The 57,671-nt window shown below is 55.2% G+C and carries 45 protein-coding genes and 3 pseudogenes (1 of these 48 only partly in view); 17 read left to right on the forward strand and 31 right to left on the reverse strand.

Translation table 11 applies throughout. From position 1 onward, the window contains the following. Positions 1-179 precede the first annotated feature (179 nt). Complete coding sequence (locus FRY97_RS04160) at positions 180-3,368, forward strand: PKD domain-containing protein (protein WP_147166175.1); 3,189 nt, start codon at positions 180-182, stop codon at positions 3,366-3,368. A 399-nt stretch (positions 3,369-3,767) separates the two neighbouring features. Here FRY97_RS04160 and FRY97_RS23445 read toward each other — a convergent pair whose 3' ends face one another. From FRY97_RS23445 to recQ, 13 genes and pseudogenes are all read right to left on the reverse strand, one after another. Next, positions 3,768-4,154, reverse strand: a complete 387-nt coding sequence (locus FRY97_RS23445; RefSeq protein ID WP_449430064.1) for an OmpA family protein — start codon at positions 4,152-4,154, stop codon at positions 3,768-3,770. A 204-nt stretch (positions 4,155-4,358) separates the two neighbouring features. After that, positions 4,359-5,372, reverse strand: a pseudogene (locus tag FRY97_RS23450) (DUF6089 family protein); the annotation flags it as partial. Between the two features lie 132 nt (positions 5,373-5,504). Next, positions 5,505-6,248, reverse strand: a pseudogene (locus FRY97_RS23455) (DUF6089 family protein); the annotation flags it as partial. A gap of 51 nt (positions 6,249-6,299) precedes the next feature. Next, positions 6,300-6,626, reverse strand: a pseudogene (locus FRY97_RS23460) (zinc ribbon domain-containing protein); the annotation flags it as partial. A gap of 447 nt (positions 6,627-7,073) precedes the next feature. After that, positions 7,074-7,694 (reverse strand): response regulator transcription factor, encoded by a 621-nt coding sequence (locus FRY97_RS04175; RefSeq protein ID WP_147166177.1) that lies wholly within the window; start codon positions 7,692-7,694, stop codon positions 7,074-7,076. Continuing rightward, the gene (locus tag FRY97_RS04180; RefSeq protein ID WP_147166178.1) at positions 7,682-9,631 is read right to left on the reverse strand and encodes a histidine kinase dimerization/phosphoacceptor domain -containing protein; all 1,950 of its coding nucleotides are present in this window, start codon (positions 9,629-9,631) and stop codon (positions 7,682-7,684) included. The genes FRY97_RS04175 and FRY97_RS04180 overlap by 13 nt, the downstream gene beginning before the upstream one ends. 613 nt (positions 9,632-10,244) lie before the next feature. Then, complete coding sequence (locus FRY97_RS04185) at positions 10,245-10,718, reverse strand: hypothetical protein (protein ID WP_147166179.1); 474 nt, start codon at positions 10,716-10,718, stop codon at positions 10,245-10,247. A 41-nt stretch (positions 10,719-10,759) separates the two neighbouring features. Continuing rightward, positions 10,760-11,656, reverse strand: coding sequence for a hypothetical protein (locus FRY97_RS04190; protein WP_147166180.1), 897 nt, complete (start codon positions 11,654-11,656; stop codon positions 10,760-10,762). 182 nt (positions 11,657-11,838) lie between these two features. Continuing rightward, on the reverse strand, positions 11,839-13,269 hold the full coding sequence (locus tag FRY97_RS04195) for a tetratricopeptide repeat protein (RefSeq protein WP_147166181.1): 1,431 nt from the start codon (positions 13,267-13,269) through the stop codon (positions 11,839-11,841). Positions 13,270-13,474: 205 nt separating this feature from the next. Next, on the reverse strand, positions 13,475-14,716 hold the full coding sequence (locus tag FRY97_RS04200; protein WP_147166182.1) for a LamG-like jellyroll fold domain-containing protein: 1,242 nt from the start codon (positions 14,714-14,716) through the stop codon (positions 13,475-13,477). A gap of 104 nt (positions 14,717-14,820) precedes the next feature. Beyond that, complete coding sequence (locus FRY97_RS04205) at positions 14,821-15,138, reverse strand: YbaB/EbfC family nucleoid-associated protein (protein WP_246141547.1); 318 nt, start codon at positions 15,136-15,138, stop codon at positions 14,821-14,823. Positions 15,139-15,424: 286 nt separating this feature from the next. Then, positions 15,425-15,853, reverse strand: coding sequence for a type II 3-dehydroquinate dehydratase (aroQ, locus tag FRY97_RS04210; RefSeq protein WP_147166183.1), 429 nt, complete (start codon positions 15,851-15,853; stop codon positions 15,425-15,427). A 12-nt stretch (positions 15,854-15,865) separates the two neighbouring features. Next, complete coding sequence (gene recQ, locus FRY97_RS04215) at positions 15,866-18,067, reverse strand: DNA helicase RecQ (protein ID WP_147166184.1); 2,202 nt, start codon at positions 18,065-18,067, stop codon at positions 15,866-15,868. 327 nt (positions 18,068-18,394) lie between these two features. Between recQ and FRY97_RS04220 the strand changes: the two genes are divergently transcribed. From FRY97_RS04220 to FRY97_RS04250, 7 genes are all read left to right on the forward strand, one after another. Continuing rightward, positions 18,395-19,372 carry a KpsF/GutQ family sugar-phosphate isomerase gene (locus tag FRY97_RS04220; protein WP_147166185.1) on the forward strand — a complete coding sequence of 326 codons (978 nt, stop codon included), beginning with the start codon at positions 18,395-18,397 and terminating at the stop codon, positions 19,370-19,372. Next, the gene (locus tag FRY97_RS04225) at positions 19,369-20,418 is read left to right on the forward strand and encodes a hypothetical protein (protein ID WP_147166186.1); all 1,050 of its coding nucleotides are present in this window, start codon (positions 19,369-19,371) and stop codon (positions 20,416-20,418) included. The genes FRY97_RS04220 and FRY97_RS04225 overlap by 4 nt, the downstream gene beginning before the upstream one ends. Positions 20,419-20,688: 270 nt before the next feature. Then, on the forward strand, positions 20,689-21,984 hold the full coding sequence (locus FRY97_RS04230; protein ID WP_147166187.1) for an acetyl-CoA hydrolase/transferase family protein: 1,296 nt from the start codon (positions 20,689-20,691) through the stop codon (positions 21,982-21,984). A 358-nt stretch (positions 21,985-22,342) separates the two neighbouring features. Next, the gene (locus FRY97_RS04235) at positions 22,343-22,879 is read left to right on the forward strand and encodes an RNA polymerase sigma factor (protein WP_147166188.1); all 537 of its coding nucleotides are present in this window, start codon (positions 22,343-22,345) and stop codon (positions 22,877-22,879) included. After that, positions 22,876-24,240, forward strand: coding sequence for a porin family protein (locus tag FRY97_RS04240; RefSeq protein ID WP_147166189.1), 1,365 nt, complete (start codon positions 22,876-22,878; stop codon positions 24,238-24,240). Before FRY97_RS04235 ends, FRY97_RS04240 begins: the two co-directional genes overlap by 4 nt. A 149-nt stretch (positions 24,241-24,389) precedes the next feature. Beyond that, a complete protein-coding gene (locus FRY97_RS04245; protein ID WP_147166190.1) occupies positions 24,390-25,430 on the forward strand; it encodes an NADP(H)-dependent aldo-keto reductase in 1,041 nt (346 codons plus the stop codon). A gap of 448 nt (positions 25,431-25,878) precedes the next feature. Then, positions 25,879-26,610 (forward strand): esterase family protein, encoded by a 732-nt coding sequence (locus FRY97_RS04250; protein ID WP_147166191.1) that lies wholly within the window; start codon positions 25,879-25,881, stop codon positions 26,608-26,610. Positions 26,611-26,626: 16 nt separating this feature from the next. On the opposite strand, the gene FRY97_RS04255 is transcribed toward FRY97_RS04250, so the two are convergent. After that, a complete protein-coding gene (locus FRY97_RS04255; RefSeq protein ID WP_147166192.1) occupies positions 26,627-27,130 on the reverse strand; it encodes an NUDIX hydrolase in 504 nt (167 codons plus the stop codon). A 137-nt stretch (positions 27,131-27,267) separates the two neighbouring features. Between FRY97_RS04255 and FRY97_RS04260 the strand changes: the two genes are divergently transcribed. From FRY97_RS04260 to FRY97_RS04270, 3 genes are all read left to right on the forward strand, one after another. Next, positions 27,268-27,543, forward strand: a complete 276-nt coding sequence (locus FRY97_RS04260) for a type B 50S ribosomal protein L31 (protein WP_147166193.1) — start codon at positions 27,268-27,270, stop codon at positions 27,541-27,543. 207 nt (positions 27,544-27,750) lie between these two features. Beyond that, on the forward strand, positions 27,751-28,962 hold the full coding sequence (locus FRY97_RS04265; RefSeq protein ID WP_147166194.1) for a GlmU family protein: 1,212 nt from the start codon (positions 27,751-27,753) through the stop codon (positions 28,960-28,962). A gap of 3 nt (positions 28,963-28,965) precedes the next feature. After that, the gene (locus FRY97_RS04270) at positions 28,966-29,652 is read left to right on the forward strand and encodes a spermidine synthase (protein WP_147166195.1); all 687 of its coding nucleotides are present in this window, start codon (positions 28,966-28,968) and stop codon (positions 29,650-29,652) included. Between the two features lie 27 nt (positions 29,653-29,679). Here the strand turns inward: FRY97_RS04270 and FRY97_RS04275 are convergent, their stop codons facing one another. The 11 genes from FRY97_RS04275 to galE form a co-directional block, all read right to left on the reverse strand. Next, positions 29,680-30,804 carry a transglutaminase domain-containing protein gene (locus FRY97_RS04275; protein WP_170254492.1) on the reverse strand — a complete coding sequence of 375 codons (1,125 nt, stop codon included), beginning with the start codon at positions 30,802-30,804 and terminating at the stop codon, positions 29,680-29,682. Between the two features lie 13 nt (positions 30,805-30,817). Further along, positions 30,818-31,177, reverse strand: coding sequence for a hypothetical protein (locus FRY97_RS04280; protein WP_147166197.1), 360 nt, complete (start codon positions 31,175-31,177; stop codon positions 30,818-30,820). Then, positions 31,174-31,758, reverse strand: a complete 585-nt coding sequence (locus tag FRY97_RS04285; RefSeq protein WP_147166198.1) for a hypothetical protein — start codon at positions 31,756-31,758, stop codon at positions 31,174-31,176. Before FRY97_RS04285 ends, FRY97_RS04280 begins: the two co-directional genes overlap by 4 nt. Positions 31,759-32,137: 379 nt before the next feature. Continuing rightward, the gene (locus tag FRY97_RS04290) at positions 32,138-32,752 is read right to left on the reverse strand and encodes a hypothetical protein (RefSeq protein ID WP_147166199.1); all 615 of its coding nucleotides are present in this window, start codon (positions 32,750-32,752) and stop codon (positions 32,138-32,140) included. 113 nt (positions 32,753-32,865) lie between these two features. Continuing rightward, on the reverse strand, positions 32,866-33,342 hold the full coding sequence (locus FRY97_RS04295) for an RrF2 family transcriptional regulator (RefSeq protein ID WP_246141549.1): 477 nt from the start codon (positions 33,340-33,342) through the stop codon (positions 32,866-32,868). A gap of 176 nt (positions 33,343-33,518) precedes the next feature. Next, complete coding sequence (locus FRY97_RS04300; RefSeq protein ID WP_147166200.1) at positions 33,519-34,559, reverse strand: fatty acid desaturase family protein; 1,041 nt, start codon at positions 34,557-34,559, stop codon at positions 33,519-33,521. 692 nt (positions 34,560-35,251) lie between these two features. After that, positions 35,252-36,727: a glutamate synthase subunit beta gene (locus tag FRY97_RS04305; protein ID WP_147166201.1), complete on the reverse strand. Its 1,476-nt coding sequence runs from the start codon at positions 36,725-36,727 to the stop codon at positions 35,252-35,254. 32 nt (positions 36,728-36,759) lie between these two features. Continuing rightward, entirely contained in the window at positions 36,760-41,304 is a 4,545-nt protein-coding gene (gene gltB, locus FRY97_RS04310; protein ID WP_147166202.1) for a glutamate synthase large subunit, read from the reverse strand. A gap of 768 nt (positions 41,305-42,072) precedes the next feature. Then, on the reverse strand, positions 42,073-43,059 hold the full coding sequence (locus FRY97_RS04315; protein WP_147166203.1) for a Gfo/Idh/MocA family protein: 987 nt from the start codon (positions 43,057-43,059) through the stop codon (positions 42,073-42,075). A 19-nt stretch (positions 43,060-43,078) separates the two neighbouring features. Beyond that, positions 43,079-43,993, reverse strand: a complete 915-nt coding sequence (locus FRY97_RS04320; RefSeq protein WP_147166204.1) for a glutaminase — start codon at positions 43,991-43,993, stop codon at positions 43,079-43,081. A 59-nt stretch (positions 43,994-44,052) separates the two neighbouring features. After that, positions 44,053-45,081 carry a UDP-glucose 4-epimerase GalE gene (galE, locus tag FRY97_RS04325; protein ID WP_147166205.1) on the reverse strand — a complete coding sequence of 343 codons (1,029 nt, stop codon included), beginning with the start codon at positions 45,079-45,081 and terminating at the stop codon, positions 44,053-44,055. 257 nt (positions 45,082-45,338) lie between these two features. On the opposite strand from galE, the gene cysQ reads away from it, so the two are divergent. From cysQ to mce, 3 genes are all read left to right on the forward strand, one after another. Beyond that, positions 45,339-46,121 carry a 3'(2'),5'-bisphosphate nucleotidase CysQ gene (cysQ, locus tag FRY97_RS04330; protein ID WP_147166206.1) on the forward strand — a complete coding sequence of 261 codons (783 nt, stop codon included), beginning with the start codon at positions 45,339-45,341 and terminating at the stop codon, positions 46,119-46,121. A gap of 119 nt (positions 46,122-46,240) precedes the next feature. Continuing rightward, entirely contained in the window at positions 46,241-47,497 is a 1,257-nt protein-coding gene (locus tag FRY97_RS04335) for an O-antigen ligase family protein (RefSeq protein ID WP_147166207.1), read from the forward strand. A 146-nt stretch (positions 47,498-47,643) separates the two neighbouring features. Then, positions 47,644-48,057: a methylmalonyl-CoA epimerase gene (mce, locus tag FRY97_RS04340; RefSeq protein ID WP_246141551.1), complete on the forward strand. Its 414-nt coding sequence runs from the start codon at positions 47,644-47,646 to the stop codon at positions 48,055-48,057. A 9-nt stretch (positions 48,058-48,066) separates the two neighbouring features. Here mce and glpX read toward each other — a convergent pair whose 3' ends face one another. Together glpX and FRY97_RS04350 are read right to left on the reverse strand one after the other, a co-directional pair. After that, positions 48,067-49,113, reverse strand: coding sequence for a class II fructose-bisphosphatase (glpX, locus tag FRY97_RS04345; RefSeq protein WP_147166208.1), 1,047 nt, complete (start codon positions 49,111-49,113; stop codon positions 48,067-48,069). A gap of 85 nt (positions 49,114-49,198) precedes the next feature. Then, positions 49,199-49,849 carry an HAD family hydrolase gene (locus FRY97_RS04350; RefSeq protein ID WP_147166209.1) on the reverse strand — a complete coding sequence of 217 codons (651 nt, stop codon included), beginning with the start codon at positions 49,847-49,849 and terminating at the stop codon, positions 49,199-49,201. Positions 49,850-49,987: 138 nt separating this feature from the next. On the opposite strand from FRY97_RS04350, the gene dinB reads away from it, so the two are divergent. After that, entirely contained in the window at positions 49,988-51,124 is a 1,137-nt protein-coding gene (gene dinB, locus FRY97_RS04355) for a DNA polymerase IV (protein ID WP_147166210.1), read from the forward strand. Between the two features lie 244 nt (positions 51,125-51,368). Here the strand turns inward: dinB and FRY97_RS04360 are convergent, their stop codons facing one another. Next, the gene (locus FRY97_RS04360) at positions 51,369-52,661 is read right to left on the reverse strand and encodes an MFS transporter (RefSeq protein WP_211356806.1); all 1,293 of its coding nucleotides are present in this window, start codon (positions 52,659-52,661) and stop codon (positions 51,369-51,371) included. 294 nt (positions 52,662-52,955) lie between these two features. On the opposite strand from FRY97_RS04360, the gene FRY97_RS04365 reads away from it, so the two are divergent. Further along, complete coding sequence (locus tag FRY97_RS04365; RefSeq protein ID WP_147166211.1) at positions 52,956-53,840, forward strand: RimK family alpha-L-glutamate ligase; 885 nt, start codon at positions 52,956-52,958, stop codon at positions 53,838-53,840. After that, entirely contained in the window at positions 53,841-54,827 is a 987-nt protein-coding gene (locus tag FRY97_RS04370; protein ID WP_147166212.1) for a succinylglutamate desuccinylase/aspartoacylase family protein, read from the forward strand. It abuts the gene before it with no gap. Between the two features lie 10 nt (positions 54,828-54,837). On the opposite strand, the gene FRY97_RS04375 is transcribed toward FRY97_RS04370, so the two are convergent. The 3 genes from FRY97_RS04375 to alr all read right to left on the reverse strand — a co-directional run. Next, on the reverse strand, positions 54,838-55,635 hold the full coding sequence (locus FRY97_RS04375; RefSeq protein ID WP_211356807.1) for a 3-keto-disaccharide hydrolase: 798 nt from the start codon (positions 55,633-55,635) through the stop codon (positions 54,838-54,840). Between the two features lie 338 nt (positions 55,636-55,973). After that, positions 55,974-57,047: an alanine racemase gene (locus FRY97_RS04380; RefSeq protein ID WP_147166213.1), complete on the reverse strand. Its 1,074-nt coding sequence runs from the start codon at positions 57,045-57,047 to the stop codon at positions 55,974-55,976. 329 nt (positions 57,048-57,376) lie between these two features. Further along, a protein-coding gene (gene alr / locus FRY97_RS04385) for an alanine racemase (RefSeq protein ID WP_147166214.1) crosses the window boundary here: on the reverse strand, positions 57,377-57,671 show its end. Its footprint extends 860 nt past the window's final position; 295 of the gene's 1,155 nt are visible here — the last part of the coding sequence; its start codon lies beyond the right edge, outside the window — the gene reads right to left on this strand; its stop codon occupies positions 57,377-57,379.

Below are 57,671 nucleotides of genomic sequence, written 5' to 3' on the forward strand. Positions count from 1 at the left end.
CTTAAGTATCAGAGATTTATGGCTTAAGGCACTAGCCTACTGTACCGGCATGCCCGGGAGGATCCTGGCGGAGCCGCTAAATTTGAGCTTAGCGGAGATGCCAGGGTTGTAAATCGTTGATTTGCAATAGGATCGAGCTCCAAATATGCTCTTGGCCTCAAAGATTAAAAAACGCCTTTATGCCCAAGTTACTGTACTACCTCCTCTTGGTTCTATCCCTTGTCTTAGCACGCGCTCACAATAGCACAGCCCAATGTACTTGGCTGGCTGCCGACGCCTTTGATTATCCGGCAGGCGAGCCCCTGCACGGGCAGGCCGGAGGTGCGGGCTGGGCAGGCCCCTGGCAGGTGCAAAATGAAGATGTATTGCTGCCGGGGTATCAGGTAGAGGCCGGCAACCCATTAATCTATAATGGTTTGCTGAGCTCTACAGCCTACGTCAGCGGTGGCAGGGCTTACCTGACTTCGGGGCGGCGGCTCAATACCTCCGAAGGGGGGGCATTCGCCGATTTTGTTTCTGGCGAGCTGCCATATATAGGCGGGGCTCCACAGGGCGATACCCTTTGGATGAGCGCGGTGTTGCGGCACGATGCTGGCAATGGTGCGCCGGCTTATCTCGATCTGACCAATTCAGATCTGCCAGCGTGCAACAGCTATGAGTTTTGCAGCGATCAGCGCATAGGCATTGGGTATTTTGGGCAGGCATCTGATGTGAACGGCGAGCCGCGTTGGTCGCTCAGGCTAGGGGAGGAAGTCTTGCCCTCTGCAGCAGCTGTTGCTCCGGGGGCATCGGCCCTTTTGGTACTGAGGCTGGCCTTCCACACCGGGGCCACCCACGCAGCTTTATTTGTCAGCCCGGAAGAACTGGGCGGGCAGCCCCCCTCCGCCCCTGATGTAGCAGCTGCAGCCCCGGAAGCTTACCTGCTCCGGAGCCTGGCCTATTTTGGGGGCAGCCAGCCCGGCTTCAGCTCCTTGGACGAGGTGCGCTTTGCCAGGTCTTTTGCCTGTGCTGCTCCTGATGAAGATACTGTTGTCGATGAACCACCGGTGGCAAATATCATGGTTTCTCCTGAGTCTACAGGCATAGCTCCATTGCCCCTGATGTTCGATGGGAGCTCATCCATAGACCCTGAAGGCGGGGAGCTGTCTTACCTTTGGGACTTTGGCGATGGCAGCCCCACTGTAGCCGGCCCTACTGCTGCCCATACCTACACCGATGGCGGAGGGCAGGTGACGGCCTCCCTGACGGTCACAGATGAGGCTGGGCAGCAAAGTACAGCATTTGCTGCCATTACCCTGCTCGGCCCGGATGGCACTTTCCCTTGTTTGTCTACCGTTACGGCTTTGGCCATGGCCGATTGCTCTGGAAACGGTGCACAGTTGCGCATTAATACACCTAATGAGAGCGTTTCTTATACCCTTGCCCACGATGGGATAAACCTGCCACCGGGCACGGATGGGCTGCATACAGGGTTGAGCGCAGGCCTGTACGAGCTGGCCGTCATGGGCGAAAATGGCTGTTCGGAGAGCCGGGTGCTTGAGGTACAAGTGGACAGCTCAGCTTGCGAAGGTTGGAGCCCGGGCAACAAAGCGATGCTGATCGGGACCAACATCAATGGGCAGGCAGATTGGATGCCGCACCGGCCGTTCCGCAATTTTCTCAAAAATACCCGGGGCGCCCCAATCCCTTATACCACGGACTGCAGTTGCTGGTCGTTGGACGACCCGGAGGCGGTGCTCTCGCAAATGGCTTTCGATGAAAATGGTTATCCCGTCGGGCTCCCTCAGGCAACAACCGAAGGGGACGTCCGGCTACGCTTTTTCGTGTCGGCGGAAGGGCAGAATATGCGCCCCGGCGAAACTTACGTACTGCTTTACGAGGGTGTGGGCGAAGTGAGCGTGCACGGTACGCTTGGGGCAGTGAGCGCAGCGCCCGGCCGGGTTCAATTTGAGCTGGAAACGGATGGTACTTTCTGGTTTCATCTTGAGGCCTCCCAAGCAGATGACCCTGTACGGGATATCCGTGTGGTTAGGCTAGCAGACGAAGGGGCCGACCTGCAGGCTGCGCCCTTCTATGACAAATTCTTAGAGCGCCTTGAGCCTTTTCAATCCCTGCGTTTCATGGATATGATGCATACCAACAACAACCCTCTGACAGATTGGGGGAGCCGGCCATTGCCAGCAGATTATACCTACGGCACAGCAGCAGGAGCCCCTTACGAAGTATTGATACAGCTTGCCAATACCCTGCAGAAAGATATTTGGGTGTGTGTGCCCCATCAGGCAGACGAAGCGTATGTCCGGCAGATGGCCGAGCTCTTCCATGATGAGCTCGACCCCGGGCTGATGGTATTCTTGGAGTACAGCAATGAAGTTTGGAACTGGATTTTTGACCAGGCCCACTACAACGTGGAGCACAACCCTCTGGGCTTGATGTATGGCCGGGCTATGGCGGTAAAGGCACAACGGGTATTCCGGATTTGGCATGAAGTATTTGGTGATGAGCGGTGCAGGGTCAAACGGGTCTTGGGGCTGCAAGGGGGATTCAACTACCTCAATGAGCACATCTTGGCACATCTACCGCAGGAGGAGTGGGACTTTGGCTCGCCTACACATTATTTTGGCCTCGACCATGGGGAGACTGGCTCACCGAGGCTGGACCTGCTAGGCAGTTCAGCTACGGTTGCAGATGTAATGGCGAACGCCCGGCACAGCTTCAGCAGCTTCAGTCAGGCGGTTCGTCAGGATTACCGCAACGTGCAGGTCTATGGCAAGGAGGTCATTACTTATGAAGGAGGGCAGCACTTCGTCGGCAACGTTTTTGGCATTCCTTACCCTTATCAGCAGGCGATGTGGGATGCGCAGCACACAGAAAGCATGTACGAATTGTACGAAGATGTGCTAGACTCCCTGCGGGCTTGGGGCTGCCGTATGGCAACAAATTTCAGCCTGGCTGGCCAGCAGGAGAGCATATATGGCTCTTGGGGTGTGCTTGATGATATAGATCAGGAAGGGCCATTTGCGGCAACTGCTCCAAAGTACCAGGTACACTTGGACAATATGCCGGCTATTGAGGCTGTGGCTGCTCAGCGCATGGCCTGGTTAGACTGTGCGCCGGTCGTAGGCAGTAGTAGGGAAGCGGGTACCGCTGTTGCGGGAAAAGAGGTTTTGATCTACCCGAACCCGGGGCAGGACTGGCTTTTCTTAGAATACGATGGGCCTGCTGAGGAGACTTGGCTAATGGACTGGGCAGGCAGGGCTCTTGCCAGGGGCGCCCAAAAAGAGTTTTATGTGCCGCACTGCCCGCCCGGGCTATACCTCGTGCGTGTAGGCGACACCCTGCTCAAATGGGTTAAGGCTGGCAACTGATCTATGGGGTGCGGTGCTTTTTTGATCGCTGTGTTTAAAGGGTGGGGATCCTATCCATCAGCTTCCGGATAGGGAAGCGGTTTTCGGGCAGTTCGAATCCATGGCTTCTAAAATTAGGGGGGGGAGCAGATTGAGCTGCTGAACCATAGGCTGGATAGTGCCTTCCGCTTGAATGCTGAAGGATTTGGCCTCAGCCGGTACTTCAATGATCAATCTGCTGGCATCCGTATCCCGTAAATTGTTGGGCAGGAGCACTGCACATGGACATGCCAGTTATGACGTCACTTTGTGATTTTATCCGTTGGGTATGCTGCGGTTACTGGGAAGAGGCACAAGCAAGGGCTGCCAACTCTGAAGTAGCGGCAGGCCCTGCTTGTCGGACCCTCTCAGCTGTGCCCGTCAGTTCCGTTCTTGGGCTTTGCGCCTTTCCAAACTGCCGGGGACCAAGTCAAACTCCACCCGGCGGTTGCGGTTGCGGCCAGAAATGGTATCGTTGGTCGCTCTGGGGTTGGTTTCTCCAAAGCCACGATATGACATGCGCTCTTTGGGTATGCCCTGTTCGTTGTGCAAGTAATCGAAGCAAGCTTTTGCCCTGAACTCAGAAAGCTGTTGATTGGCAAAGTCGTTGCCTTGGTTGTCGGTATACCCGGCAATTTCCAGGTTGTAGGTGGGGTATTTCCGCATCAGGTCAGCTATCTGGCCGAGCACAGGGTAGGAAGTGCGGAGCAGGGCGTAGCTCGAAGAGGTAAACTTGATCTCATCGATGGCTGTCTCCAAGATGACCAAGTCGGCCTCATTGAGGACCGGGCAGCCATAGTTTTCCTTAGGCCCGGCGAGGTCGGGGCATTCGTCCTGATCATCGGGCAGCCCGTCGTTGTCGGTATCTGGGCAGCCGTTGAAAGTGCCTGGCGTATCCGGGCAGCGGTCTACTTCGTTGAGAAAGCCGTCATTGTCGCGGTCAGGTATTGGGCAACCGTAAAATTCAGCTACCCCTGGGATATATGGGCATTGGTCTTGTGGGTCCGCTATCCCATCCTTATCGGTATCCCGGCAGCCTTTCATTTCCACCAGGCCAGCAATATCTGGGCATTCGTCTTCCGCATCTGTAACGCCATCGAAATCTCGGTCTGGGCAGCCATTGGTTGCGGCACGGCCGGCTTCATCGGGGCATTCATCAAATGGGTCGCCTATGCCATCGCCATCCGCATCGGGGCAGCCTTGTGCTTCGGCCAGGCCAGCTAAGTCCGGGCATTTATCCTCCCGGTTGGGCACGCCGTCGTCGTCGGTATCTGGGCAGCCATTAAACTGTGCAAGGCCCCTCTGGCCAGGGCACTCGTCTTTTCTGTCGGCTATGCCGTCCAGGTCACTGTCTTTGGCCCCAAAGCGGTAAGCGGCTTGCAAGGTTGCAGTGCTGTACCAGTCGTTGGCGTTTGGCCCGCCGCCAAGGCTCAGCCCATCGAGGTAGTCGTTGAGTACTGGGCGCAGCCCAAACTCCAGCCCCAGGGTGAGCTGTTGGCCAAGGTCAGCCCGCAGGCCTGCCCCAAAAGGCAACACCACGTGCTGCTCGCGCTGATTGCGGAGGTCTTCCAGTACAGGGGGCTTGATCTGCCCTTCCTCCCCCGCAAAATCAGTGGCCAGATCCGTAAAAGCAGCTCCGACCCCTGCAAATACATAAGGCGAAACGATGGGGATATATCGGCCGCCTTTCCCATGCCTTTTGCTGCCGCGCAGGTCCCATTCCCCCAAGAGGGCTACTTCCGTAAAACCCGCTTCAAAGCTGTAGCCCCGGGCAGATAGCTTTTCGTTTTCCGCATCTGCACTGCTCAGGCTGCCCGCCAATACCTGCCCCCTGATGCTGATCGATGGAGCGGCTTGGTAGCGCAAGAAGGCACCATAGGCGAGGTCGGGCGTAGATAAGGCTTCTGCCCGGCTGCCCGCCATATCGCCATAGTCGCTTGCGGCTCCTGCCTGTAGCCCAAACTGAAAACGGGTATGCCCAGCCATAGCCGGGGCAAGGTCTTTTTCAGGCCGGCTGCCTTCGTCGGGGCAGCCATCAAATGCAGCAAGCCCCCAGTCTCGTGGGCACTGATCTTTAGCATCGGTGATGCCGTCGAGGTCGCTGTCTTTAGGCCCAAAGCGGTAAGTCAGCTGCACGGCGCCGGTGCTGTACCAATCGTCGGCGTTTGGCCCGCCGCCAAGGCTTAGCCCATCAAGGTAGTCGTTGAACACCGGGCGCAGCCCAAATTCAATGGCTAAACCGAAGGATGGGCCTAGATCGGCCTGAACGCCAGCCCCTACAGGGATGGTGATATGGTTGGTGCGCTGATTGAGCAGGTCCTGTTGTACGCCCTCGGTCAGGGTCCCCTCTTCCTGCTGAAACCTAGTGGCCAGGCTAGTGACAGTGGCGCCGGCCCCCGCGAAAATATAGGGCGAAATGCCCGGCTTGAACTTGCCATTCCTTAAGAAGCGCCTATGGCCCAGGAAATTCCATTCGCCCATCAGTGCCAGTTCTGTATAGTCGGCTTCAAAGCTGTAGCCCCGGCTGGCGAGCGCCTCATTGTCTGCATCTGTGCTGCTGAGCTGCCCGCGCCAAATGCTCCCGCGTATGCTCAGGTTGGGGCTGATTTGGTACCGGGCCAGTGCGCCGAAAGCAAGGCCAGGCGAAAGGAGGGCGTCAACCCGGGTGCCGGATAGGTCCCCGTGATCGCTTGACGCGCCTACCTGCAAGCCTATTTGAAGCCGTTGGTGGGCACGGATTGCCTTCATAGAGGTGCTGTCCCCTTCGGCAGCTTGCGCAAAAATTGAAGGGGCCGGCCATAATAGAGTGAAAAAGGCAATAAAAGAAATGATCAGCCGCGTCGGGCATGGTGTGGTTGTCATAGTCGGTTTGGGATTAACGATTCACAAGCAACGGCACGTGCCGTTATGAAATTACTGGGTTTTTAGGAGAAAGAAGCGTTCTATAGGGTATAGTAGGAAGTATTGCAGACCACCATTTGAATTAGGCGGTGTTGGAATTTTACCCTTTGGGCTGAATGGGCCCAATTTTATTCTGCAATTCGTTGCGTTCTTGCCTGCAGGTAGGCAAGTGTGAACTACCCATTTGCTAAAGACAAATGGGCTTCGGGTTTCACAGGTCTGTGCTGCTCGAAAGAAGCCTTGGTTTATACATCCACATACGTTACAAGTCTTTGAGCTTGGGTAAAACCGATTGATTTTAACGACTTGCTTATCGTTCCAATCCGCTTTGTATTCCAAAAAACCTTACAAAGGTACTGATCACGTTTGGCACTCTACACATCGTTCGGCCCTATTTAAGGGCCTTTGGCGTGAGCGTACCTTTTGGCCAGACGGTTATTTATTTGCGCTATCGGTGAGGCATCAGCAGCGGCTATCCGTCAGTACATCCTCACACAGGGTTAGCCGCTTAAATCGGCCAAAGGAGTTTACGCTCCATGGTATAAAACTTGATTATATCCGTTTTCGGCGCAGATACCCACCAATAAGCTCTGAAACCGGAGGAGGTAGCCAGCTCGTTGATCAAGGCATGCTCACCTCTGCCGAAGTGGTTTACACAAAACTAAAACTTTTGTTGATGCCTCGAGGGCAGGAGTGCCCAAAAAATGAGCCAAAGCAGAGAGAATGTCCCAAAATGAACGAGCGCTGTGCCAGCGCTGCAGAGCAGTCTATGGCATAGGGCTCAGCCTACTGTGGCTGGCACCACTGCCTGATTTTGGCGACAGCCTCCGTGCGTGAGCCCACTTGCAGTTTCGCAAAGATCTGTTTCAGGTGCGTCTTTACGGTATTGATGCTGATTTGATGCTCCTCAGCAATAGCTTTGTTGGCATGGCCTTGGTATACAGAAAGCAGTACGCTGAGCTCTTTGGGCGTCATTGGGGAATCTAAGAATTCGTTGGCCCTGATCAGGCTTTGAAAAGAATCGGGCGGTATGCGCGAAAAATTGTACAAACCGATTTCGATGGCCGCGAAAAGCTCCTTTTCCTGGAAGGGCTTAAGGATGAAGCCTACCGGCTGCAGCCTCTTCGCTTGTTCAATGATGTGTCCGTGCGCATAAGAGGTTAAAAAAAGGAAAGGCACCCCGTAATGGCTTCTAAGGGCCCTTGCGAGCTCCAACCCTTCGAGCCCACCAGACAAATTGATGTCCAAAAGCGCAATTGTGGGCTTCGCTTGCCTGAGCAAGGCTTGTGCCTGTGCTAAGCTATAGGCCACTCCTGCAATTTCGAAGTGGTAAGCCAAAAGGGACTCTTGGATGTCCTGAGCAGTGACAGGATCGTCTTCTACGATGAGGACTTTTACGCGGGGCATAAGCGGTAAGGGGTATTTGGGAAAAAAATAGTGATCTCGGCACCAGGGCTGTTCGAGATGCGCAGCTCGGCGCCCAGCTTATGGGCAAAGGTCCTAACCAGCTTGAAGCCGAGGGTCGGTTGCTCCCAAGGTGTGAAATCAGGCGGGAACCCCGGCCCATTATCTGCTACCTTCAGGGTTACTGCATTGCCTGTGCCTACGGTTATAGCTATGGTTATAAGAAGAGGCTCCCGCTCTCGGCTACCGTATTTGAGCGCATTGCTGATGAGCTCATTCAGGATGAGCCCAAAGGGTATGACGGTATCAATATGAAGTTGGATGGGCGCGATATCGAGTTGGCTGTGAATGAGGTGGCGCTCTTGCAGCGCATAATTGTCAATCAGGTTTTGCACAAGCTTGTGTACATAAACCTTAAGGTCGACATTAGATAATGCCGTGTCCCGGTAGAGGTTTTTGTGAATGAGGGCCATAGCGTCTACCCGGCTACGGCTTTCCCTTATGGCCCGCAGAGCGGTAGGGTCTTGTATTTGCCGTGCTTGGATGCTCAGCAGGGAGGCAATAGTTTGCAGATTGTTTTTGACCCGGTGATGGATTTCCTGTAAGAGCGTTTGTTTTTCCAGCAGGGCTGTAGTGACGGCTTCATGCTTGGCTTTGAGTGTCTGATTGACCTTGTGGCGCTGCCAGAGTACAGCCCCTATCGCCAAGGATAAAACCCCGAGCCCGAAGAGGCCCCACTGCATATTTTGTTGCTGTTGCTGATTGGCTTTGAGCTCGAGTTTCTGGATTTGGATAAGGTTTTCTTTCTCTTGGGTCAGGTAGCGGGCTTCCATTGTTTTTTCCAGCTGCAGCCGCTCTTTAGAAGTGAGGGTGTCCACCAGTTCAGTGTACTGATTCATAGCGAGCCAGGCCTGTTGATATTCGCCTTGTTGTGCGTACAGCTTGGCAGAGAGCTGGAAGAATACGCGCTTTAGCTCCAGGAATGTGGTAGGCCTAAGCAAGCTATCGGCTGTGCGCAGGTACTTCTCTGCTTTAATGTACTGCTCCTGACCCATTTCGGCAGCTGCAAGCCGCAGCCTGAGCGCAATGCGGTCGTGCGTATTGAGCTCATGGGCTTCTGTTTTCAGCAAAGGCTGCAATGCTTGGATGGCGCGCTGTAGTTCGCCCAGCTCGTACAGCACGTTGCCTACCGAGAGCTGCACACTGCTGGCCTCAGCTGCATTGCCCAAGCGTTCATACAGCTCTTTGGCTTGCTGCAAATGCTGTAGTGCTGCTTCCCGTTCTTTGAGGTATCCGTGGACCAGGCCGAGGTTGACCAGTGTGCGGGCCATGCCGAGGGAGTCGCGCAGCTCATTCTTGATGCTGAGGGAGGTCTGGTAAATCCGCCGGGCGTCTTCGTAGCGTTGAAGGCTCCGGTATACAATAGCAAGATTGTTGAGCAGCCGGGCGTATTCTACGGTTGGGGGGGCAGCCTGATAGATGGGCGCTGCTTGCAGATAGCAGGCCAAGGCTTGGCCCCAATCGCCATATTGATAGTAAGCCAGGCCCTTGTTGAGCAGGAATCCTGCTTTTAGGACGTCCCATTGAGGGGCATCCCCAATAAGAGACAGGCCTTCGTCAAAATGGGCAATAGCTTGTGCGAGCGCTCCACCGGAAAACGCGACCACTCCAACAATGCGAAGCGCTTCTAATTCTGCCCTACGGTAACCGATTTGCCGAGCCGCGCTAAGCGCCTTCATTGCTTCTGCTCTGGAAAGCTCCTTGTCTGTACTGAACAGCTGCCGAGCCTGTTGGATATGGGCATCCACCTCAGCTTTGTCGGGTGCAGCAGCCCCCGCTTGTGCCGAAGCCCAAAACAGGGCGGCTGCCAGGAGTAAAATCCGCGGACATGCTCGGGGGCAAGCCCACAGGTTTTTTTTAGGATATTGGTACGTTGGCATTATCGGCAGGTCTTATTGCAACTAGCGGCTCGCTTCTGCTTTGATCAGCGTAAGAGCCCAAAGAAGCCAAGCAGCCTGAGCTGGATATGCACAGTGTTTTTTGGGCTTATCCTAGCTGCATCAGCGCCAGGTTTTGCATAGGCTTCTCAACGTACAAGATAGCAAGAGTTTGTTGAGGTTTAGCGTATTGGGCAGCTCCTGCCCAATTTTATGCTCCCCCTGTTGCCTGCTGTGCGCCAAGGCTTGGCGGCCGGGCCTGAACCCCAAAGTAGCAGGCGGTTATGCTATAGCCTGGCATTGGCCTAGCGCTGCGGAGGGGTGGCAAGCCCGGTAGGGCCGAGCGGACAGCGAGCCCCGTAGCATAGCGGCACCTGCCCGCTGGCAGGGGCAGGCCCCGTCCCCGTCCCGTTGGCAGGGCAAAAAACGGCAATTGGGTTGGGCGCCCTTGCTGCCTGTAAGCCAGGTGTCAACAAAGGTCGTGATGCCTCTGCTTGCTTACGGGGTGCCCAAGACGAAACTGATATGCGTGCCCACAGAGGGCAACCCCAAGCAACCTCTCCAAAGCATTGCGCAGGGCTGCCCTTGTCCATAGGCTTTTGGCTTGGCCGCTGAATCAGTTCAGGGTAGGGTGCCATTCCCCTGTGTTGGACTGGAACTCCGAGGCCTCCTCAACAGGGTAGGAAACTTCGGTATTGCACCCGCAATTGTTGTATACACAAATGGCAGACCCTTTGCCTACACTTGGGTGGCAGTAGCCTCCGTCTTTGCATGCCGTTGCGGTACAATTGATTGTGGCATTGGTGCCTGGGATGTCCGAAGAGCCGTCGAAGGTGCTTGATCCAAGGTCTTGCTCGGTAGTGAAAATGAACGCTTTGCGCTTGGCATCAAAAAGGATCCGGAAGCCCTCCCGTGGGCGCAGTATATGGCCATCTTCTATGCGCAGCGCATCAAATTTGTACCTGCTAAGCGCCTGTGCGCTGGCTTTTGAGATTTTGAGCGCCCGTACTTCTTTGGGGATATTTGATGCTTTGGGGGTGGCGAATGGCAAGCTCATGGCTATCGCCAAAAGGAGGGCTAGGTACTTCATGTTGTACGTATTTAAGGGTTAAAAAAGATGTTTGGTTGAAATCAGCGCGGGGAGCAGGAAACTTCTAGGGTATATCCTCCTTGCTGCAGGCCGGCAGCCCCTGCTACTGCGATAACGGCCTGGTAGGGGCGCGCAATCGCCAACAGTTCGTTGAGCTCGCGGATGTGGGCAGGGCGGCTCCGCCCTGCTACCGGGCGGCCTCGCGCGTAGTCGGCTTCGCAACGGATGCACTGTTTGAGCATTGGAGGCAGCTCGATAGTACCTTGCCCCTTGAGGTAGCCATATAGGCTCATCTCCGATTTCGGGTCATCGGGTATAAGGCGGACGGTGAGGATAGACTGAGGTGGGATAGTCCCGGTATAAAACACCTGCGCACCGTCAAATTTTGCTTTTGCAGTGCCTGGGAAGCAGGCGACTTGGCTCGACCAGGCCCAGCTGATATCAGGCAGCAGCTCGCCTTCTTCCAGGTTCCCTTTTAGGGAGAGCGTCTGGCCTTGGACAATATCTATAGTGCGGGGCGTGTTGGCGCTCGGGCTCCGCAGGGCTTCCTGTAAACAGGCCTCGAGCTCTGCTCTGCCAGGGCTAGCACGGAGGTAGGCCGTCTGGCTAGTAGGCTCCCCTTTTCGGAGCATTAAGATGGCGGTGCCCATTTCACGCCGTTCCTGCCTGGCTTCAGGCTGTGTGGCCAATGCCTCGGCCATCGCATAGATTTTCAGTTGCCAAGCTTTGCTGATAGCCGCTGCCTGGTTTTCCCCTCCGCTATAAATGCCAGAAGAGCTGCGCCTAGGTGTTTGTGCTTTATAAGAGAGCAGCCCGTTTTGCAGCAGGTACTCATTGTTGTTGGCATCCACATAGTGCAGAGGGGCGTTCTGTGCATCGCTCTGTGGTAGGTTGGGCAAACCAGCCATAAGCATTAAAGTGAAAAAGTGCCTGATCATGGGGCGCTGTCTTTAGGTTATGGCTTCAAAATTAGGGGGGATAGCTCAAGGGGGCATCACCCAAATGGGTGGCCATGGCTTGGTGAGGGCCGCTTTGTGCTTCTCCTGCAGCATCAGGCACAATAAAAAAAGGGGGAGCCACAGCGTGCCCCCCCCTTTTTTTTCTGCCGAGAGGTGTTTGCCTAATCTGCCGTCCGGATGACGGTAGAGCGCTGTATCCAACAGCCAACGTAGAAGCTCTGCCCGGCTTTCAGGTTGCGTATGAAGACATCCTCCCGGTTGGGCATGTACTGCCGGTAACGGGCGATGAGTTTATCGGCTTCCGCCCGCACCTCGGGGTCTATGCTCCGCGCTTTCTGCCACGCATCAATAGCGGGCCAGGTCACAATCTGGCTGTCCCAGCCTCTGCCAGGCCCACAAAGCGGGCCGCTAGAAGCGTACAGCCGCCCGATGAGGATGTAGGGCTCGCCCCAGTCAGGCCGGATGCCTGCTGCCTGTTCTGCCCAAGCCCGTGCCCGTGAAAAGTTCCGGAGGTGGACTTCGTAGATCTTAGCATTATTAAGCGCGTACTTCGCCTTCTTCTCGGCATCTTCCTCCGCAGCGATGGCCTTTTCAAATGCAGCAATGGCCTTGGCATACTCTGCCTCCCGCAGGTAAATGTAGGCGGAATCAGCCGGGCCGGCTTCAGGCCGGCAGTTCTCGTTGCCGATCCGGATCAGGCGGGCCATGCGCTCATCTTCCTGTGGGCAGCCTGCAAACTTCAACCGGCTGTACACCGTGCGCACCACATCGCAGTCTTCGGGGCTGGCTTCAAAGTCGGGGTAGTATTTGTCCAGGTAATACTCACAGGGGTAAAAGCCTTTGACCGTTTCGAAATACTCCAAGCGTACAGGGGTGTACTCGGCGATGATCTGCCAGCGCTCGCAGGCGGTACCCGCACAATCGGCCAGCCCTTTGCGGATCATTTCCCTAAGGATGCCTTGGTAATGGTAGGCTTCCTGCTGAGGGATGCGGCCCTCGTCGTAGAGCTCTACAAGCAGGGATGCCATGGGGTTGACCACAAAGTCGGGCGCTTTAGTGCTATCGGTGTCCAATGCTTTTTTGAACAAGCCGTAGATTTCTTCCTTGCTGGCCCGGTTTCGGTATTTGTAGAAAAGGTCAAACCCTTTGATGCCGTAGATGTAACCGCCTTCGGGATAGCACCGCTCGATCTCGTCGTAAATGCTGAAAATAGTGTCTGCATAAGCAGCCTGCTGCAGGGTATCCTGTGATTGGCTAATGTAGTACTCGTAGAAACGTATCCCGTCTGCATAAACCGTATTGCGGCGCCCGTCTGCAGCAGGGGCTACAGCATATACTTTCTTCCATAGGCGGAATGCTTGATCCCAGTCTCCTGCCCGGAGGAAGTCCCGGTAAAGGACATAGTTGGTCTCTGCTTCGTCCGGGTTTGGGGCATCCCTGAATTTGGGGCAGGGGCTAAGGTCTTCTTCCACAGGCGCAGGCGCAGGCTGAGCAGGCTGGCCCTCCACAACAGGGGCAGTGGCCTTGGGCGTACAGGCAATGGCCAGGCAAAGTACTGCGCTGGCCAGGCATGAGCGGTAGCTGGTTATCATAGCTTTGGGTATTTTATTAAGTTTCCATGCAAAGAGCTCTACCCGCGGGCTGCGGGGGTTCAAAACTAAGAAGAATGAGCAAATTTGGCTGCACCTGCCGCCCAACAAGTCTGAAATCAAGTGGCCAGCAAGCTTTGGAGGACGAAAAAAGCCACCTCAGCATTGGCCCGAAGTGGCTTTTTGTGAAGCGGAGGGATGCCTATGCTTAGCGCAGCACCGCAATTTCTCCGGATTGGAACTGAGGCTCGCCGTTGCACGACCATTGGATGGCGTAGCGCAGTACCCCGGCATTGACCGTTTGCCCTTTGTAAAAGCCATCCCAGCGCTCGAAGGGGTCTGAGGTGGCAAATACAAGGTTGCCCCAACGGTCGAAAATCTCGAAGCGTTCCATCTGCTGTATGGCGAACGGGTTGCTAAGGCCATAGGTATCGTTGAGCCCATCGCCGTTGGGGGTGAAGGCAGAGGGGAGGAAGATGGTGCCGCAGTCAAGGTCGTCGGGGTCAATGACATTGAACGTGATTTCGTCAATTGCAGTACAAGTGGCCACGCTCGTATCAGCAATGGCCACCTGATAGGCGATTTCCCCAGCTTGCTGAGGCGTGATGGCCGTAGCAGGGGCATTGGGCTGATCGACGCCATCAAGGGGTGACCAGGTAAAAGCAGTGCCACAGGTAGTAGTGAGCGAGGCATCAAATGATTCGCCCAAGAAGATGTTGATGATATTGGCATCGCGTACGATCTGGTCTGGCGCGGTGTACAGCTCCCGCACTTCCCGCTCGTCGAGCGCCCGGTTGTAGACCCTCAGCTCATCCATCAGCCCATTGAATGGGAACTCGGTTGGGTTGCGGCAGTCGCTGTTGCCAAAAATCAGGTCGCCGTTGTTGGCTACATTTACGCGCTCCAGCGTACTGAAGACATTGATGAGGGCGCCATTGAGATAAAGCCGTACCCTGCCGCCTTCTCTTACGATGGCGAGGTGCTGCCAACAGGCGGTATTGTCGATTTGGTGGGTGGCAATGGTCCGCTTATCACTGGTCTCAAAGAAGAAAGCACTGATGCTGCGGCTGTTGGGCGTGTAGGTAATGTAGAATTCGCTGTTGCCGATGCAGTTGGGGCTGCGTTTGGACAAAAGGAACTGTGTGCCTGCGCCCCCGCGCGGCTTAAAATAAAAGGCAACGGTCACGTCCTCGCTGTCGAACTCATCGTTGACCGGGCCGCCCAGGATAACCACTTCATCCGTTTGCCCATTGAATGAAACGGCATCGTTTTCTACGCCACAGGTGAAATAGGGGCTGCCGCTAATGGCCCCCCCGTTGGCAGTATTGCCAGTAGCATCAGTAAAGGTGCCGTCAAACCGGTAGTGGGCAACGAGCCCGATAGTGGTCTGAGCATTGAGGGCAAAAGCCAGGGCGATCAGCCCTGTGAGTACCAGGATCGGTTTTTTCATAAGCACAAATAATCGGTATTGAAGGGCGCCCGGGCGCCCGGTTTCCGTTGTTAAACGCTGGCAGTGGGCGCTTATTTTGGTCAGCAGCCCAGAATCAAGGCCGATCAGCCAAAAAGGTTCCCGAGGTTGCCAAGGCCCGGAGGCAGCATATCTTTCACCATGCGCTGTGTTTCTTCTGCTTCTTTGGCTGCAGCCAGCTCTAGGGCCTGATTGACGGCAGCCAAGACCAGGTCTTGCACCATTTCCACATCAGACCAGTCGAGCTGCTCCTGATCGATGGCGATGTCAGTGATCTGCCGGTTGGCGTTGGCCGTGACGGTTACCGCCCCTTCCGGAGAGGTACCGGTGACGCTGATCTCGGCTAGCTTCTTGCGCATCTCTTTTTGGCGCTCTTCCATATCGCCAAGCATGTTTCCAAACATAGGTGTGGGTTTGTTTCCGGCAAAGGTAGTGAAACCCTAAGGTTTTGCCGCCAATAGAAAGAGGGAGTATATCTGCTCTTGGGCTGTGCGCAAATCAGGTCGCCGTACTTTTGCCTGCCCCTGCCCAACGGGATGGGGCCTGCCCCTGCCAGCAGGCAGGTGCCGCTATGCTACGGGGCTCGCTGTCCGCTCGGCCCTAACGGGCTAGCCACCCCTCCGCAGCGCTAGGCCGGCTTTCAGTGCATTGCCCTGCGGTAGCGCGCCGAAAAGGCTTGTAAGCCATGGGTTAGCGCTCAGCTTGTCCGAGCAGGGCCTGCAGGGCCAGTTCATACCCGCGCAGCCCAAACCCCACAATAATGCCGGCACAGTGCGGGGAAAGGTAGGAGTGGTGGCGGAAAGCCTCGCGTTGGTGTACATTGGAAATGTGGACTTCTACCACCGGGGCTGCAATCCCCGCAATAGCATCTGCGAGGGCTACGGAGGTGTGCGTGTATGCCCCGGCATTGAGGATAATGCCGTCACAGGAGAAGCCCCGGCTGTGGAGCTTGTCCAGCAAAGCCCCTTCGTGGTTGCTCTGGAAATACTCAAGATCTGCCGAGGGGTACTTCAGCCTGAGCTCCGCTAGGTAGCCCTCAAAGGTCTGATGCCCGTAGATGTGAGGCTCGCGTTTGCCCAGCAGGTTGAGGTTGGGACCATTCAGGATGAGGATGTTCATACCACAGAAAAATTAGTTGGCCTTATCTGACATGAACTTGATGCGGACCAGCTGTATTTCCTCCATGGTGAAGTCTTCATCCTGCAGTTCCTTCCAAGCTGCTTCGAGGGAGTCGGTTTCTGCGTCCATAAAGTACTCTTCAATCTCCTCCCGGGCGTATTCGTCCAAGTTTTCCTCCAGGTAATAATCGATATTGACTTTAGTGCCAGAAAGGACGATGGCGTACATTTCCTGCAGCAGCTCTTCCATGCTCAGGTTGTTGGCTTCTGCGAGGTCTTCCATAGGCACTTTGCGGTCTATGCCCTGAATGATATTGATTTTTGACTTAGACTTGTTGGCGACCTGCTTCATGACAAAGTCATTGGGGCGGTCGATGTTGTTCTCTTCGACGTACTGTTGTATCAGCTCCAGGAAGGGTTTGCCATAGCGTATAGCCTTGCCCTTGCTCACCCCCGAGATGTTGCTCATATCATCCATTGTGATGGGGTAGTGGGTGGCCATATCCTCCAGGGAAGCCTCTTGGAAAATGACAAAAGGAGGCACGTTGCGCCGGCGGGCCTCCTGCCGCCGCAGATCTTTGAGGAGCTTGATGAGGTTGGCGTCAAGCACAGCAACATTCCCCTTGGCTTCTTCCAGGTCTGCTGCTGCCTCCTGCTCAAAGTTGTGGTCTATCGGGATCTTAAAAGAAGTGGGGCCTTCCATAAACTCCCGCCCTTTATCGGTGATCTTCAGCAGGCCGTAGGTCTCGATGTCTTTGCGGAGCAGATCATTGAGTATGCCCTGCCGGAAAACAGAGCTCCAGTAAGTGGCATCGTGTGCTTTGCCGGCAGCGAAAAGCGGTTTGCGGTCGAAGTTGAAGTCTTTGATCTCCTTAGAAGGGTTGCCGTGCACAAAGTCGACCATGGTTTTCATGCCGTAGTTCTCATCCAGCTGAGCGGTAGCCTGTAGGGCCAGCAGCATATCCTCTTTGACTTCCACCCGTTCTTTGGGGTGGCGGCAGTTGTCGCACATTTTTTCGCACTGCTCCTCCTCGAACTGCTCGCCGAAGTAGTGGAGGAGGAAGCGCCTGCGGCAGGAAGTGGTTTCCGAATAGGACATGACCTCCTGCATAAGCTGCATGCCCATTTCCCGTTCTGCTACAGGCTTGTCGCGCAGGAATTTTTCCAGGCGCAGGATATCCTTGTAGGCATAGAAGGCGATGCAGCGCCCCTCCCGCCCGTCGCGCCCTGCCCGGCCAGTCTCCTGATAGTAGTTTTCAATGCTTTTGGGGATATCATAGTGGATAACGAAGCGTACGTCCGGCTTGTCGATGCCCATGCCAAAAGCGATGGTAGCGACGATGACATCCACCTCTTCCATCAGGAAGTCATCTTGTGTGTTGCTGCGGGTTTTGGCATCCAGGCCGGCATGATAGGGCGCGGCTTTGATGTCATTGACTTTGAGGGCATCTGCAATTTCAGCGGCAGATTTCCGGCTCTGTACATAGATGATGCCCGACTGCCCCGGCATCTCCTTGATGATCTGCACGATTTGCTTGAGGGTCTGTTCTTTGTTGAGCTTGGGGCGTACCTCATAGTAGAGGTTTTCCCGGTTGAAGGAGGAGATGAAGGTATTGTGCTCCCTCATGTTCAGGTTTTTGACGATGTCAGACTGAACCTTGGGCGTGGCGGTGGCGGTGAGCGCTACGACAGGGATGGTTTTGTTGATGGCATCGAGCATGGCACGGATGCGCCGGTATTCTGGGCGGAAATCGTGGCCCCACTCTGAGATGCAGTGGGCTTCGTCTACTGCGACGAAGGAGATGTTCACCTGTTGAAAGAAGTCGATGTTTTCCTCCTTAGTCAGCGTTTCCGGTGCAATAAACAGCAGCTTAGTCTTGCCGTCGGAAATATCCTGCCGGACTTGTTTCATCTGGGATTTGGTCAGGGAGGAGTTCAGGAAGTGTGCCACCTCGTCATTTTGGCTATAGCCGCGGATGGAGTCTACCTGGTTTTTCATCAAAGCGATGAGCGGGGATATGACAATGGCTGTGCCTTCCAGCATCAGGGCAGGCAGCTGATAGCACAAAGACTTTCCGCCGCCTGTGGGCATGATCACGAAGGTATCGTGCCCTTGTAGGACGCTGTTGATGATAGCTGCCTGCTCACCCTTGAACTTTTTGAAACCAAAGTATTGGTGGAGGGCTTCATGCAAGGTTTCTTTCGTCGTTGTCATGGCTCGCCTGTTCTTTTTTACTTTCTTTGTGCGCAGCAGCTGTTGAGGTGCGGCCTGCTCTTTACGGCTAGGAGGCCTGAATCTCAATCAGCTCTAAATGGGCGCATTTCTTCTAATTTAGCGATTTTTGGGCTTACGCGCGCACTCTGCCCCGTTTTTTTATGCCTATGCCATCCGCTAGGGGGCGCTCAGGCTTTGAGCCCCGAAGAAAATCAGGGCATTGGGGCACTTTATCGCGATTTCGTGTTGGAATGGAGTCAAAGAGGTGTATAATATTGGTTTAGGCATTGTGCCTTTTTCAAAAGCTTTCAAAAATACAAAAAAGGGGTGAACACAGAAGCAATTATCCTTAAAACCGCAGCCCGTACAGTGGAGATCGAGCGGCAGGCGCTCGAAGCCTTGCAGGAGCAAAGCCTGAACCAGGATTTTGCGCGTTGTGTAGAAGCGGTGCACGTATGCAAGGGCCGGGTTGTAGTGACGGGCATAGGCAAGAGCGCCATCGTAGGGCAAAAGATTGTGGCCACCCTAAACTCCACAGGGACACCTGCCCTGTTTATGCATGCTGCCGATGCCATACATGGCGACTTGGGGATGATCCTTCCGGATGACTTCGTGCTTTGCCTTTCCAAAAGCGGGGAGACCCCCGAAATCAAAGTGCTGGTGCCCTTGCTCAAAAACCTAGGCAACCCCATCATAGGCATGGTGGCCAACCTGTCCTCCTATCTGGCGCGTCATGCCCGATTTGTGCTGCACACCCCGGTCAGTCAGGAGGCCGACCCCAACAATCTGGCGCCCACTGCGAGCACGACCGCACAAATGGCCCTTGGCGATGCTATGGCGACATCGCTTCTGGCCTTGCGGGGGTTCACCCCACAGGACTTCGCGCAGTTCCACCCGGGGGGCGCACTGGGCAAGCAGCTCTACCTCCGGGTCAGCGATCTCTACCCGCAGAACGAAAAACCGCAGGTGGCACCGGATGCGCCCCTGCATGAAACCATTTTAGAGATCACCTCTAAAAGGCTGGGCGCTACCGCAGTGATCGGCCCCGATGGCTTGCTGGCCGGCATAGTGACCGATGGCGACCTAAGGCGGATGCTGGAAAAAGGCAGTGCCGACCTCAATCAGCTCGCTGCCCGCGACATCATGACCGCTGCCCCCAAGACGGTCTTGGCGGAGGACATGGCGGTAAAAGCGCTGGAGAAAATGCGGAAAAACAGCATCACACAGCTGGTGGTGGCCGATGCTGCCGGGCGCTATCTGGGCTTTATCCACCTGCATGATTTAATTCGAGAAGGCTTGATATGACGGTTCCTGTATACCGCCGGTACGTACTTGGCCTGTCCCTGCTGGCTCTGTTGGGCTGCAGCCAAAAGCCTGCTCCGGGCATTGTGCATACCGCATTTTACCACTGGAAAAGCAGCCCGGCCGATGCCCGGTCTTGGGCTGTTTTGGATAGTGTGGGCGCTGGGCGGGTATATCTTCGCCTTTTTGATATCGATTGGAATGAGGGGCTTGGGGCTCCTGCTCCGGTTGGAGCCTTGGATGCGAAAGGGGGGCAGCTGCCCGAGGGGCTGGAGTGGGTGCCCTGTGTGTTCCTCACCAACCGCAGCCTTATGCAGACCCCCATTCAAAGGGCTGGCCGCCTGGCTGAGCAGATTGTTGAAAGGGTGCTGGCTGATGTGGCCCGCTTGCAGCTGGAGGAGGTTCCGGAGGTGCAGCTGGATTGTGATTGGACGGGCAGCACACAGGAGGCCTACTTTAGCCTAGTGGCCCGCTGCCGGGAGCTGCTTTCGGCCTCCGGCATCCGTTTGTCGGTGACGGTACGCCTGCATCAGTTGCGCTACCCTGAGCAGGCTGGGGTGCCGCCTGCCGACCGGGGCATGCTCATGTTTTACAATATGGGGGAGGTGAGGAGCTGGGAGGAGCCCAATTCTATACTCAACCTGGATGCTGCAGCGCCCTATCTCGGGAGCGGGGCTTACGCCTTGCCATTAGATTTAGCGCTGCCTGTGTTCGCTTGGGGCGTGCTATTCCGGGATGGTGAGCTGGCCCGCTTGCTGCATGGCTTGAAAGCGGATGACCTGGCCGACCGGTCCCGTTTTTTCCCTATGGGCGGGAACCGTTTCGAAGTGGTGCAGGGCACTTTCTTGCAGGGGCACTACCTGTACGAGGGCGATCTGATCCGCTTGGAGGCTGCAGCGCCTGAGGATCTGCTGAAGGCAGCAGCCACCTTGCGCTCCTATCCCTGGCCTTCCCCTGTTTATTTAGCTTTTTATCATTTGGGGGAAGAAGCATCGGGGGGCTATCCGGCATCTTTGCTGAACGAGCTGAGCGGGGCATTGGAGGAATGAGGCTGGCTATGCTGCACAAAAGCCGATGCAGAGCTTATTGGGCTGCAATCGGACAAGCGATGCGCAGGGGTGGGAAGCCCGGTAGGGCCGAGCGGGCAGCGAGCCCCGGAGCGTAGCGGCCCGAGCCTTTGGGCGAGGGTGGCCCCCAACCCAACCGGGCGATGCAGGGCTGAAGGGGGGGTAACAAAAGTCATCTTTCAGGCTGCGGATTGCCAGCTGGCAGGCTGCGGTCTTCTTTATTTATTTGCGCCAAAACCACACCCTTAAACTATGGAATTCAACCGGAATTATCAGGCAGTAAGTGCAGACGAAGCGGTGAAGCTTGTGAAGTCGAAGGATAAAATATTTATACATAGCGCTGCTGCAGCGCCCAAGACCTTGATCGCTGCGTTGGCCGCCCGGGGCGCTGAGCTCAGAGATGTGGAGGTTTTGCACTTGCATACTGATGCGGAAGCGCCCTACGCTAGTGAAGGGCTCGGAGGGGCCTTCCGGGTCAACAACCTTTTTGTGGGGGCAAATGTGCGCGGTGCGGTGCAGAGCGGCCGGGCAGACTACATCCCTGTTTTCCTGAGCGAGGTCCCTTTGCTGTTCCGCAGGCGCATTTTGCCGCTCGACGTGGCCATGCTGCAGGTATCCCCTCCCGACCGCAATGGGTTTTGCACGTTGGGCACTTCTGTGGATACGAGCCTGGCAGCGGCCCAATCTGCCAAAGTCCTGATTGCGGAGCTCAACCCCAATATGCCCCGTACGCACGGGGATGGGGTCATTCATATCAGCAGATTTGACCGGGTGGTAGAGGTGGATTATGGGCTGCCGGAGCTGCACACGCCAAGCCCTTCTGATGTGGAGCTGCGCATTGGGCAGCATGTTGCCAACTTGGTGGAGGACGGCTCTACCCTTCAAATGGGGATTGGCACCATCCCCAATGCGGCCCTGCTGGCCATGAAAAACCACCGGCAGCTGGGCATACATACGGAGATGTTCTCTGATGGTGTTATCGACCTTGTGGAGCGCGGGGTGATCACGAACGAGCACAAGGCGAAGCACCGCAATCATATTGTGACGGGCTTCATCATGGGCACCAAAAAACTGTACGATTTTGTGGACGACAACCCCCTCGTCCGTTTTTTAGACATTGCTTACGTCAATGATACGGCTACCATCCGGCAAAACCCCAAGGTAGTGGCCATCAACAGTGCTATAGAAATCGACCTGACGGGGCAGGTGTGCGCAGATTCTATTGGCACCCGCATTTATTCGGGGGTAGGCGGGCAGATGGACTTCATCCGGGGGGCTTCGCTCTCTGAAGGGGGCAAGCCGATTATCGCGCTGCCTTCCGCTACGAACAAGGGCATCAGCCGGATAGCTTGTATGCTGAAGCCGGGGGCTGGCGTAGTGACAACCCGTGCCCACGTGCATTATATTGTGACCGAATACGGCGTGGCAGAGATGTTCGGCAGGAACTTGCGGCAGCGTGCACAGCAGCTGATCGCTATTGCCCACCCTGACCACCGGGAGCGCCTTGAGCGGGAGGCATTTGAACAGCTGCACCTGAAAACGTGGTAGTTGTTTTAGGGGCAGGCTTGAAATCGGGAATGGGCCATTTGGGGGCTATAGGCCATGAGCGCTTCTGAAAAGCATGTGCAGGTTTGAGCAGGCGAAGTTATGGTGCCGGACATTGCCGTATGGAACAGGAGTCTGTACGGAAATAAGCCCCGGTTTGCAGCATGATAAGGGTAAAATGTGTATCTTACGTGGCAATACGCTTTTGGTAAGCAGGCAGCGTTTTCCCCTCAAAAAGATACTATAAACGATTTGGCTTATTACAATATGTGCACCGGCCTGCCTGATTTACGGACAAAACTATGAGCCCTGCGCAGAGGGGATTAAAGCGGCGCAGTGTACATAGCACAACCCTTTTCCTGTGACGGAAAAAGAATTGGTTCAAGGTTGTATCCGGGAAGACCGTGCTTGTCAGCAGGAGCTCTTTCAGCGGTATGCTGGCAAAATGTTGGCGGTCTGCCTTCGTTATGCCCGTCACCGTATGGAAGCAGAAGATCTGTTGCAGGATGCTTTTGTCAAAGTATTTGACAATATGGCCCGGTTCGAGTTCAAAGGCTCCTTTGAAGGATGGATACGCCGGATCGTGATTAACACCGCCCTTAAGAATTACAGCAAGAAAAGTTTTCAGCAAGAACAAATCGGACTGGACAATCAGCCTGAACATGCCCTTTCCCCGCCTGTTTATGACAATCTGGGGGCAGAGCACCTGCTCAACTTGGTCAATCAGTTGCCCGATGGCTACAGGGTAGTCTTCAACCTTTATGCGGTGGAAGGCTATAGCCATAAAGAGATTGGGGACATGTTGGGCGTTCAGGAAAGCACTTCCCGCTCTCAATTGGTCAAAGCCCGGAAAATGCTGCAAGCTATGGTTTTGGAAACCCAAAAGGTCGCAATATGAACAAGCACCACCCCTTGGATGAGGCGTTTCGGGAACAGTTGCAGGGGCTGACTGTGGAAACGCCTACGCATCTCTGGGCACAAATCGAGCAAAAACGCAACCGCAGGCATCGGTTGGCGGTCTGGCTTGGGCAGCATAAGCCCTTAGCCTTGGTCGGTGTTGCGGCCTTGGCTTTCGGAGCCGCTTATGGGCTTTGGTCTGCCCGCAACCCCGACTTGTCGGCCTTCCCCATTACACCTTCTGCCGTGGTGATGCACGTGGAAGCCATCCACGATGTAAAGGTTGCCAAGGCGGCCGTGCTGGGCGATGAGGGTGCCGCCGCTGTTTTGCCGTCTTCCACCGCTTTGTTGGCAGAGGTGAGTGCCCCTTCTTCTCCCGCTGCATTACAAACCCTTCCCGCTGAGCCCCTGAGCGGGCAAACAACACTTGAAGAAGCTTTATTGATAATGCCCGTTGAAAAGGCCGTTGCCGATCAGGCTGCTGCAATTGCTATGCCGACGGCGGGCCACTCCGCCACTGAGTTTTCGCCTACGGTGGCGCCGCAAAAAGAAGCTGCCCTTCCCTTATTGCCTGCTGTTTATGAGGCGGAAGGGCCTGGTAAAAAGCTTGGCTTGTTTGCTATCGAGCCCAAATGTGCTGAGTTTGGCAATGGGTTCTGGTCTTTCCACCTTGATCTGATCGCTTCCCCTGATCTGGCCTTCAATGAGCTGCAAGCCCGGGATGCAAATTATGAAGACTATGCGAAAAGCCGGCAGGACACGGAATCCCGCCTTTATGCTTTCAGCAGCGGGCTAAGGCTGTCGGTAGTAGGGGATAACGGGCTGGCTTTCCGTACGGGCGTCAATTATTCCCAAGTCACAGAGAAGTTTACTTACTTCAATGGTTTTGAGGAAGATATCCGCATAGAGACCATACGCGACAATCAGGGCAACATCATTGGCACGGACACGATAGTCGTTATCGGTGAGCGCTACAAGGTGACCCGCAATGTGTATGAAATGGTGGATATCCCCTTTCTGTTGGGGTATGAATTCCGCGGGCAGCGGCTCAATGTATCGGTCAATGCCGGGGTGTATCTGAATTTGATGTTCCGTCAGCGGGGAGATTTCCTTTCGCCTCAAGACCTCACACCGGTTTCCTTTGACAGCAGCGATCCGGAAGCTTTCCCTGCTTTTAAGCGTCAGGCAGGGCTTGGGTACTATGGCAGCTTTGGGCTGGCCTACAAGCTGCGCCCTGGGCTGAGTTTGCTGGTGGAGCCTCATTTCAAAATTTTCCCCAAATCTGTGACCCAAGAGAACTATGCGTTGATGCAGCGCCCAATGAGCGCGGGGGTCTTCCTTGGGGTCCGTAAACAACTTTAGCCGTTTTGTGCTAAAGCTGAAAAACCTCTGAAGCGGCCGCCGGTTCAGAGGTTTTTTTGATTTGGGGGCACCGGGGGTCAACCATTGCCTTTCCTTTTCCTTTTATTTCTTTTGAGATCCTTTTCAAAACGGAAAATCAATTCAACATTATGGAGTACTCGACCCTAGGGCGTACCGGGATTCAGGTAAGCAAGATTTGCCTGGGCACCATGACTTTTGGCGAACAGAACTCAGAAGCTGAGGGCCATGAGCAAATGGACTATGCAGTCAGTCAGGGCGTCAATTTTTTCGATACGGCAGAAATGTATAGTGTGCCCGGCCGCCCGGAAACTCAAGGCAGCACCGAACGGATCCTGGGTACTTGGTTCAAAAAGCGCGGCAAACGGGACGATATCATCCTGGCGACCAAGGTGACTGGGCCCTCTGCCGGGCTGAAACATATCCGCAACCCACTGAAATTCAATCGAGAGCAGATACGCGCTGCGATCACAGGCAGCCTCGGCCGCCTGCAGACTGATTATGTTGACCTCTATCAGTTGCACTGGCCAGAGCGCAAGACCAACTACTTCGGGCAGCGGGGCTACCGGCATGACCCCGAAGATGGCTGGGAGGACAACCTGCTCAGCGTATTGGAAGTCATGCAGGAGCTGGTTGAAGAAGGGAAAATCCGTCACTTTGGCGTATCCAATGAAACCCCTTGGGGGCTGATGCGGTTCCTGCAGCTGGCAGAACAGCATGGGCTGCCCCGTTGCGCGAGCATCCAAAACCCCTACAGCCTGCTCAACCGCACCTTCGAAACAGGCCTGGCCGAAGTGGCCATCCGCGAAAATGCAGGGCTGCTGGCCTACTCCCCAATGGCGTTTGGCCTGCTATCGGGCAAGTACCACCTCGGCAAAGACAGCAGCCGGGACCGCATTAATAAGTACCGGCAATTGTCCAGGTACAACAGCGAGCAGTCTAAACAAGCAACCGCCCGCTACCTCGAGCTGGCACAGGCACATGGGCTATCGCTGGCACAAATGTCCCTCGCTTTCGTCAATACCCGCCCATTTATGACCGCCAACATTATAGGCGCTACTACGATGGAGCAGCTGAAAGAGAACATCGGCAGCATTGAGGTAGCGCTGAGCGAAGAGGTACGGAACGAGATTGAAGCCATTCATGACCTGATCCCAAATCCTGCGCCTTGATCTTGACAGACTGAAAACAGCTCATTGGGCCACTACACTTGCCCGGCGCATCAAGGCTAATGATGTGGGGCGGCTGAAGGGGTAGGGCGGGCATTACGATCTGCCACAAGGTACTTTTACGAGAAATAGACGTTTTTTTTCTCCCAAAGCCTTACCTTTAAAACGAAAAATGGGATTATGAACTAAGAAGCCGGTTATCCACATCAAGGATCCGGCTTCTTTCTCTCGACCGGACGGAGCCCCTCAGACATGTGCGCCACGACTCAGCTTCGCAAATCGCAATCCAAAAAGTTTGCCTCGCGCTGAGCTCCTGTTTTCCACATGGGTTTTAACAGTTGAATAGTAGCCAATCGGGGCGCCTGTTTGAGCCTCCGCCGGTTTTTAATGCACAAGCCCATCCTATCTTCGCCCTCCTGCTGTATCTTTGCTCAAAATCCACCTCAGCTTTATGAACCGAGAAATCCACGCCTGGCACAGCCCTGCCCTCAACAAGCAAATGGAAATTGCCGTCTATGGGCACTATGGCTTTGCCTTACTCATGCTGCCCACTGCTGCAGCAGACTACCTGGAGTACGAACGTTTCCACCTTATAGACGCGATAAGCGGGCCAGTCAATGAAGGGAAAGCTAAGGTGTTCTCCATCAATAGCATCAATGCGGAGAGCTGGCTCAACCCTGATATGCACCCTAGGCATAAAGCCATCCGGCATCAGCAGTTCAATGATTATGTGGTGCGGGAGGTAGTGCCCTTCATACAGCAGGCAACAAGCGCGGATACGCCGATCTATACTTGTGGGGCATCTTTGGGCGCCCTGCATGCTGCCAACCTGTACTTCCGCCGCCCCGATTTGTTCAGTGGGGTGATCGGAATGAGCGGCGATTATGACCTGAGCACTTACACTAAAGGTTACCACGACCAAGATGTGTACTTCAATTCACCGGTGCAGTACCTGCCTAACCTACAGGACGGGCAGCTGCTGCAGCAGATCCGGCAGAGCCGGCACATACACATTGTGACCGGCTCGGGCCAATGGGAGAACCCGGACGCCTCCCGCCGGTTTTCTCACATCCTGAATGCAAAAGGCATTCCGCATGAGCTCGATGTTTGGGGCCCTGATATGCCGCACGATTGGGATACTTGGCGCAAAATGCTGCCTTATTACCTTCAAACCCGCTTTTAGCCACGGTCTGCTGAGCTCAGCAGGGCAACAGCTGCCCGCTGACCTCCTCCCGCATTTCCAGAAGCCTGAGCTCATCGTCGTATAGCGCATCGATAGCGAAGTGCTGCCCTTGGAGCAATAGCTGGTAGATCTGCAGGTCGGTAGGGGGCATAGGGGTCGTACTGATTTGTTCTAGCGGGATCCATTCCAAGGTGCCCTCGTCGCAGTGCGGCGGTGCTATCCGCTCGATATTGGCTTTGAAAATAAAGCAAAGCCAATTGTACCCGGCAGGGGAAGTCTCGGTAAGGACGCCCGCGTAGGAAAGGTCTGACTTTTGCAGCCCTACACCTGCTTCTTCGGCTGTTTCCCGGATGGCCGTGTCTATAGGCCTTTCGTAGGGCTCAATTTTGCCCCCGATAGGAGCGTACAAACCTGCATTTGGCGCTTTGTTGCGCTTGAGCAGGAGGAATTCGTCTGCGCTGCGGAGCACGATCATTACTGCCGCGCGTTTGAGCCCCGCAGGGAAGGGAGTGGAAGCCATGAGTTCTTTTTTGGGAAAATACACAATTGCTTGCAGCTCCTGAACCCTTGTGGGATAAAAAGCAGGGCAAAGCTTTTTCCTTTTGTGGAAATGGCTTATCTTTGCAGTCCGTTTTAAGAAGCAAAGCAACCTGAGTCATGAAAAAAGATATCCATCCAGATAATTACCGTATGGTCGTGTTCAAAGATTTCTCTTCCGGAGACTCTTTCATCACACGTTCTTGCGTTAATACGAAAGACACGATTACCTGGGAAGACGGTAAGGAGTACCCATTGGCCAAGCTTGAAATCTCAAGCTTTTCCCACCCATTCTTCACCGGTAAGATGAAGTTTGTTGATACGGCAGGCCGGATCGACAAGTTCAACAAGAAATTTGCCAACTCTCGTTTTGCAGGGCAGAAAAAAGGAGAATAAGCTGCTTGCTGTAGCGGCTTAAGGTTGCTGTATGAGCACCTGCTAAGGGGTAGTTCTTTGGTCATAAAGTCCGGAGCTACCCCTTATCCTGTTTGGGAATGCTGCTGAATATTTATCTTTGCCACCATACAAAACACAAAACCTAAAAATTACGAGATAGCCCTGCCGCTTTCCGGGCGGGGTAAGCCGTAGATACCCCATGAAGCTATGTCTGTGAATATTATTCTGTTCGACAACGAAGTCCGTGACCGATTGCTGCCGCTTACCTATACCCGCCCGGTCTGTGAAATACGGACGGGCATTCTCACCATACGTGAAAAATGGGAGCGCTGGCTCAATGCCTCCGTCGCTTACATTACACAGGACTACCTGGCAGAGCGTTATGAAATCAGCCATGGAGCAGAAAATTACATCATCAATGGCTCCGTTATGCCATCTCCACAGCTGGTCCGCCTTATTCAGCAGATGGACAATAACGAGGCTTTCCTTAGAGGGGAAGAGCTGATTGTTGCCAAGCTCGATGAGGAGCAGATCGAGCGCCTCATCAATGAAGATGACCTGACCGACCTCAAGGGCTATGACCTGGAAGGCACTGACTACCTGAAAATTGATAACCTTTGGGATATCTATCTGCTCAACGCTCAAGCTATAGCAGCAGATTTTGAGCTGCTGACCAAGGGACGGAAGTCTGCTCCCCTCAGCGGGACGAACCGGGTTGTGGGCGACCCCAGCCTCATTTTCCTCGAAGAAGGGGCCCATGTGGAATGTGCGGTCTTGAATACCTTGGACGGGCCAATTTACTTCGGGAAGAACAGCCTGGTAATGGAGGGCTGCATGATCCGCGGCAGTTTTGCCCTGGGCGAGGAGGGGGTGCTTAAAATGGGGGCCCGTATCTACCGGGGCACAAGCTTGGGGCCAGGCTGCAAGGTAGGCGGAGAGGTGAACAACGTTGTGATGCAGGCGAACAGCAACAAATCGCACGATGGCTACCTGGGCAATTCCGTGATTGGCGAGTGGTGCAATCTCGGCGCAGATACCAATGCCTCCAACTTGAAGAACAATTACGAAGAGGTGCGGCTTTGGAGCTACCCCGAGGAGCGGTTTGTCAAAACTGGGCAACAGTTCTGTGGGCTCTTCATGGGCGATCATTCCAAAACCGGCATCAGCACCATGCTCAACACCGGCACAGTCGTTGGCGTTTGCGCGAACGTATTTGGCGAGGGCTTCCCCCGCAACTTCATCCCATCCTTTTCTTGGGGCGGCAAGCAGGGCTTTCAGACCTACCGGACCAATAAGGCTTTCGAAACTATAGAGCGGGTCATGGCCCGCCGGGATATCGACTTTGATGTGCAGGACCGGCTCATTTTGCTCCGGGTGTTTGAAGACAGCGCGCGCTTCCGCAAATGGGATAAAGAATAGCTTATGTTGGTCCCATGGTGGAAACGCTGCCTCTCCTATCTCACTGAGGTGCACGTGGAAAGTGCCCCTAGCGATGTCAACCCCCATCTCTATGTGAGCATGCGCAAGGGCAGGTTCCAATTGTCAACCGCTCACGCCATTTATTCTTACGAAGACCTATACACCAACTTCCTCTACGCCTTCCGGCAAGTGGCCTTCAACCGGCTGCCGGGCGATGATGTGCTCATACTGGGCTTGGGCTTGGGCTCCATCCCCCTTATGCTGGAGCGCGTATTCCATACAGATTTCCGATACCTGGCCGTAGAGCTCGACCCCAGCGTCATTTATCTCGCAAATACCTATGCTTTGTCTTCCCTGCAGGCTCCGGTAACTACTATCTGTGCCGATGCTTACAGCTACATCATGCAATCTGAGGAACAGTTCAGCCTCATTTGTATGGATGTATTCCTAGATGATAATATCCCTGAGCATTTTCAGTCATCGGCCTACCTGGAAGCCCTGAGCGGGGCCTTGGAGCCCGGAGGGCTGCTTATGTTCAACCGGCTTTACCGGAATGCGGAGGATAAGACGGCTACAGAACGGTACTACCGGGAAGTTTTTCAGCTTCAGTTCCCCAATGGCACAGCTTTGGATGTAGGGGGCAATTGGATTTTGGTGAACGACCGGGCCCTCCTAAAGGGCAAGGCATAACATCTGCTAGGGCGCGGAAACAGCGGATCATTTTAGCTGTTCGATCATGCGCTTGCACTGTGGCAGCGCGTACCTTCTGTAAAGGTCCTCTTCCGGCAGGTCCTCCAAAAACTGTCGGGCATTTTCCAATCGCTTTATGGCTTCCTTGGCGCTGATGTGGCGCACAGCTCCTTCAGGCAGCTGATAGCACCCTACCGTTTGGTTGATCAGGGTGCGGGCGTAGAGTTGGGCCTGCCAGTTTAGCAGGGGAGGGGAGAGGGCTTTGGCTTCGGAGAGCAGGGTCAGGATGGTATCCTGTTGGGCCAGGGCATGCTCAAGCTGTGTACTTTCAATGGCATCGTCTATGCGGCCAGCTTCATCGGCCAGCGCCTGTGCAAGTTGCCGTTTGTTTTCTGGTGTAGGGTGGAAATCCGCAGCTTCCCTCGCGAGGTATATTTGCCTTTGCCCCTTTGACATCCGCAGAAGGCTGTCGGGGGAAAGGGGCAAGCAGTGGGCCGTAGCCTGTGCTTTGGGCAGCAGCTCATCAATAGGAAGGCTGAAGGCCTCAATAGGGAGGGGGCAGGGCAATAGCTGCCAGAGCGGGGCAGCCGGCACATGGCTCAGCAGGAAGATGGCAGGGGGCGTGAAGAAATAATCGGTGCCAAATTGTTGCTGCAAGGCATCATCGGCACTAGCCCAAGTCGCATCGAGCAGTTGCCATTGCCCATCGGCCCATACGGCATTCCAGCTGTGGTCAGGGGCTGAAGGGAGCGCCCTAGGCGGCTGAAGGGCTGGCAGGGCGTAGCCGTCTACTACAGCGCAGTGCAGCCCTGCATAGTGGGCAAGCGCCTGGAAGAGCAGGGCATAGTCCATGCACAAGCCCCGCTGCCGTTTTAGTATATCCCGTATGCTATTGTTAATGCGCCGGCCTTCCCGGGAGGCTTGTTCATCATAAGAGAGGAAGTGGGAGGTCCACGTATAAAGGGCCCGGGCTTTTCCGGTTTCACTATCGGCTGTGGCAGTCAGCCATTCGGCCAAAGCGGGAAGGTCGAACCTTAGGCTGTCGGGCGCATTCCGGGCATGCCGGTCTATGGCCCGGTACTGTGCATTGCTGTTGCTCCATGAGCAGAGCAACAGCAGCACAAAGAGCAGCTGGGCAGCCCTGTTTTTCACTTTTAGGCTTTGTTCACTCCACATATTCCTGCCGTACGACGAGGGTCAGAAAACCGCCTTCCTTTTCGATATACCCTTGGTCATAACAAAAGCGGTATACACGCCCAGACTTGGTGATGTACTCATTGGTGAAGTAGCTGAACTTGAAGCCTTGTTCCAGTAGTTTATCGCGGTGCACCCTCGCTTTGCCCTGTGGGTTGAGGTTGGCCATGATCCTACGGTTTTTGCGGAGGATGTTGTTGATATTGCGCATGAAGTTATTGAAATCCCTGTTCATGCGGTTGTTGTAGGCACTGCGGCAGTCTGAAGAGCAGAACTTTTTGTCTGCCCTCCCTGTAATGACTTCCCCGCACTCCGGGCATTTCCTCTTCATATCCGGGCATTTTTTTGGGCGAGCAGTTTGTTGTACTCTTCAATGATGGCTGGCACATCAGGGAACCTGTACCCCCGTTTGCCGATTTTCCCTGCCAGTTCCGGGGCGTGCTTTTGTAGCACCCGCCTCATCTTTTTGCGGAAGCGCCAAGGGCCTATTTTGGTGGCTCTACGGCCCTGAGGTTTCACCCAGTAAGCAATAGGGGCCATTTGTTCCGGCCTGGCCTGCAGGGCGCCGAAATCATTGCCGGTCCCTTCGGTCAGCACATAGAGGTCTAGAGGCTGGTTTTTAGCCACAATGCGCAGATAGCGCCATTTGCGTTGGACCTGCCGGCTCTCAAAAGCAAAAAACTGCCCTTTTGTACTGAATACAAACCCTTTAATGCGTTCAGCTTCAATTTGGTATACGTCCCCAAAATCATTGATGAACACAACGGTGCTGGTCTTGAGCTGATGGTTGATGTTGGCGATGTAGCCGGTAAGCTGTGTACCGTTTTTACTGACGATATAGCCCCGCCAAGGCATAGCGTGGGCCCAAAGCGGCAACAGGGCCAATAGTAGTAGGGTGCAGATTGTTCTCATACGCGGCCGTATTGATGTACATGTATCAAAATACGAAATCTGCCGGAATGTTGCCAGGGCTTATGTTGAACTTGCTTAAAGGGAGAAGGGGGAAGGGCGTAAACTAAAATGTCGCAGGCGTCTATGCTTTTTGGGCTTTAGCCTGGCATTGGCCTAGCGCTGCGAAGGGGCGGCAGGCCTGATAAGGCCGAGCGGATAGCGAGCCCCGTAGCATAGCGGCACCTGCCGTCGGGCAGGTGCAGGCCCCTATCCTCGCGGAGGGGGCAGGCAAAAGAAACGACAACTGGCCTGCGCCCAGTGGAAAAAAAGGGGGGGGGGGGGAGGAGCATCAAGCTTAAATGCCTACAGTAAGCAAGCGCAGGCCAGCGGCCGATTGGGGTTAATAGCTGATCCCGGTGATCACTTTGCGGTCGCGGTGTTCGCCTGCTGCCGGGTCATAGATTTCACGGATCTCATAGGAAGCCGTGACTTGCTTCCCGGCAAGGGCCTTAGGGTTGCCCATGAGCTCATCGCAGCCGGGGAAATAGCCCAGCCAGAGCAGCTTCTGCGTGCGTCCGTTCGCTTCTTTGATGCTGATGATGGCCAGCTCGTTGCCAGAAATGCCCTGCAGTTGCCCGCTGACCTGCCCACCTGCCGGGCTAGGCTGAGGAGCGGTGGCTTGTTGCCCAGGAGCAGCTTGCTGAGAGAGCTTCATCAGCACATCCGGGCAGCGGGTGACCATGCGCATTGCGACATCTTCTCCCAGTTTCTGCATAGCTTTTTGATCAGTGGGGTTGAAATCGCCATAGGCTTTTTGGTAGGCGGCTTCATTGGCGCCCACCGCTTCCATAATGCAAAAGCCAAGCTGCATTTGCATTTCTTCGGTCTTCATATCCAAGAGCTTCTTCTCTTCTGCACAGGAGCAAGTCGCGATGGCCAGCTCATCGAGCAGGTCCTGTGCGATTGCAGGAAGGCTGAGCAGCGCAAGTAGGATAGGGAGGACTAACTTTTTCATGTCATTTGGATTTGGCCCTGTTGCAAGCCAGGTTGCAGCAGGTGGTACACGGTGCAGTATGCCCCGAAAGGGGCGAGGTGAATAATACCGGCAAAATACGGAAACCGGCCCGTTTATTCTTCTGCGGACTGCTGCTTTTGCAGGGCTTCTTCCCGCTCAAGGATAGCCGCCATGCTATTGTCTTCCAGCGTTTGCAGCGTCTGATCTCGGATCATCAGGAAAACAGCACGGATGCCACATGTCTTTTCATCCTTGCACTCGTCGCACCGCTCATAGTAATTCAATGAGACACAAGGGAGGAGTGCGATAGGGCCATCAAAAAGGCGCATCACTTTGGCCAGGCTGATCTCTTCCGGTGCAGCTTTCAAAAAGTAGCCCCCTTTCCGGCCCCGCTTGCTCCGCAGAAAGCCGGCATTTTTCAAGTCCAGCAGTATCGCCTCTAAGAATTTGTGCGGGATGTTCTCCCCTTCCGCAATTTCGGAGGCAAGGATAGGGCGCTCTTCGTCTTTACGGCGGGAGATGTAAAGGAGTGCGTTGATCGCGTATTTTGATTTTTTGGACAGCATAGGGTCGTATCGTTCTTGCTGCACAAGATAGGGCATTTTGCAGCATTGCCCATGTGACAGCTGTCACAAACCCGATCTGACAGATAGATGATCGGGGAAATAGGAAGGCCCAAGCTGAAGGGGAGGGAGGTGCCCGCTCAGCTCAGGCTTTCAGTGATGGCATAGCCTACTATTAGCGCGCCAAGCATGCTCTTGGCAGGTCAGGCGGCTACACGGGCCCTTTCCAATTGGTAGAATTCGCGGAAAGAGATCATGCGCTCCTGCTGCTCGTCCCAGAGCTTGTTGAAAACACAGCGCAGGCTCTCCCGGAACGTGATCGTAGTGACGTACCGCTGTAGCACAGGGTTTTCGCGGGCGCAGCGCGGCAAGTTGTAGTTGGGGATCAGCGAGCTGAGGTGATGAATGTGGTGGTACCCAATATTGCCCGTCAGCCAGTTGAGTACCCGGGGGAGCTTATAGTAGGTGCTGCCGCGGATAGAAGCGATCAGGTAGTCCCATTCTTGCTTCCACTTTTTGTACGTTTCTTCATGCTGATGCTGCACATAGAAAAACCAAAATGCGATGGTGCCAAAGAAAATGATGATGGGCACCTGTACCCAAAGAAATTCCCAGCCGAGGAGGTAGGTCAGCCCTACGTAAACTGCTGCTAGCCAAAAGTTGTTGGAAAACAAGGCTTTATATGCGGAGCGTACATTAGGCACTTTGATGGTCGGCCAGCGCATAGGCCCGCTAAGGTAAACGATAGGAGTGATGACAAAGAGCACGACCGGAGTGCGGAACAGACGGTACTTGAAACGCCCCCAGCGGCTGAGGTTGCGGTATTCTTCCACAGTCAGGAAAGGCACATCCCCGATGTCCCGGGGCTCCTCGTCCAGCTGCCCGCTGTGCCCGTGATGGTAATTGTGGATTTTGGACCAGTACTTGTAAGGGATGGTGCTGAAAAAACTGCAAAAATTGCCGATGATATTGTTCCAGGCCTTCGATTTCAGAAAGGAGTGGTGCCCGCAATCATGCTGAATGATGAAAATGCGCGCTAAGAAAAAACCATTGACCAGCCCCAGCCCCAGCGTGATCCAGTACGACCAATCGAGGGAGAAGTACATGAGCACCCAGAGGGCTACAAAAGGCCCAAAGGTGTTGATGACCTGCCACCAAGCCCGTTTGTTGTCAGGCTGTTGGTAATCGGCAATGATTTTCTTCCAATCTTTGAGTTGCTGCTTGATTTCTTGTTCTACTGTCATTCCTGCAAAAAAAATTAGTTGTTGATATAGGCCTTGCGCCATAGGGCAAGGGGAAGGGGAGAGACTGCTTTTGCAGTACCCGGCCGCCGTTTTTTGAGTTTGGTGATGGGGTGGATTGTGTTAGCCGTTTGGCGCAATCCTACTGTGGGCTTTTAGCGGCTTGTGCCCGGTTTTAAGGTGTGCATGCTTTCGGGGCAACAGCTTTATAACGTCTGTCGGGCCCTAAAGATATAACAAGCAGTAAAAATACCATATCCAAAAACCAACTTACCTGGGCAGTGGTGCCTACATCACAGGCCGCAGCCCCCATTTTTTTACACAAGGCTTACCAAATGCGGCCCAGGCCCAGCCACGTGCTGTCTGCTGCCGAGCTATTGGTGCCAAAGGGGGAGGGGCGGAAAGCGCAGGGCGCAAGGCAGATTCCCATTTTTTTGGCTTGCCCCCTCCGAAAGGATAGGGGCCTACCCCCGCCTGACGGCAGGGGTCGCTATGCTACGGGGCTCGCTATCCGCTCGGCCCTGTCGGGCTTGCCACCCCTTCGCAGCGCTAGTCCAATGCCCCTCCAAAAGCCGGGAAGGCTGAAGGCGCTTGCGGTATTTTGAAGCCAAGCCCATGAAAAACCCCCGCTGGCTAAACAAGCCATCGGGGGTCCAATCAGCAGGAAAAAACGGTAAACTAAAGACCTGCCGGGGCTACACACGAGCCCCTTTTGCAACCATTAATCCTTGATCTCTTGCTTCGAGCACCGATTCGCCCATAAGGAACTCATCTACCTGCCGGGCGGCCTCCCGGCCTTCGGCAATAGCCCAAACCACCAGCGACTGCCCCCGGCGCATATCACCTGCAGCAAATATCTTGTCCACAGTGGTTTTGTAGGCTTCATCTTTTACATTCCCGCGCTCGTCTACCTCTACGCCCAGCTGTGCCAGCATGCCCTCGTACTGCGGGTGCACAAAGCCAATAGCCAGTAGGGCGAGATCACAGGGTATGGTCTCTTCGCTGCCCGCTACCTCTTTAAAGGCAAACCGGCCTGTTTTCTTATCCCTCGCCCACTCAATCCTGACGAGCTGCAGCCCGGTTACCTGCCCCTGCTCGCCCGTAAAGGCTTTGGTCAGCATAGCCCATTCCCGCTGACAGCCTTCCTCGTGGCTGGTAGAGGTCCTCAGCAGTACGGGCCAGTTGGGCCAGCTCAGGGGGTCGCGGTCCTCAGGCGGTTTGTCCATCAGCTCAATTTGTGTGACAGAGGCCGCCCCGTGCCGGTTGGAAGTGCCCACACAGTCTGCACCGGTATCCCCTCCTCCAATCACGACCACATGTTTGCCCTTGGCGGTCAGTGCTTCGGTTTCCGGGATGGGGTCACCGGCTACCCGGCGGTTGTTCTGCTCGAGGAACTCCATGGCAAAATGGACCCCTTTGAGCTCCCGGCCTGGTATGTTCAGGTCGCGCGGTACGGTAGAGCCCCCGCAGAGCACTACGGCATCGTGCTCGGCAACAAGTGCCCCTGCGTCTATATTTCCACCCACATTAGCATTGGTGCGGAAACGGATGCCCTCGGCTTCCATCAGGGCGGCCCTACGCTCTACTACGTATTTTTCGAGCTTGAAATCGGGTATGCCATAGCGCAGCAGGCCGCCGATGCGGTCGTTGCGCTCAAATACCGTCACGGCATGCCCCGCTTTGTTGAGCTGTGCAGCTGCTGCCAGCCCGGCTGGGCCAGAGCCCACCACAGCTACTTTTTTCCCGGTGCGCATAGTCGGCGGCTGAGGGCGGGCGTAGCCGCGCTCAAAAGCTACTTCTGTAATGGATTTCTCAATGTGCTCTATAGCCACCGGCGGCTGATTGATGCCCAAGACACAGGCGGCTTCACAAGGGGCCGGGCAGATGCGGCCGGTAAACTCCGGGAAATTGTTGGTGCTGCTGAGTATTTCAAATGCCAGCTTCCAGTCTTCTTCGTATACAGCGTCGTTGAATTCCGGTATGATATTGCCCAAGGGGCAGCCACTGTGGCAGAAAGGCACCCCACAGTCCATGCACCGAGAAGCCTGTTCCACAGTTTTTTCCTGTGGGAATTCTTGGTAGAGCTCTTTGTAGTCTTTTATGCGTTCTTCAGGGCTGCGGGTAGAAGGCAGCTCCCGCGTATATTTCAAAAATCCTTTTGGATCAGCCATAACGTTCAGTTTTCAGTATTCAAGAATAAGGCTCAGGCATTCACCGCCTTGGCGCTGGCTTTGACTTCAGCTTCCCGCTCGCGTTTGCGGCGCTCGAGCACCGCTTTGTAGTCGCGTGGCATCACTTTGGTGAATGCTTTGGCAGCTGTTGCCCAATCCTCTAGTATGGCACGGGCACGGGCACTGCCGGTCAGCTCAGCGTGACGGCTGACGAGGGCCTTGAGCTGTTTAAGGTCTGCTTCATCCAAGGGGTCTAAGTCGATCATCTCCATATTGACCCGGTTTTTGAACCGCCCTTCAGGGTCGTAGATGTAAGCCAGGCCTCCGCTCATGCCCGCAGCAAAATTTTTGCCGGTCTCGCCCAAAACAACTACCGTCCCTCCGGTCATGTATTCGCAGCCATGGTCTCCTATGCCTTCTACCACGGTGGTTACGCCGGAATTCCGTACAGCAAACCGCTCGCCAGCGGTACCGCAGATAAAGGCTTCCCCAGAAGTGGCACCATAGAATGCGACATTGCCGATGATGATGTTCTCGCTAGGGACGAACTTGGCGTCCCGGTCGGGGACGGCCACCAATTGTGCGCCAGAAAGCCCCTTGCCGAAGTAGTCGTTGGCTTCTCCTTCCAGGTGGAAATGCAGCCCCTTGGCCCCAAAGGCCCCGAAGCTCTGCCCTGCAGAGCCCCGGAAATGGAACTCAATGGTGCCATCTGGCAAACCGCTGCTGCCGTATTTTTTGCTGACCTCATTGGAGAGCATCGTCCCTGTGGCCCTGTCCGTATTCCGGATATCAAAAGCGGCTTTGACCGGCTTGGCCTGCTCGAGCGCAGGCTGAGCGGTGCTGATGAGCTGCCGGTCCAATACCATTTGTATGCCGTGGTCTTGCTCTACCTTTTTGTACTGGCCGACGGTCTCTTCCGCAGGCTCTTTGTAGAGGATGGGGCTCAGGTCTAGTTCCCGGTACTTCCAATGCTTGAGCTTTTGCTTGGCTTTCAGCATCTCTACTTTGCCCACCATTTCCTCTACCGTCCGGAAGCCCAGGCTGGCCATGATCTCCCTTAAGTCTTCGGCCAGGAATCGGAAGAAGTTGATGACGTGGGCGGGGTCGCCGGTAAAGCGCTTGCGCAGCTCGGGGTCTTGGGTCGCAATGCCTACAGGGCAAGTATTGACATGGCACTTGCGCATCATGATACAGCCTTCTACTACTAGTGCTGCGGTCGCTACGCCCCATTCTTCTGCTCCGAGCAGGGTGGCTATGGCTAAGTCTCGCCCGGTACGGATCTGCCCGTCGGTCTGCAGCGTCACCCGGTCCCTGAGCTTGTTCTTGACCAGTGTCTGATGGGTTTCTGCCAAGCCCAGCTCCCAAGGGAGCCCAGCGTGGCGGATAGAGGTTAGTGGAGAAGCCCCCGTGCCCCCATCGTGTCCCGAGATCAGTATGGCATCTGCATGGGCTTTAGCCACTCCTGAGGCAATGATGCCGACCCCCGCTTTGGAAACCAGCTTGACGTTGATCCGGGCTTTCCGGTTGGCGTTCTTCAGGTCAAAAATCAGTTGTGCCAAGTCTTCGATAGAATAAATGTCGTGGTGTGGCGGGGGCGAGATCAGGCCTACGCCAGGCGTAGAGTGGCGTACCCGCCCAATCCAATCGTCTACTTTATGGCCTGGCAGCTGCCCGCCTTCTCCCGGCTTGGCCCCCTGCGCCATTTTGATCTGCAGCTCATCGGCATTGGCCAGGTAGTTGCTCGTTACGCCAAACCGGCCAGAGGCGACCTGCTTGATGGCAGAGCGTTCCCAGTCGCCGTTCTCTTTTCGGGCAAAGCGCACTTCGTCCTCGCCCCCTTCGCCGCTGTTGCTCTTCGCCCCTATCCGGTTCATGGCGATAGCGAGCGTGGCGTGGGCTTCATGCGAGATAGAGCCGAACGACATCGCGCCTGTTGCAAAACGCTTCATGATGGATTCGGCCGGCTCCACTTCCCGCAGCGGTATCTTTTCGCCCCGGCGGAAGGTCAGCAGCCCCCTGAGGGTGAGCGCCTGTTCGGTCTGCTCGTCAATCTCTTTTGCGTATTGTTTGAAGGCTTTATAATCCCCTTTGCGGGAAGCCAATTGCAGCAGGTGTATGGCTTTGGGGCTGAACAGATGGGCTTCGCCCCGGCGCTTCCACTGATAAATGCCGCCAACCTCCAGCCTGGGGTTGGGCACAGGCTTCTCAGGGAAAGCCAGCCGGTGGCGGGTCAGGGCTTCTTCGGCTATGCCGTCGAAGCCTATGCCCTGTATGCGGGATATAGAGCCCCGGAAGCACTTGTCTACCACCTCTGTATTGAGGCCTAAGACTTCGAAAATCTGTGCTCCTTGATAAGATTGTAGCGTGGAAATGCCAATTTTAGACATGATTTTCAACAAGCCTTTGCCGATAGCTTTGTTGTAGGTAGCAATGAGGGCCTGGTTTTGGGCCCCTTCCCCAAATACCCCTTGTGCGTTGAGGCTAGCGATAGTGGCATAAGCCATGTATGGGTTGATGGCGCTTGTGCCATAACCTACGAGCGTGGCAAAGTGGTGGGCCTCGCGTACATCGCCCGCTTCTACCACTATGGAGGTCAGGCTGCGCAGCCCTTTCTGTATGAGGTGGTGGTGTACCGCCCCCGCAGACATGAGCGAGGGCAGAGGCGCTTGGAATGGCCCCGTATTGCGGTCGGACAGGATGAGGATATTGGCTCCGTTCCGGACAAGGTCTTCTGCAACAGCACAGATATGGTCTATCGCAGCTTGCATCCGGCCGGCCTGCCCATCAGCCCGGAATACGGTATCAATCACCCCGGACTTAAAGTGCGGCTTGTTGAGGTATTTAATTTTGCTGAGCTCCTCATTGGTCAGCACAGGGCTGTCCAAGTGGATAAAACGGGCCCGCTCAGGGCCGATATCGAGGATGTTGTCGCTGCTGCCCAACATGGCGTATAGTGACATGACAGAGCGCTCGCGGATGGGGTCTATGGGCGGGTTGGTCACCTGAGCGAATAGCTGCTTGAAGTAGTTGGCCAAGTGCTGCGACTGATGAGAGAGGACAGCCAGGGGGGTATCGGCCCCCATAGAGCCCAAGGGGTCTTTGCCGCCTTTGATCATAGGGGCAATGACCACTTTGAGGTCCTCTTTGGTAAACCCATGTAGCAGCTGATTCCGCAGCAGCGTTTGCTGATCCAGCTCGGTCAGGCCAGGCTGCCCGTCCGGCAATTCATCTAAACTGAGGCGGTGTTCGTTGAGCCATTCCCGGTAGGGCATGCGCTGGCAAATAATCTCCTTGAGCTCTGCATCTCCAATGACACGGTGCTCGTCCAGGTCGGCAATCAGGATTTTGCCGGGCTGTAGCCGCCCTTTGGCCACTACTTTGGACTGATCGACCGGCAGCGCCCCTGCCTCTGAGGCGACAATGAGCACATTATCTTCCGTAAGGCAATAACGGGAGGGGCGCAGCCCGTTGCGGTCAAGTGTCGCGCCAACCAGTATGCCATCGGTAAAGCAGATGGAGGCCGGGCCGTCCCAAGGCTCCATGATGGTACGGTTGTATTCATAAAATGCCCGCTTAAAGTCTTCCATCTGTTCATCGTGCTGCCAAGCCTCAGGGATCATGAGCATGAGGGCATGTGGGAGCGACATGCCGCCCAGCACGAGGAACTCGAGCACGTTATCAAAATTGGCTGAGTCGGACAGCTTTTCCCCACAAACGGGCTTCAGCTTTGCCAGCTCATCCTCTGTGAAAAGCGTGGATTTGATCAGTTTCTCCTTGGATGCCCACCAGTTGAGGTTGCCCATGATGGTGTTGATCTCCCCATTGTGGGCAATATAGCGGAAGGGCTGTGCCAGCTTCCACTTCGGGACGGTATTGGTAGAAAATCGGCTATGCACCAAAGCAATAGCGGACTTGCACAGCGCGTCTTGCAGATCTGGGAAATAAGGCCTTACCTGATAAGTGGTCAGCTGCCCTTTGTACACTACTGTTTTGTAGGAAAAGGAGGTGATGTAGAAGTGGTCGCGCGATTGGGGGTAAGTATTGTGGATGGAGTGGGTCGCAAATTTGCGCAGCACATACAGCCGGCGCTCCAGTGCTTTTGGGTCGAGGTTTTCCTGTGGTTTGACAAACACCTGCTCCATACGGGGCTCTACAGCAATAGCTGACTCGCCGAGCTCTTCGTGGTCAGTGGGTATTTTCCGGTAGCCCAAGAGGTCAAACCCCAGCTCATCGATGTAGTCATCGAAAAGGACGCGGCACTGCCGGCGGAGGTTGCGGTCGGCTGGGAAAAAAACGACGCCCACGCCGTATTTGCCAAATTCAGGGAGCTCAAAGCCTTGTTCCATGCATTTTTTAGCAAAGAACTCGTGGGGCGTTTGTATAAGTATGCCTGCGCCATCGCCTGTATTGGGCTCGCAGCCGCAGGCGCCACGGTGCTCCATATTGGTGAGCATCTGCAAGGCGTCTTCAATCAGTTGATGCGATTTGGTGCCATTGAGGTTGGCGATGAGCCCTGTCCCGCAGGAATCTTTTTCGAGTTGTGGGGTGTATAGCCCTTTCTGGTCACATTGGTCCATAGACGTGTATGCTTTGCTGCTTGGTGGCTGCTGCCCGCTGAAGAGCGGCAGCCTAGTGCTTTGTAAAGTGTGGAAAGCAGGATTCTTTTCTGTTTTCCGCCACGTAGGTGCAGGCTAAATCTTGGATGAAAACAGCTTGCCCTTTGCTTGCCATACTTGACAAAGTGCTACGAGTGTTGAAAAAATCTGTGCGCACAACAATACTGTTGTAGCACAGGAAGAATATGCCATTCGCTGCTCAATCCGGGGGCCGGAGCAGCAGCTCATTGATTGGTTGTCAGAAATTTGGTAGCCGTGCCGCTAAAGGGCAGCAGTTGATTAGGGGCAGGGGCCGCGGCCGGCAGGCCGGGGGCAAGGGTACACTTGCCTGGCTTGAAGGATAAACAGGGCTGTATAAAGCCAATATCTTATGGCTGTCAAGGGTTGATTTCTTATTCTGCACCCCTCAGGCCATTTGTTTTAAGGTGCTTCCGAAGATAAGCTTAAGTGGTGTTTTGTACAAATGAAGACAGCACAAATAAAACGTGCTTTATATAGAAAAGTTTAGTTAAATACGATGCTATGGTGCGTTATTGGCAGAATAAGATTGGTTTATTGAAGATGTGTTAATGTTGAATATTGGGTTTTTGTTCTGTGTTTTTCTGCCTGCTCGAATAATCTACTAAACAAAAAGGCAGGAGTGAATAATATTTGGCATCTGGGCGGGGCGGCCGGGTGCGTGTTGTTACGGCCTTTAGGGAAAGCCAAACGGGCAGCAGCGGCCTGGCCTCAAGCTTCGCCCGGGTATTTCAAGCCAATGGCAGACCGGACCTGATCGAGCAGTGCCATCAGCCCTTCAGTCTGTTGCAATGGCCAAAGGGGGCTTTCCTGCAGCCCTTCCCTCAGGCACCGCATGGCTTCTTTGGCTTCATAGACATATCCGTTCCCATCCCAGTCAAAGTGGAAGTTGGAGAGCCTGCCCTCAGGGCTGATCAGGCTGAAAGATGAGGGCTCATGCCAGCGGGTGTGCCAATGTATAGTGCCCTCTTCCCCATAGATGAAGGCTTCCGTCTTGGTAAGCGCCTGCAAAGTAGCATGAAGGTGCGCCATGCCCCCGTTGTCATAATGGAAGAGCACGCCCAGCTCTTGGTCTACGCCGGTGGGGCTGAACTGAGCCATCGCCTGCAGCTTGCCCGGCTGTCCTAAAATGAGGTAAGCGAGGAAAACCGGGTAGATGCCGATATCGAGCAGGGCACCGCCTGCAAGGCTTGGGCTGAAGAGCCTGCCCTCAGGGTCGGGCTGTGCCTTGAAGCCAAAGTCTGCTTTTACAGATAATGGGCGGCCTATAGCGCCCTGTTCAATCAGCTCAAGCACCTTGATGGTGCTTGGCAGAAAGCGGGTCCAAAGGGCTTCCATAAGGAATACGCCCTTTTCCCTGGCCAGCCCTGTCATCTCCCTGGCCTGTGCACTGTTCAGGGCAAATGCCTTTTCGCAAAGGACAGGCACCCCTGCCCGGAGGCAGCGCATAGCATGCTCGTAGTGGTGGCTGTGCGGGGTAGCAATGTAGACGATATCAAGCTCCGGGCAGGCGAGGAAGGCGCCGGGGTCGGCGTAAGCATGAGGGGCTTCGTAGGCGCGGGCAAATTCCCTAGCGCGTTCTTCTGAACGGCTCAGTACCGCGCTCAGCCGTGCGCCTTCGACCTGTGCGAGGTCTTGTGCGAATTTGTGCGCAATTTTTCCCGGGCCGATGATGCCCCAGTTGATGGCCTTGGTCATTGTTGTAAAGGATTTGGGCTTAGAAAATTGATTTTCCCGTAAGGGTGGTAAACAGTTCGAGCACTTTGATGCCCACTAGGGAGTTGCCGTGCTCGTTGAGCTCAGGGCTCCAAACCGCTATGGCGAGCTCGCCGGGTATAACGGCTACAATACCCCCGCCCACACCGCTTTTGCCCGGCAAGCCAACCCGGAATGCAAACTCGCCGGCTTCGTCGTAGAAGCCACAGGTCAGCATAAGCGCGTTGAGGCGTTTGGCCTGGCTTTCCGTAAGGATGCGCTCTCCCGAATGGGGGATGATGCCATGGTTGGCAAACATGAGGAAGGCCCGGGCGAGCTCCCGGCAGCTCATGGCAAGGGAGCACTGATGGAAGTAAACATCCAGCACGTTTTCTACTGGCGCTTTGATGTTGTAATGGCTCTTCATGAAGTTGACGAGTGCAGCGTTGGTGTACCCCAGCTCCCGTTCAGAAGCCGCTACTTTATAATCGTAATAAATGTCATCGCTCTGTGCCAGTTGGCGGGTGAGCTGCAGCAAGTCATTTTTGGGCTGTGGGAAGTGCTCGATCAGCAAGTCGGTGATGACGAGCGCTCCGGCATTGATGAAAGGGTTGCGGGGGATGCCGCGTTCGTATTCCAGCTGCACCAAGCTGTTGAAGGGGTTCCCGGAAGGCTCTATGCCCACCCGCTCCCAGAGCTGCTCCCCTACTTTGGGGTAGGCCATGGCGAGGGCGATGACCTTAGAGATGCTTTGGATAGAAAACTGCTCCTCCGCGTCGCCAGTGCAAAAGGACAGCCCGCCTATGGTCTCGATCGCGATGCCGAGCTTGTTGGGGGGCACTTTGGCCAGAGCGGGGATATAGTCCGCTACTTTGCCCTGGCCAAAGAGGCTTTTGACCGTGTCTGCAATTTCTTCAATAATGTTTTGGTAGCCCATAGTTTGCTGCTGGTGTTTTGGCTCTTGGGGTGGTGGGAGCTCAGATTAGGGGCGCTTGCCTAGCCGGCGTTTGCCTGCCGTGCCTTTTCCCATGCCCACGCTGTGCGCATGATGTCCCGTATGCCGCGCTTAGGAGACCAGCCCAATTTGGCAGCAGCCTTATTATAGTTGGCATAAATAGCCACTACATCGCCCGGGCGGCGGGGGCCAATCTGGTAATTGAGGGGCTGCCCATTTACCTCCATAAATGCCTCAATGGCTTCCAGGACGGTCACCCCTTCGCCTATGCCGAGGTTGAAGGTGTCAACAGTAGGCACGCTGTCATCAGACAAGAGGTATTGCATGGCTTTGGTGTGGGCGTTGGCCAGGTCCATGACGTGGATGTAGTCCCGTACGCAGCTGCCGTCTCGGGTGTCGTAATCGTCTCCAAATACCATTAGGGAGGCTCGTTTCCCTATAGCGGTCTCCGTAATGACCGGGACGAGGTTGGAGGCTGGTGTGGAGGGGGATTCCCCGATCTGTGCGCTTTCGTGGGCACCGGCGGGGTTGAAGTAGCGCAGGAGGATGTTCTTGTGGCTGGAGTGGGCCCGGGCAAAATCATGTACAATCTGCTCCCCCATTTGTTTGGTGCGGGCGTAGGGCGATTCCGCTTCCTCCATAGGCGTCTGTTCTGTGACGGGCAGGTCTTTGGCGTTGCCATAAACGGAACAGGAGGAGGAGAAAATGAAGTTTTTGACCCCGTGCCTGTCCATGCAATCCAATATATTGATCAGGCTATTGAGGTTGTTGCGGAAGTACTTCAGCGGCTGCTCCACCGATTCCCCCACATGCTTATGGGCCGCAAAATGGATGACGCCGCACAAATCCGGGTGGGCATTGAACATTTGTTCGGCCGCGTGGGCGTCGCACAAGTCGATAGCGTAATTGGGCACAGTTTTCCCGGTAATAGCGGCGACGCCTTGCAGCACCTCTTCCCGGGCATTGGAAAGGTTGTCGGCAGAAATGACATCAAAGCCGTTGTCGATAAGGTCTACAAGTGTGTGGCTGCCGATATAGCCGCAGCCTCCTGTGACGAGGATTTTCTTCATGGTGAGGTAGGTGGATTTTTGTTTTGGGCGGAACCCGCTGCGTTCAAAAGTAGCAGATTCTTGGGAAATAGCAGTTGGAACGGGGGAATTCCTGGGGCAATCCTTTTATGTTTTGGGGTAGTCGGCCTTTTCAGCTACCTTTGGCACCTTTTGATGGCGGCCCTTTTCTGGCCCGGGCAGGGCCAAAGATGTGGCTGCTTGACGCCAAGATGTGGCGGTGGCTGGCCTGTGCTTGCTGCCTATCAAAATAAGACAATATGACGCACCAGGAACTTGCTCAGGAAGTTGCCCAGATTGCCCGCCGGGCGGGCGCTGCGATTATGGCGGTATACAGTAAGGAAGACGTAGGCGTGGAGCTCAAAGCAGATGAATCCCCGCTTACCCTGGCCGATCAGGCCGCCAATGAGGTCATCTGCCGTGCATTGGAAGCGCTGCCGGTACAATACCCGATCATCTCTGAGGAGAACAAAGCGATCCCTTACGAAACGCGCAAATCCTTTGGCCGGCATTGGCTGGTAGACCCGCTTGACGGCACCAAGGAGTTTATCAAGCGCAATGGCGAGTTTACAGTAAATATTGCTTTGGTCGATCAGGGGCGGCCGGTTATTGGGGTGGTCTATGTACCCTGCCTCAACGAGCTGTACTGGTCGGTAGCTGGAGACGGAGCCTACCTGGAGTACAACGGAGAGCAGCGGAAGCTGCAGGCACCGGCCTTCAAGCTGGCAGACGAAGGGCTGCGGGTGGTTTGCTCCCGTTCTCACCTCAATGAGGCCACACAGGCTTTTGTGGATGCCTTGGCAAAGCCGGAGCTCGTGCCGACTGGCAGCTCTCTGAAGTTTTTGATTATTGCGAAGGGGGAAGCGCACGTTTACCCTCGTCTTGGGCCTACTATGGAGTGGGACACGGGTGCAGCCCAGGCTATCCTGGAAGCTGCCGGGGGAGCTGTCATCAACGAGGAAACGGGGCAGCCGCTGGCGTACAACAAAGAGAATTTGCTCAATCCCCACTTCATTGCCTATGGCCATTTGCAGGCAGAGTGATAAGGCTTCCCAACGCTGCTGCCTGCTGAGGCTGTCTATATTGGGAGAGGGGTAAAGAATGGGGCCGCTTCAGGGCTTCCGTGTGCCCTTAATATTCCTGCATACCTAACCAACTGACTTTGCCTGACATCCGATCTTTTCTGCGCACATTCCCTGCCCCTGCCCATCATCAGTGGCTTGGCCTGGCTTGCTTTGCCGCTATGGTGTGGGGGCTGTACACCGCTGCGGAAGCCATCATCAGTATTGCGGTCATTGCACTGGCCTGCAATGTGCTGCTCAACCGGTCTGTAGGCCATATCTTCCGCCGTTTCCTACGAGATCCGGCAATGCTAGGGCTCACCGGGGTGTTCCTGCTTTATGTTTGTTCAGGCTTCTTTAGCGAAGACACAGGCTATTGGCTTCGGCGCCTCCGTCTGGCTCTGCCTTATCTGGCCCTCCCGATAGGTGTGCTGTCTATCCCTCGCCTTGGCCGGGCACAGTATCATGGGCTGCTTTATTTTTTCTTCCTTTGGGCACTGGGCAGCAGCCTATACTCCCTGGCGCTCTACCTACAAGATTTTGAATCCATCACAGCGCAGTACAAGGTAGGCAAAGTGCTGCCCACCCCGGTGCAGCATATCCGCTACAGCCTGATGCTGGCCTTCGCGGTGCCGGTAGGCGCATACCTGGCCCGTCAGCGTTTATATTGGCTAGGGGGCTGGGAGCGTTATCTGCAATGGGGCGGCAGTGTATTCTTGTTCTTGTTCCTGCATGTCCTTGCTGTGCGCAGTGGGCTGCTGGCGTTGTACTGCTGCGTGGCCTATTGGCTGTTGCGGTGGATATTCCTGAGGCGCAAATGGGCGCTCGGGCTTGGGCTGGCGCTCGGCCTTGCTGGCGGCCTTTGGTTGTCAGCTACTTATGTGCCTACCTTGAAAAATAAGGTGAATTATACGATTTACAGCCTGCAGCAGTTTGCCCGGGGGGAGAAACTGGATGAGCTGTCGGATTCCCACCGCCTGGGCTCCGTCCTGGCCGGGCTAGCGCTGCTGAAGCAGGAGCCGGTCACTGGAGTTGGGCTGGGGGATTTGCGCGCAGGCTGCGAAGCCTACTACCAAGCTCATATCCCGAGCATAGCTGGGCGGGACTTGCTCCCGCACAACCAATGGCTGTTTGTCGCTGCGGCAACTGGCCTGCCGGGGCTCCTCTATTTCCTGTGGGCTACCGTTTTCCCGTTATGGCAGCGGCAGCGCTGGAAAGATTGGCTATCTGTTTCCTTCCACCTCATCTTGTTTTCCTCTTTTTTGGTAGAGCATACCCTGGAGACACAGTTCGGCCTCACGCTCTATTTGTGGTTTGTAGTATTGATGGCCCGTTTTCACAGCCCTGAGAAGGGCTAAGCCCGGGCGGGCTCAATTCGCTTTGAGCGCTGGAAAGTCAGCCTAAGTGATTATCTTGCGCCTGGCCCTGCCGATATACGGGGCTGCACCCTATCCAAGATTCAGCCTGCCTGCCGAACGGGCAGGCCATCCAAAAAGCAGGAAATATGATCCGTTTGGAGCACATTGGAATCGCTGTCAGGAGCCTTGAAGACAGCAATGAACTGTTCGAGAAGCTGCTGGGCCGCCCGCATTATAAAATAGAAGAAGTCGCTTCAGAATACGTCAAAACTTCATTTTTCAAGATTGGGGAGTCTAAGGTGGAGCTCCTCGAAGCGACCTCCCCTGATAGCGCGATAGCGAAGTACGTTGCTAAGCGGGGAGAGGGGATTCATCATGTCGCGTTTGAAGTAGAAGACATCCACGCTGAGATGGAGCGCCTGCGCAGCGAGGGGTTCACCCTGCTCAATGAGCAGCCCAAGCGCGGAGCAGACAACAAACTGGTCTGTTTTGTGCATCCGAAGAGTGCTAATGGCGTGCTGATCGAGCTGTGCCAAGAGGTGCGGGAAGAAGAAGGCTAAAATGGCCGTTTAGTCGGGCAGTATGATATCCATAGCCACGTGTGCTGGCGTTGTGCCTACATTCCCGCCTACCAAGTTTTTCCGGTTCAGCTGGTGAATGCCTTTGATGTAGCGTATAGATCCGGTAAGCGAACGGATGACGATGCTCTCCGTTGTCACTCCGCCCCTCCGGTCAAAGTGTACCCCCTCTAGGAACGTTGATTCGGTAATGCCGGTGGCGGCGAAGAAGGTATTGTCTGATTGGATGAGGTCGTCCAAGTGCAGCACTTCATTGATTTTGACCTTGTCTTTGCGCAGTTGCCGTTTCTCCTCTACCCGTTGTGGAGCGCGCACGGCCTGCATCCCTCCGCCAAGGGCTTTGACAGCCGCTGCTGCGATGACGGCTTCCGGCGTGCCGCCCACTCCCATGAGCACGTCTATGCCTGTGCCAGGGATGGCCGCCATCAGTGCCCCCATGACATCCCCGTCTGAGTGCAGCATGATGCGTGCGCCGGTCTGCCGCACTTCTTCGATGAGGGAAGCGTGCCGCGGTTTATCGAGCACAAAAACGGTAAGGTCTTCCACGTTGCGCCCCAGCGCATCGGCTATATTGACGAGGTTGGTGGAAGGAGACTTGGTAATGTCGATGGCCTGCCGGGCTTCCTGCCCGACTACAATCTTGTTGATGTAAAAGCTGTTGCCGGGGTTCCACATGCTCCCCCGCTCGGCCACGGCAATGACTGCTATGGCATTGGGCCGGCCTTCGGCTAGCAGGGTTGTGCCTTCCACGGGGTCCACAGCGACATCTACCTCTACGCCTTCTCCCGTGCCGACGAGCTCGCCGTTGTAGAGCATAGGGGCATTATCTTTTTCGCCTTCCCCTATGACCACAGTGCCATTCATATCTACAGTGCGGAGGAAGGAGCGCATGGCATCCACTGCTGCTTGATCGCCAGCGTCTTTATTTCCGGTGCCCATGTAGCGGGCTGCAGATATAGCTGCCGCCTCAGTGACGCGGACGAGCTCCATGGCAAGGTTTCGGTCGGGGCGGTTGGTTGGCTGTGTTTGTTCAGGCATGTCAGGTGGATTGAAAAATGAGCAGGATGGTAGCGAAAACCACCTCCAAGGTAATGGGTTTCAGCCGTTGCCCATGTGGCGTGGATCACAAAATGGCTGTTAAAGCCGGAAAATTATGGATTATATGGCCGGGGCTGGCCGCTTCCAAGGCTGCTTCGCTCCGGTAGCCATAAGTGACGGCACAAGATTGCATCCCGGCCCGTTTCGCGGCTTCGATGTCATGTGTGGAATCGCCAACCATCAGGGCGTTTTCTGGGGCGATACCCAGCTGTGATAAGATATGCATGAGCCCGCCCGGGTGGGGCTTGTAAGGGTACAGTTCTGGCCTGGCGCCCTGTATATGGCTGAAGTGTGGGGCCAGCCCCAGCGCGCCCACTATCTGCAGGGTGAAATGGTGCAGCTTATTGCTGTAAACTGCGAGCTTGTAGCGGCTCAGCAGAGGAAGGGTCTCTGATACGCCAGGGTAGGGCTGCGTTTTGTTTGTAAAGTGGGCCGCGTAGTACTCGTCAAAATGTTGTTTGGCCGCCTTTAGCACCTTCGTATCTGAAGTTTGTGCAGCTTCTTGCAATAGATAGCCCAAGCCACTGCCGAGCAGAGGGGGCACAGCCTCATAAGGCAGGCCAGGTTTGCCGAGCTGTGCCATAGCATAATTGAGGGCATCGGTCAGGTCGCGGTGGGAATCGGCAAGGGTGCCGTCGAGGTCGAAAACAATAAGCTGTAGGTTGGGGTGTGGCATACGGTCCGTATATGTTGTTGCGGCACAAAAGTACGGCCCTGTGGGAGAGGAGTTGGCTTAATTTGTATTAAAATTATATGTATCAAATTATTTGTTTCAATTTGATTTTGGCTATATCTTAGCCTTAAAATAGAGCCTATGTCTCAGCGGTCTATCCTTCATTTGGATTTGGATGCATTCTTCGTTGCGGTAGAGCAGCTGCACAATACCGCCCTGCGCGGGCGGCCACTGATAGTTGGGGGCAGCAGCGCCCGAGGGGTGGTAGCCTGCTGCAGCTACGAAGCCCGCCGGTTTGGAGTATATGCAGGCATGCCGGTGCGCCTGGCCCGGCAGCGCTGCCCGGAAGCTAAGGTGGTACAGGGCGATATGGAGCGCTACGCCCGTCATTCTGCCCTGGTTACGGAGATCCTGGCCGAATCTGCGCCCGTTCTAGAGAAGGCTTCCATTGATGAATTCTACTTAGACCTGACCGGCATGGACCGGCACATCGGCTGTTGGAAGTGGGCGGGCGAGCTCCGGCAGCGGGTGGAACGGGAAAGCGGCCTGCCGCTGTCTATGGGGCTTGCGGTCAATAAGCTGGTAGCCAAAGTAGGCGCCGGGGAAGCGAAGCCCAATGGTGCCCGGAGGATAGCGGCCGGGCAGGAGAAGCGTTTTTTTGCTCCCCTCCCAGTATCCCGGCTGCCTGCAGTGGGCCCAGCCACCTGCCACCGGCTTGCGGTCATGGGGGTGCGCACAGTTGCCTCACTGAGCCAGATCCCGCCGGAATTGCTGCAGCGGGAGTTTGGCCGGCCCGGGCTGTCGCTTTGGAAAAAGGCGAACGCTATAGACTGCCGGCCAGTGGAGCCTTATACAGATCGCAAGTCGGTAGCTGCAGAGCGGGCTTTTGAAGTGGATACGACCGATATGGCCTTTCTGCGCTCTGCGCTGAACGATATGATCGCTACTTTGGGGTATGAACTGCGGGCGTCTGGCCGTCTGGCCTCTTTGGTCACCGTCAAGCTGCGCTACACGGACCATAACACGTTCTCCAGGCAGCGGAGCGTGGTGCATACAGCAAGTGATGACGCCTTCCGTCAAGTGGCCTATAGCCTGTTGGAACAGCTTTACCAACGCCGTCAGCTGGTCCGCATGGTTGGCATTAAGCTGAGCGGCTTGGCTGAGGGCAGCCCACAGTTGAGCTTATTTGGTGGCGTAGCGGAAGAACAGGCTCTGCTAAAGGCGATGGATCAGATACGGTACCGTTTTGGCAAAGGTGCTGTACAGCGTGGGGCTTGATGCGAACAGGCCTGCTCGCTTTCGCTGGGCGTAACCCAAAATATTGCAGGTGTTTATGCTTTTCGGGCTATAGCCTGGCATCGGCCTAGCGCTGCGGAGGGGGTTAAGCCCGATAGGGCCGAGCGGATAGCGAGCCCCGTAGCATAGCGGCACCTGCCATTAGGCAGGGGCAGGCCCCATCCCCCAAAAAAACGACAACCTGGTTTGTGCCCCTTTCGCTTTTAGGAGGGAAGGCATTTGCCGGCTATTGCTGAGGCCGGACAACCTTGACCCGGCTGAGCAGCAGCAGCCCCAAAATGAAAAAGCCGCCGAGGATGAGCATGCTCATCCGCATGCTGCCGGTTAGCTGTTCAATGAACCCAAAGGTGAAAGTGCCAAGGATGATGGCGACTTTTTCAAGGACATCGTAAAAGCTAAAGTAAGAGGTAGGGTCTTGGGTGCCTTCCGGGATGAGCTTCGAATAGGTGGAGCGTGACAGTGATTGGATGCCGCCCATGACTAGCCCTACTGCTGCTGCAATAGCATAGAACTGGGCTTTCTCCTGCACAAAATAGCCAACAATACAAATGGCGGTCCAAATCAGCAGCATGGCCACAAGCGAGATTTTATTGCCCTTCCATTCTGAAAGGCGGGCAGAGGCATAGGCGCCTAGTATGGCTACAACCTGTAGCAGCAGTATGATGACAATCAGCTCTGCCGTGCCAAAAGCCAGCTCTTTTTCCGCAAAGGTGCCGGCCAGGAAAAGGACGGTCTGTACTCCGGCGCTGTAACAGAAAAAAGAGAAAAGGAAGGATTTGATGTTCTGCTCCTTTTTCACGGCCGCCCACACTTTTTTCAGCTCCTGAAACCCTCTGCGGAGCAGCCCCGGAGTGTTCCGTTGCCGTTCGTCTGAAGGCAGCCGGCGAAAGGGGATGAGGGCAAAGCCAAGCCACCAAATGCCTACGGTCAAAAAAGCAAACCGGGTCGCTTCGCCCTGGCCCGAAAAGCCCAAGCGCTCCCAGAATTGTATCATGATGAGGTTGATGACCAACAGGATGACACTGCCAATATATCCAAAGGAGAAGCCTTTTGCGCTCACGCGGTCGTAGCGGTCTTCTGTAACGATAACTGGCAGAAAAGCATTGTAAAATACCAGCCCCCCGGCAAAACCGACCATGGCAAGGATAAAACCCGCTGTGCCCAGCCCGATCTGTTCCATGCCCTCAAAAAAGTAAAGTGACAGGCAGGCTGCGGAGCCCAAAATGGTGAAGAACTTCAGGAAAAATTTGCGCCGGCCGCTGTAGTCTGCTATACCGGACAATAGAGGGGAAAATAGGGCAATGACCAGGTAGGCAGCCGATATCGCGTAGGCGTAAAGGCTACTGTTGGACATGGATATTTTCCCGATGTGGATGATGTCATCTGTGACAGCTACGTAGTAGGCAGGGAATATAGCAGCCGTGATGACGAGCGCAAAAGCAGAGTTGGCCCAGTCGAAAAAAGCCCAAGCATTGATGATCCGCTTGTCGTTCATTTGAAAGTCAGGAGAAGAAGCCATGCCGGAGAAGGTATTGTTTTAGGAATAGCCGCGCAGGGATAGCGCCGGCTGTTATTTTTTTCGGCCGCTGCTTGCCGGCAACGATAAATCCTGCACCTTTGCGGTGTCAAAAAGCTATCGCAGCTGCAAGGTACGAATTCGCAGCACTTATCAACGACTGGCCGCGAAATGGGCTGCAAACGGGTGGTATGCCCCGGGGCAGCCAAGTGGCGGCGCAAGCAAGGCGGGGCAGGGCCCCGCCGGTGTGATCAGGCCCCCGGCATTGGGCTTGGCGGGCTGTAAACAACAGGGCTCATGAAAATTGCAATCCTTTCCAGAGGGGCACAGCTGTACTCCACTCAAAGCCTGATACAGGCAGGGCTCAAGCGGGGTTACGATATGCATATTGTAGACCATACCCGCTGCTCCCTCATTTTGGATGAAGAGCGCTCCCGCATTTTGTATGATGGCTACCGCCTCGATCCTTTTGATGCGGTCATCCCACGTATCGGGGCTTCTGTCACTTCGGTTGGCGCATCAGTGATCAGCCAATTTGAAAACATGGGCGTCTTTGTGGCTTCGACGGCAGAAGCGCTGCTGCAAGCCCGGGACAAACTGCGTTGCCTGCACCGCTTGGCACAGCATGGCATGGCCATCCCCAAAACGGTCTTTGTGGCGCCAGGCCAAAATCTAAACGCTGCAGTCAGTGGCTTGGGGGGGCTGCCTGTGGTGGTCAAGCTTTTGGCCGGCACCCATGGCGTAGGTGTTATCCTGGCCGAAACTTTCCGCACCGTGGAAGCAACGGTAGAGGCTTTTCAGCGGTTGAACGAGCGGGTGCTATTGCAAGAGTTTATCCGGGAATCTAAGGGCAAAGATGTAAGGGTGCTCGTAGTTGGGGGGGAGGTGGTAGCTGCTATGGAACGGCAAGCCCGCCCCGGCGAGTTCCGCTCCAACCTCCACCGCGGGGGCAGTGCCCGCCGGGTAAGCCTAACTCCCGAGGAAGAAGCACAGGCCATACAGGTGGCCAGCTTGATGGGGTTGGGCATAGCAGGGGTAGATTTCCTGCGCTCCCGGCGTGGGCTGCTGACCATGGAGGTCAATGCTTCGCCCGGGCTGGAGGGGATAGAGGCGGTGACTGGCCTGGATGTCGCAGGCCATATTTTGGATTACACGGCCCGAGGGGCGAAAGCACAACGATAAATGACAGAGGAGCGCAATCATTCGGAAGAGCTGTTCAAAGTGCACAAGACGGTAGTGGCCCCTGGAGCATCTGAGGTCGTACGCCTGCCAGTAGGGGCGCTGCCAACGGGCCGGCAAATCTTGATGGAGGCGCATGTGTTCCGGGCTGTTGAGCCGGGCCCTGTCGGGCTTCTCCTCGCCGGTGTGCATGGAGACGAGACCAACGGGATCGAGATTGTCCGCCGGACGCTGGAAGAGGGCTGGTTTCACAATATGCAGCGGGGGAGCATCATCGCCCTGCCTGTTGTCAATGTCTACGGTTTTATCAATTACTCTAGGGAAATGCCCGATGGCAAAGACGTTAACCGGTCCTTCCCCGGCAGCAGCAGGGGGTCTTTGGCTTCGCGGGTTGCGCATGCGATTACCCGGCGTGTACTGCCGCTGGCCGATTGGCTGATCGACTTCCACACGGGCGGGGGGCGCATCTACAATTATCCTCAGGTGCGTTATAGCCCGGGGGATGAAGGCAGCGAGCAGTTGGCCGCGCAGTTCGGCGCGCCTTTTTCGGTGGGGAAAGCCCCTATCCGGCAGTCGTTGAGGCGGGTGGCACAGGAGCAGGGCAAGCCGGCCTTGGTCTTTGAGGGCGGGGAAAGCCTGCGCTATGATGCTTTTGCAGTGGAAGAAGGGCTGAATGGCCTGCGCCGGGTCCTCGTTGGGCAGGGGATGCTTGGGGGAGGCGTCTCAGGGCAGCCTTTTTTGCGGCACGACTTTCCCCGGCAGGGGTGGGTGCGGGCTCCTAAAGCCGGTATGTTCGAAGCGCTGCCCGAGGCAGGTGCCCACGTCGTGAAAGGGCAAGAGCTGGGTTTTATACACAGCCCTTACGGGGAAAAGCTTGCGGTAGTGAGCGCACCCCGCGATGGCCACCTCATTGCCTGCAACCGGGCACCGGTAGTGAACCAGGGCGATGCGCTTTTCCACTTGGGGTACGAAGGGGAAGAAAGCTTGTAGCCTCCCGTACTTAGTCCGCTTTCAGCGGCAACAGTTCAACCCGGCGGAAGGACAAGGGGTGGCTTTCTGCCTGAAGGCAGATGTAGCCCTCGGATAGGGGAGAGCCCTCCTTTACCGCATACCCGTCTGGAATGAAATCGCCCCCGATGTGCGGGCGGGTATAAGTCAGCACCGTATCGTTCCCAACCACATGGTGGATGATGCTGTCGCCCAAGACAACAAGGTCGATGGTAACCCACTCTTCGCCCCGGAAGGTTGGCCCTTCCGCATTGATGCAATGCGCCGTGGTGAGGGTATCGGCCAGGTAGACGTGAGTGCCTGGCGTGCAAAGGTTGGCGGTGGGGCGGCTGCCGGCCTCATCGCCGCCGAGCAGCTGCGCTTCCAGGGATACCGGGAAGGCCTGCTCCAGGCCCATAGTGGCCGGAGGCTGACTGTGCAGCATAGCCCCGCTGTTTTTATATGCCCAGCTTGCCCCGCCTGGGGCCTGTTTGCCCTCGAAGCGGTACTCTAACCGGAGCACATAATGGGAAAACGGCGATTCGTAAAAAAGGTGGCCAAACTCATTGGAAAAGGTGTCATAACCTTCGTAGGAGACCCGGAGCAGGCTATCCTCCACCCGGAAGGTATTGTTCAGGTTGTGTCCTAGCTCGTAGCCTGCAAATTTTGGCGTCCAGCCATCGAGGTTGTGCCCGTTGAACAAGGCGATCCAGCTGTTTCCGGTTGGGGCCGGCTCAGATTGAGGAGTACTACAGGCTGCAAACATGAAGCTGAGCGCTAGGGCCAGCAGTGATTTCATCAACGTTGTCATACCATGTTTTTACTGGCGGGGGCACGCCATCGCCGCCCACTAAACATACAAACAAAGTGGGGATATCTGCAAAGTGAACTGCCCATTTGCTAAAGCCCTGCTGTGGATTTTACGCTCCTTTTATATAGTTCTCCAAGGCAGGATTTGTGCAAAGTTGACGCAGGTATTTTTTTCGCTCGCAAGGCGAAAAACGCAGGCATAGCCTACACGAAGCGTGGGGATAGGGCCCCCACGATGAAGTCGGCGAGGCTTTTCAACGCGGCGAGCGGGAAAAAGAGCAAGTCAAAATGCATTAATCTCGCCTTGGAGAACTATAAAAGGCGAAAATGATAAGCCGGCTACTCGATGACCCGTTTTTCGATATAGTCTGAGTTCAGAAGGCTAAGGGCGCCCATGTATTTGAGCTGGAAAGAGACGGCATCGCCCACTTTGTAGTTTGGGCTTTGGCCGCCAAGGTCCACCACCAGCATATCCGAGCTGGCATTTACCACCTCAATGCTTTCGTCGTCCGGGATCAGGTAGTCCACAGAAATGTCGAGGGTGCCGATGTCGAGTATGGCCCGGTAAGACTCCTTGCCGTAGTCCTCTTCGTTGATTTCGAATACATCCCCGGAAGGGTTGGCAGCCATTTGGCCAATGGGCACCTTCGGCTTTTTGGTGATTTCGATGATCTGAGTGTACAGCCGGAACACATCGGGCTTCATTGCGGGTATAGGCTTTTCTTCGAAAAGGTCTACGCCAAAGTAAAGGGTTTCGCCTATCCTGAAATGGTTGATGCCTTTGGGGATCTGCTGCCGGAAAAGCAGCGGCAGTACAACAGAGGTGCCGCCGGTCACCCAGGGTATCTTTTTGTTGAACTTGGCCTCCACCAGCTGTTTGTAAAGATTGAGCTGTATCAATTTGTCTTCGGAGGGCATCACCCCGTGCAGGCAATTGAGGTTGGATCCAATCGCCACCACTTCTATATTGGGCAGCTCAAAGATTTTATCATAGAAATCGACCAGGTTCTCGCCCATGATCCCTTCCCGCAGGTCGCCCAGTTCAATCATGATGGTGACACGGTGCGTTTTCCCCTGCCGTTGTGCTTCCTCGGATATCTTTTTGATGGTGGTGCTTTCTGAGTTGAAACTGACATCGGCATAGCGGACAACGTCCTCGATCTCATCCATAGCCGGCGGCTTAATGTATACGGTCTGCATATCAGGGGCGATGGCCTTGATTTTGGCGAGGTTGTAAATGCGGGAGTCGCAGACTTCTTTGATCCCCAGGCTGATGACTTCCTGTAGGTAGTCTTCATTGCCGCAGAGCAGCTTGGTCACAATCGCCCACTCAATGCCATTTTCCTGAAAGAGGTTGTTCAGGTATTGGTAGTTGTGCTTTAGGTGGCTACGGTTTAGCGTAAGATAGGCCATGCTTGGTTTTGTTGGTTGAAATTTAGGAAAGTGCAAAGCACTGTGCAGCAGCGTTGCCTACATCAGGGTGGAGCCTCCGCGGGGAGCCTGTGAGAGGCGGCGAAATAAGCTCTAAGGAAAGGGAGGCTACAACCGGTTGGGCCCTGAATGTGCAGGGCTATGGGCAGGCAATCGGTATGGGCAGCTGTACAGTCGATGGAGGAATGGTTGATTCCGAAAATCAGGATAGCGCTCCGCAAGAACTTAGAGGGGCGCCCCCGGCCAGCTTATCTGCAAGCAAGCATAATAGACAACAGGCTAAACCACTTTTGGGTTTAATCCTAGAGGGATTAGTCCACTACGTGCCTTGGGATATCCATCGGCAACCGTGTGAGCAGTTCGTAGTTGACTTGATTGGAAAACTCGCCGAAAGAGGACACCGACAGCTCCAAGTCGCCCTGATAGCCAATGATGACGACCTCGTCCCCTCGTTCAAGGTTTTCGAGCTGGGAAGCATCCACTGTGATGGCATTCATATTGACCATGCCGATGACCCCCACCCGCTTCCCCCTTATGAGCACCCGTCCGGCATTGCTCAGCGCCCGGCTGAACCCGTGGGCGTAGCCAATGGGGATGGTAGCGATT

Origin of the sequence: Phaeodactylibacter luteus (assembly GCF_007993045.1) — a bacterium.
Taxonomy (GTDB): Bacteria; Bacteroidota; Bacteroidia; order Chitinophagales; family Saprospiraceae; genus Phaeodactylibacter; species Phaeodactylibacter luteus.

What these genes read in the sequence shown, in the direction of transcription:
- FRY97_RS04160 (WP_147166175.1), top strand. Translation starts at nt 180, where the DNA reads ATGCCCAAGTTACTGTACTACCTCCTCTTGGTTCTATCCCTTGTCTTA.
- FRY97_RS04175 (WP_147166177.1), bottom strand. Translation starts at nt 7,694, where the DNA reads ATGCCCCGCGTAAAAGTCCTCATCGTAGAAGACGATCCTGTCACTGCT.
- FRY97_RS04180 (WP_147166178.1), bottom strand. Translation starts at nt 9,631, where the DNA reads ATGCCAACGTACCAATATCCTAAAAAAAACCTGTGGGCTTGCCCCCGA.
- FRY97_RS04185 (WP_147166179.1), bottom strand. Translation starts at nt 10,718, where the DNA reads ATGAAGTACCTAGCCCTCCTTTTGGCGATAGCCATGAGCTTGCCATTC.
- FRY97_RS04190 (WP_147166180.1), bottom strand. Translation starts at nt 11,656, where the DNA reads ATGATCAGGCACTTTTTCACTTTAATGCTTATGGCTGGTTTGCCCAAC.
- FRY97_RS04195 (WP_147166181.1), bottom strand. Translation starts at nt 13,269, where the DNA reads ATGATAACCAGCTACCGCTCATGCCTGGCCAGCGCAGTACTTTGCCTG.
- FRY97_RS04200 (WP_147166182.1), bottom strand. Translation starts at nt 14,716, where the DNA reads ATGAAAAAACCGATCCTGGTACTCACAGGGCTGATCGCCCTGGCTTTT.
- FRY97_RS04205 (WP_246141547.1), bottom strand. Translation starts at nt 15,138, where the DNA reads ATGTTTGGAAACATGCTTGGCGATATGGAAGAGCGCCAAAAAGAGATG.
- aroQ (WP_147166183.1), bottom strand. Translation starts at nt 15,853, where the DNA reads ATGAACATCCTCATCCTGAATGGTCCCAACCTCAACCTGCTGGGCAAA.
- recQ (WP_147166184.1), bottom strand. Translation starts at nt 18,067, where the DNA reads ATGACAACGACGAAAGAAACCTTGCATGAAGCCCTCCACCAATACTTT.
- FRY97_RS04225 (WP_147166186.1), top strand. Translation starts at nt 19,369, where the DNA reads ATGACGGTTCCTGTATACCGCCGGTACGTACTTGGCCTGTCCCTGCTG.
- FRY97_RS04230 (WP_147166187.1), top strand. Translation starts at nt 20,689, where the DNA reads ATGGAATTCAACCGGAATTATCAGGCAGTAAGTGCAGACGAAGCGGTG.
- FRY97_RS04240 (WP_147166189.1), top strand. Translation starts at nt 22,876, where the DNA reads ATGAACAAGCACCACCCCTTGGATGAGGCGTTTCGGGAACAGTTGCAG.
- FRY97_RS04245 (WP_147166190.1), top strand. Translation starts at nt 24,390, where the DNA reads ATGGAGTACTCGACCCTAGGGCGTACCGGGATTCAGGTAAGCAAGATT.
- FRY97_RS04250 (WP_147166191.1), top strand. Translation starts at nt 25,879, where the DNA reads ATGAACCGAGAAATCCACGCCTGGCACAGCCCTGCCCTCAACAAGCAA.
- FRY97_RS04255 (WP_147166192.1), bottom strand. Translation starts at nt 27,130, where the DNA reads ATGGCTTCCACTCCCTTCCCTGCGGGGCTCAAACGCGCGGCAGTAATG.
- FRY97_RS04260 (WP_147166193.1), top strand. Translation starts at nt 27,268, where the DNA reads ATGAAAAAAGATATCCATCCAGATAATTACCGTATGGTCGTGTTCAAA.
- FRY97_RS04265 (WP_147166194.1), top strand. Translation starts at nt 27,751, where the DNA reads ATGTCTGTGAATATTATTCTGTTCGACAACGAAGTCCGTGACCGATTG.
- FRY97_RS04270 (WP_147166195.1), top strand. Translation starts at nt 28,966, where the DNA reads ATGTTGGTCCCATGGTGGAAACGCTGCCTCTCCTATCTCACTGAGGTG.
- FRY97_RS04280 (WP_147166197.1), bottom strand. Translation starts at nt 31,177, where the DNA reads ATGAAGAGGAAATGCCCGGAGTGCGGGGAAGTCATTACAGGGAGGGCA.
- FRY97_RS04285 (WP_147166198.1), bottom strand. Translation starts at nt 31,758, where the DNA reads ATGAGAACAATCTGCACCCTACTACTATTGGCCCTGTTGCCGCTTTGG.
- FRY97_RS04290 (WP_147166199.1), bottom strand. Translation starts at nt 32,752, where the DNA reads ATGAAAAAGTTAGTCCTCCCTATCCTACTTGCGCTGCTCAGCCTTCCT.
- FRY97_RS04300 (WP_147166200.1), bottom strand. Translation starts at nt 34,559, where the DNA reads ATGACAGTAGAACAAGAAATCAAGCAGCAACTCAAAGATTGGAAGAAA.
- FRY97_RS04305 (WP_147166201.1), bottom strand. Translation starts at nt 36,727, where the DNA reads ATGGCTGATCCAAAAGGATTTTTGAAATATACGCGGGAGCTGCCTTCT.
- gltB (WP_147166202.1), bottom strand. Translation starts at nt 41,304, where the DNA reads ATGGACCAATGTGACCAGAAAGGGCTATACACCCCACAACTCGAAAAA.
- FRY97_RS04315 (WP_147166203.1), bottom strand. Translation starts at nt 43,059, where the DNA reads ATGACCAAGGCCATCAACTGGGGCATCATCGGCCCGGGAAAAATTGCG.
- FRY97_RS04320 (WP_147166204.1), bottom strand. Translation starts at nt 43,993, where the DNA reads ATGGGCTACCAAAACATTATTGAAGAAATTGCAGACACGGTCAAAAGC.
- galE (WP_147166205.1), bottom strand. Translation starts at nt 45,081, where the DNA reads ATGAAGAAAATCCTCGTCACAGGAGGCTGCGGCTATATCGGCAGCCAC.
- cysQ (WP_147166206.1), top strand. Translation starts at nt 45,339, where the DNA reads ATGACGCACCAGGAACTTGCTCAGGAAGTTGCCCAGATTGCCCGCCGG.
- mce (WP_246141551.1), top strand. Translation starts at nt 47,644, where the DNA reads ATGATCCGTTTGGAGCACATTGGAATCGCTGTCAGGAGCCTTGAAGAC.
- glpX (WP_147166208.1), bottom strand. Translation starts at nt 49,113, where the DNA reads ATGCCTGAACAAACACAGCCAACCAACCGCCCCGACCGAAACCTTGCC.
- FRY97_RS04350 (WP_147166209.1), bottom strand. Translation starts at nt 49,849, where the DNA reads ATGCCACACCCCAACCTACAGCTTATTGTTTTCGACCTCGACGGCACC.
- dinB (WP_147166210.1), top strand. Translation starts at nt 49,988, where the DNA reads ATGTCTCAGCGGTCTATCCTTCATTTGGATTTGGATGCATTCTTCGTT.
- FRY97_RS04360 (WP_211356806.1), bottom strand. Translation starts at nt 52,661, where the DNA reads ATGGCTTCTTCTCCTGACTTTCAAATGAACGACAAGCGGATCATCAAT.
- FRY97_RS04365 (WP_147166211.1), top strand. Translation starts at nt 52,956, where the DNA reads ATGAAAATTGCAATCCTTTCCAGAGGGGCACAGCTGTACTCCACTCAA.
- FRY97_RS04370 (WP_147166212.1), top strand. Translation starts at nt 53,841, where the DNA reads ATGACAGAGGAGCGCAATCATTCGGAAGAGCTGTTCAAAGTGCACAAG.
- FRY97_RS04375 (WP_211356807.1), bottom strand. Translation starts at nt 55,635, where the DNA reads ATGACAACGTTGATGAAATCACTGCTGGCCCTAGCGCTCAGCTTCATG.
- FRY97_RS04380 (WP_147166213.1), bottom strand. Translation starts at nt 57,047, where the DNA reads ATGGCCTATCTTACGCTAAACCGTAGCCACCTAAAGCACAACTACCAA.